The sequence below is a fragment of the Spirochaetae bacterium HGW-Spirochaetae-1 genome, assembly GCA_002839375.1.
Lineage (GTDB): Bacteria > Spirochaetota > UBA4802 > UBA4802 > UBA5550 > PGXY01.
The window spans coordinates 346,030-403,700 of sequence record PGXY01000001.1; the positions used below are offsets into that span (position 1 = coordinate 346,030).

The 57,671-nt window shown below is 47.8% G+C and carries 49 protein-coding genes (2 of these 49 only partly in view); 32 read left to right on the top strand and 17 right to left on the bottom strand.

The features are described from left to right. Positions 1-1,608, top strand: partial view of a hypothetical protein gene (locus tag CVV44_01500; protein PKL41337.1) — the 3' portion only. The gene continues 1,734 nt to the left of window position 1, outside the view; 1,608 of the gene's 3,342 nt are visible here — the last part of the coding sequence; the start codon falls outside the window, past its left edge; the stop codon is at positions 1,606-1,608. Between the two features lie 145 nt (positions 1,609-1,753). On the opposite strand, the gene CVV44_01505 is transcribed toward CVV44_01500, so the two are convergent. Beyond that, positions 1,754-2,386, bottom strand: coding sequence for a hypothetical protein (locus CVV44_01505; GenBank protein ID PKL41338.1), 633 nt, complete (start codon positions 2,384-2,386; stop codon positions 1,754-1,756). A 237-nt stretch (positions 2,387-2,623) separates the two neighbouring features. Here CVV44_01505 and CVV44_01510 point away from each other — a divergent pair, with 237 nt between their 5' ends. From CVV44_01510 to CVV44_01530, 5 genes are read left to right on the top strand one after another with little or no spacing between them, the layout of a single operon-like run. Then, a complete protein-coding gene (locus tag CVV44_01510) occupies positions 2,624-3,289 on the top strand; it encodes a hypothetical protein (protein ID PKL41339.1) in 666 nt (221 codons plus the stop codon). A 20-nt stretch (positions 3,290-3,309) separates the two neighbouring features. After that, positions 3,310-3,624, top strand: coding sequence for a thioredoxin (trxA, locus tag CVV44_01515; protein ID PKL41340.1), 315 nt, complete (start codon positions 3,310-3,312; stop codon positions 3,622-3,624). A 36-nt stretch (positions 3,625-3,660) separates the two neighbouring features. After that, entirely contained in the window at positions 3,661-4,110 is a 450-nt protein-coding gene (locus tag CVV44_01520; GenBank protein ID PKL41341.1) for a D-tyrosyl-tRNA(Tyr) deacylase, read from the top strand. Between the two features lie 51 nt (positions 4,111-4,161). Then, positions 4,162-4,371 (top strand): hypothetical protein, encoded by a 210-nt coding sequence (locus tag CVV44_01525; GenBank protein PKL41342.1) that lies wholly within the window; start codon positions 4,162-4,164, stop codon positions 4,369-4,371. 24 nt (positions 4,372-4,395) lie between these two features. After that, positions 4,396-5,538 (top strand): serine protease, encoded by a 1,143-nt coding sequence (locus CVV44_01530; protein ID PKL41343.1) that lies wholly within the window; start codon positions 4,396-4,398, stop codon positions 5,536-5,538. Positions 5,539-5,550: 12 nt separating this feature from the next. Here the strand turns inward: CVV44_01530 and CVV44_01535 are convergent, their stop codons facing one another. Beyond that, a complete protein-coding gene (locus CVV44_01535; protein ID PKL41344.1) occupies positions 5,551-7,278 on the bottom strand; it encodes a hypothetical protein in 1,728 nt (575 codons plus the stop codon). A 235-nt stretch (positions 7,279-7,513) separates the two neighbouring features. Here CVV44_01535 and CVV44_01540 point away from each other — a divergent pair, with 235 nt between their 5' ends. The 6 genes from CVV44_01540 (at position 7,514) to CVV44_01565 (ending at position 13,923) form a co-directional block, all read left to right on the top strand. Then, entirely contained in the window at positions 7,514-7,714 is a 201-nt protein-coding gene (locus CVV44_01540; protein PKL41345.1) for a hypothetical protein, read from the top strand. A gap of 83 nt (positions 7,715-7,797) precedes the next feature. Continuing rightward, positions 7,798-10,179, top strand: a complete 2,382-nt coding sequence (locus CVV44_01545) for a carboxypeptidase (protein PKL41346.1) — start codon at positions 7,798-7,800, stop codon at positions 10,177-10,179. A 100-nt stretch (positions 10,180-10,279) separates the two neighbouring features. Continuing rightward, positions 10,280-10,774, top strand: coding sequence for a transcriptional regulator (locus CVV44_01550; protein ID PKL41347.1), 495 nt, complete (start codon positions 10,280-10,282; stop codon positions 10,772-10,774). Positions 10,775-10,937: 163 nt separating this feature from the next. Next, positions 10,938-12,011, top strand: a complete 1,074-nt coding sequence (locus CVV44_01555) for a PIN domain nuclease (protein PKL41348.1) — start codon at positions 10,938-10,940, stop codon at positions 12,009-12,011. Positions 12,012-12,021: 10 nt separating this feature from the next. Beyond that, positions 12,022-12,609 (top strand): hypothetical protein, encoded by a 588-nt coding sequence (locus tag CVV44_01560; protein ID PKL41349.1) that lies wholly within the window; start codon positions 12,022-12,024, stop codon positions 12,607-12,609. A 42-nt stretch (positions 12,610-12,651) separates the two neighbouring features. Next, positions 12,652-13,923, top strand: coding sequence for a hypothetical protein (locus CVV44_01565; GenBank protein PKL41350.1), 1,272 nt, complete (start codon positions 12,652-12,654; stop codon positions 13,921-13,923). Positions 13,924-13,952: 29 nt separating this feature from the next. Here CVV44_01565 and CVV44_01570 read toward each other — a convergent pair whose 3' ends face one another. Then, positions 13,953-14,723 (bottom strand): hypothetical protein, encoded by a 771-nt coding sequence (locus CVV44_01570; GenBank protein PKL41351.1) that lies wholly within the window; start codon positions 14,721-14,723, stop codon positions 13,953-13,955. A gap of 572 nt (positions 14,724-15,295) precedes the next feature. Further along, a complete protein-coding gene (locus CVV44_01575; protein ID PKL41352.1) occupies positions 15,296-16,381 on the bottom strand; it encodes a hypothetical protein in 1,086 nt (361 codons plus the stop codon). A 419-nt stretch (positions 16,382-16,800) separates the two neighbouring features. On the opposite strand from CVV44_01575, the gene CVV44_01580 reads away from it, so the two are divergent. Further along, positions 16,801-18,186 (top strand): hypothetical protein, encoded by a 1,386-nt coding sequence (locus tag CVV44_01580; GenBank protein PKL41353.1) that lies wholly within the window; start codon positions 16,801-16,803, stop codon positions 18,184-18,186. Between the two features lie 54 nt (positions 18,187-18,240). On the opposite strand, the gene CVV44_01585 is transcribed toward CVV44_01580, so the two are convergent. Continuing rightward, complete coding sequence (locus CVV44_01585; protein ID PKL41354.1) at positions 18,241-20,622, bottom strand: ATP-dependent DNA helicase PcrA; 2,382 nt, start codon at positions 20,620-20,622, stop codon at positions 18,241-18,243. A 268-nt stretch (positions 20,623-20,890) separates the two neighbouring features. On the opposite strand from CVV44_01585, the gene CVV44_01590 reads away from it, so the two are divergent. From CVV44_01590 to CVV44_01650, 13 genes are all read left to right on the top strand, one after another. Continuing rightward, on the top strand, positions 20,891-21,328 hold the full coding sequence (locus CVV44_01590; GenBank protein ID PKL41355.1) for a ribosome maturation factor RimP: 438 nt from the start codon (positions 20,891-20,893) through the stop codon (positions 21,326-21,328). Between the two features lie 14 nt (positions 21,329-21,342). Then, a complete protein-coding gene (locus tag CVV44_01595; protein ID PKL41356.1) occupies positions 21,343-22,749 on the top strand; it encodes a transcription termination/antitermination protein NusA in 1,407 nt (468 codons plus the stop codon). A 39-nt stretch (positions 22,750-22,788) separates the two neighbouring features. Further along, complete coding sequence (locus tag CVV44_01600; protein PKL41357.1) at positions 22,789-25,512, top strand: translation initiation factor IF-2; 2,724 nt, start codon at positions 22,789-22,791, stop codon at positions 25,510-25,512. Between the two features lie 31 nt (positions 25,513-25,543). Next, on the top strand, positions 25,544-25,927 hold the full coding sequence (locus CVV44_01605) for a ribosome-binding factor A (GenBank protein PKL41358.1): 384 nt from the start codon (positions 25,544-25,546) through the stop codon (positions 25,925-25,927). Next, entirely contained in the window at positions 25,906-26,889 is a 984-nt protein-coding gene (gene truB, locus CVV44_01610) for a tRNA pseudouridine(55) synthase TruB (protein PKL41359.1), read from the top strand. The genes CVV44_01605 and truB overlap by 22 nt, the downstream gene beginning before the upstream one ends. A 136-nt stretch (positions 26,890-27,025) precedes the next feature. After that, positions 27,026-27,283 carry a 30S ribosomal protein S15 gene (locus CVV44_01615; protein ID PKL41360.1) on the top strand — a complete coding sequence of 86 codons (258 nt, stop codon included), beginning with the start codon at positions 27,026-27,028 and terminating at the stop codon, positions 27,281-27,283. Positions 27,284-27,484: 201 nt separating this feature from the next. After that, positions 27,485-29,563 (top strand): polyribonucleotide nucleotidyltransferase, encoded by a 2,079-nt coding sequence (locus CVV44_01620; protein ID PKL41361.1) that lies wholly within the window; start codon positions 27,485-27,487, stop codon positions 29,561-29,563. Between the two features lie 9 nt (positions 29,564-29,572). Continuing rightward, the gene (locus tag CVV44_01625) at positions 29,573-30,835 is read left to right on the top strand and encodes a peptidase M16 (GenBank protein ID PKL41362.1); all 1,263 of its coding nucleotides are present in this window, start codon (positions 29,573-29,575) and stop codon (positions 30,833-30,835) included. A 218-nt stretch (positions 30,836-31,053) separates the two neighbouring features. Beyond that, the gene (locus tag CVV44_01630; GenBank protein PKL41363.1) at positions 31,054-31,461 is read left to right on the top strand and encodes a cell division protein; all 408 of its coding nucleotides are present in this window, start codon (positions 31,054-31,056) and stop codon (positions 31,459-31,461) included. 152 nt (positions 31,462-31,613) lie between these two features. Next, positions 31,614-32,633 carry a hypothetical protein gene (locus CVV44_01635; GenBank protein ID PKL41364.1) on the top strand — a complete coding sequence of 340 codons (1,020 nt, stop codon included), beginning with the start codon at positions 31,614-31,616 and terminating at the stop codon, positions 32,631-32,633. 104 nt (positions 32,634-32,737) lie between these two features. Next, positions 32,738-34,816, top strand: coding sequence for a glycine--tRNA ligase subunit beta (locus tag CVV44_01640; protein ID PKL41365.1), 2,079 nt, complete (start codon positions 32,738-32,740; stop codon positions 34,814-34,816). 105 nt (positions 34,817-34,921) lie between these two features. Beyond that, positions 34,922-35,476, top strand: coding sequence for an acetyltransferase (locus CVV44_01645; GenBank protein ID PKL41444.1), 555 nt, complete (start codon positions 34,922-34,924; stop codon positions 35,474-35,476). Further along, a complete protein-coding gene (locus CVV44_01650) occupies positions 35,454-36,707 on the top strand; it encodes a glycosyltransferase family 1 protein (protein PKL41366.1) in 1,254 nt (417 codons plus the stop codon). The genes CVV44_01645 and CVV44_01650 overlap by 23 nt, the downstream gene beginning before the upstream one ends. Here CVV44_01650 and CVV44_01655 read toward each other — a convergent pair. The 12 genes from CVV44_01655 to CVV44_01710 form a co-directional block, all read right to left on the bottom strand. Continuing rightward, positions 36,700-37,428, bottom strand: coding sequence for a hypothetical protein (locus CVV44_01655; GenBank protein ID PKL41367.1), 729 nt, complete (start codon positions 37,426-37,428; stop codon positions 36,700-36,702). The genes CVV44_01650 and CVV44_01655 overlap by 8 nt on opposite strands. A gap of 13 nt (positions 37,429-37,441) precedes the next feature. Then, entirely contained in the window at positions 37,442-38,236 is a 795-nt protein-coding gene (locus tag CVV44_01660) for a histidinol phosphate phosphatase (protein PKL41368.1), read from the bottom strand. Positions 38,237-38,245: 9 nt separating this feature from the next. Next, positions 38,246-38,917 (bottom strand): hypothetical protein, encoded by a 672-nt coding sequence (locus CVV44_01665; GenBank protein PKL41369.1) that lies wholly within the window; start codon positions 38,915-38,917, stop codon positions 38,246-38,248. A 196-nt stretch (positions 38,918-39,113) separates the two neighbouring features. Continuing rightward, a complete protein-coding gene (locus CVV44_01670; GenBank protein ID PKL41445.1) occupies positions 39,114-39,734 on the bottom strand; it encodes a glycerol acyltransferase in 621 nt (206 codons plus the stop codon). Positions 39,735-39,888: 154 nt separating this feature from the next. Beyond that, on the bottom strand, positions 39,889-40,557 hold the full coding sequence (locus tag CVV44_01675; GenBank protein ID PKL41370.1) for an NYN domain-containing protein: 669 nt from the start codon (positions 40,555-40,557) through the stop codon (positions 39,889-39,891). 422 nt (positions 40,558-40,979) lie between these two features. Next, entirely contained in the window at positions 40,980-42,401 is a 1,422-nt protein-coding gene (locus CVV44_01680; GenBank protein ID PKL41371.1) for a glutamate synthase, read from the bottom strand. Beyond that, entirely contained in the window at positions 42,401-46,948 is a 4,548-nt protein-coding gene (locus CVV44_01685; protein ID PKL41372.1) for a glutamate synthase large subunit, read from the bottom strand. Before CVV44_01685 ends, CVV44_01680 begins: the two co-directional genes overlap by 1 nt. 186 nt (positions 46,949-47,134) lie before the next feature. Next, positions 47,135-48,340, bottom strand: a complete 1,206-nt coding sequence (locus tag CVV44_01690; GenBank protein PKL41373.1) for a hypothetical protein — start codon at positions 48,338-48,340, stop codon at positions 47,135-47,137. A 22-nt stretch (positions 48,341-48,362) separates the two neighbouring features. Continuing rightward, complete coding sequence (locus CVV44_01695) at positions 48,363-49,580, bottom strand: hypothetical protein (GenBank protein PKL41374.1); 1,218 nt, start codon at positions 49,578-49,580, stop codon at positions 48,363-48,365. Next, complete coding sequence (locus CVV44_01700) at positions 49,577-50,260, bottom strand: lipoprotein-releasing system ATP-binding protein LolD (protein PKL41375.1); 684 nt, start codon at positions 50,258-50,260, stop codon at positions 49,577-49,579. The genes CVV44_01695 and CVV44_01700 overlap by 4 nt, the downstream gene beginning before the upstream one ends. 18 nt (positions 50,261-50,278) lie before the next feature. Then, positions 50,279-51,436 (bottom strand): hypothetical protein, encoded by a 1,158-nt coding sequence (locus CVV44_01705; GenBank protein PKL41376.1) that lies wholly within the window; start codon positions 51,434-51,436, stop codon positions 50,279-50,281. Position 51,437: 1 nt separating this feature from the next. Beyond that, positions 51,438-52,178: an outer membrane lipoprotein-sorting protein gene (locus CVV44_01710; GenBank protein PKL41377.1), complete on the bottom strand. Its 741-nt coding sequence runs from the start codon at positions 52,176-52,178 to the stop codon at positions 51,438-51,440. Between the two features lie 223 nt (positions 52,179-52,401). On the opposite strand from CVV44_01710, the gene CVV44_01715 reads away from it, so the two are divergent. From CVV44_01715 to CVV44_01740, 6 genes are all read left to right on the top strand, one after another. Continuing rightward, the gene (locus CVV44_01715; protein PKL41378.1) at positions 52,402-52,740 is read left to right on the top strand and encodes a hypothetical protein; all 339 of its coding nucleotides are present in this window, start codon (positions 52,402-52,404) and stop codon (positions 52,738-52,740) included. 139 nt (positions 52,741-52,879) lie between these two features. After that, entirely contained in the window at positions 52,880-53,650 is a 771-nt protein-coding gene (locus CVV44_01720; protein ID PKL41379.1) for a hypothetical protein, read from the top strand. 67 nt (positions 53,651-53,717) lie between these two features. Next, entirely contained in the window at positions 53,718-55,223 is a 1,506-nt protein-coding gene (locus CVV44_01725) for an acyl-CoA dehydrogenase (protein ID PKL41380.1), read from the top strand. Between the two features lie 15 nt (positions 55,224-55,238). Next, a complete protein-coding gene (locus tag CVV44_01730; GenBank protein PKL41381.1) occupies positions 55,239-55,559 on the top strand; it encodes a hypothetical protein in 321 nt (106 codons plus the stop codon). A gap of 74 nt (positions 55,560-55,633) precedes the next feature. After that, on the top strand, positions 55,634-57,097 hold the full coding sequence (locus tag CVV44_01735; GenBank protein PKL41382.1) for a 4-hydroxybutyryl-CoA dehydratase: 1,464 nt from the start codon (positions 55,634-55,636) through the stop codon (positions 57,095-57,097). 27 nt (positions 57,098-57,124) lie between these two features. Next, positions 57,125-57,671, top strand: the 5' portion of a protein-coding gene (locus tag CVV44_01740; protein ID PKL41383.1) for a patatin family protein. 311 nt of this gene lie beyond the right edge of the window; only the first 547 of its 858 coding nucleotides appear in the window; the start codon lies at positions 57,125-57,127; the stop codon falls past the right edge of the window.

Here is a 57,671-nt window from a genome sequence, read left to right on the forward strand (position 1 = left end):
GATAAAAGACTTCGCGATGCAACGGAAACCTCCAGGGGCATCATGCAGTTTGCCGTTGACGGTTCCGATTTACCGCTGTCTGCCGTGCAGGGAAGTGACCGCAGGTTGAAGGATGCCACTACAGCCGCCAAAGGCATCATGCAGTTTGCCGTGGATGGTTCTGATTCACCGCTGATGGCGGTACAGGGTAATGATCGGCGTCTGAAGGATGCCTCCACCACGGCAAAGGGGATAGTGGAGCTTGCCGAAGACGGCGAGGACCGTCCTGCCGTTGTTGTGCAAGGGAGCGACCGGCGTCTGAAGGACGCCTCTGAAACGTCAAAGGGCATCATGCGCTTCGCACGAAACGGCGAAGATAAGGGCAATGCAGCAGTGCAGGGCGATGACCGACGTTTGAAGGATGCCTCTACTACATCGAAAGGGATAGTGGAGCTGGCCGAAGACGGTGAGGATAAAAGCGGTGTCGCAGTCCAGGGTGATGACAGGCGTTTGAAGGATGCCTCTACTACATCGAAAGGGATCGTGGAACTTGCCGGTGACGGAGAGAACCTTCCCGGTGTTGTCGTACAGGGTAATGACCGGCGTCTGAAAAACGCCACCACGGAGGCCACCGGTATAGTGCGTCTGGCCAGAAACGGGGTAAACAAAGAAGGAATTGCCGTACAGGCCAACGATGCGAGATTATATGATGCACGGGAGTCATTGCCTCATTCGCACGACTATGCCCGCACAAAACATGAATTCAACACTCACCAGGGGACTATCAGTATAAAAGAATCAAAGAGCCAGGCCTTTAATGATATAACGCCTCCCTCCGATCATTCTACGATCATACATGGATACAACAGTTCAAGGGAAAACGGATCCATAGGGTTAGCCGGTGTTGCGGGGATTCTGTCGGAAAAGACCATACAGTCCTATGGCGTGGTAGGGCACAGCAATCATGTCGGTGTACGTGGGCAGGCTCCGGGGGGCGCCGAGGTGAAGGGATGCGGTGTTCTCGGTGTCTCCCGTTTCGGGGCTGGTGGTGTTTTTGCCAGCGAACACGACTATTCACTGGTGGCTGATGGATACGGGAGTATTTCTCGCTATGATGACTCCATAAACCTGATGGGGAACGGCGATGCGCTGCTGGTCAACGGACGTTCGCATTTTAACGGTCCCATGAGTGTTCATAATGGGGGAGAGGAAAACCAGTTTCCCGGAAATATAGTGGAGTATTTCGAGGTTGATGAGGTGGAATACGTATCACCCGGCGACCTTTTAGTTGTAAGCGAAATGGGGAATGCAGTGCTATCCCGGTCAAGAAAGGAATACAACAGGTCCGTCATCGGTGTCGTGGCGGGAAATCCGCTCATCGCCATTAACAACAGCGGACAGGAACAGAAGGTGTATCCCGTGGCCCTGGTGGGAAAAACGCTGTGTAAGGTTGATGCCCGCATCAGTCCCGTGAAACCAGGAGATCTCATCGTGGCGTCCGGTACTCCCGGATGCGGTATGGTGGGCAAAGTTGATTCTTTTGAAAAGATAGGCACGGTTATCGGAAAGGCCATGGATAGGCTGGAAGAGGGTATCGGCATTATTTCAGTTTTCATTACCCATCTGTGAAAACAGGCTGTTGTGAATATCACACTGTAAGAGAGACAGAATGATTCAGGAAGCTTGCTGAAAAACCGTACTACCGGGGTTTTTCAGCAGACATTTGTTATATGTGATAATATATTCCCGGGGTTAGACTCCCCGCATGCGGATATCAGGGATTGAGTTTTTTAAGTATTTCCAGTTCTGTTTTATTAAACACCTTGAACTGGTATTCATTCAATTCTTTGGCGATTTCCTTCGAAATATAGGTGATTCTCCTGCAGAAGGGCTTTTTTTCGTAACGGTCCACCCACATGATTATGATTGTTTTATCCGAGTCCCATGCCATGGCGCCCTGATTGTCTTTCATGTTTTCGCTGCTTGATTCTCCATATTTTTCCGTAAGCTTTTTTTTCACATCCTCCATGGCAATGTAGGGAAATTTCAGGGCGACATAGAATAGCTTTCCCTCATCCTTTTTTTCCTCCGGTGACGCCGTACCTGCAGGAGCGGCGGATTCCTCTTTTTTTTCAACACCGTCGGGAATGGCAGCGGGATCAATGTAGAAGAAGCCGTAAATATACTGCAGCTCCCCGTCTTTGGATAGTATGATTTTCCTTTCATCGGTATAGGCAAGTTTTCCGTTTATCTTATCCCTGGCGTCACTGAGCATGGTCCCCCAGGAAATATTGCCATATCCGTCGGGAAGGTTTTTTGCGGTTGTACCTCCCGTATCCTGAGCAGGAGCAAGCAAAGCCGTGAATATGAAGAAAGGAACAAGTATGGCAAAGGTGATTTTTTTCATTATTAATAACCCATATTTCATTATTAGTAATAATATCGGCAAAAGATAGGGTAAAAAAAGAGTATTAATTACTACTGTTCTAAGTCAAATAGACAATTTAATGTAAAATGGAAATATCACTCTTTATGGCTCGTTCATGATAATAGCGATAAAATCGTGCAGGGCGGGGATTTTATATTTGACATAAATGATTAATACCGTGTCTTATTATGGCTTTCTTATGGAAAGGAGTTGTTTTTGAATATAAGCAGGATATATATATGTATTGTGATGCTTTTTGCGATTTCCTGTTCCGGAGCGCGGGAAGTCCAGAAGAGAGATAATCTCGGCAGGGTGTCGGCGGTCTCCTATTATGATGGCAATGCACTCATTCGAACTGAAGAATTCAGCTACTATGGCAATTCCCATAATCCATGGGCCATAATTTACAAGAAAAAGAAAGGCCTCGAACTGAAACCTTACCGGGAAGAGGAGTATGTTTTCAGTAATAATAACCTGGAAAGGATATCCTTTTTTGTCTATAGAGGGGGAGAAAAGGAAAAAGCGGGGATGATCAGGTACTTTTATAAATCGGAGCGGACCGACAGGATAGAGTATTATACTTATAGGAAAGAACAACAGCAATTTTTTATTTTTGGCCTCGAACAGCACTTTTACAATGGTGATGAAATGACTTCGAGGCGGATAATCGAATTTGAATTCAATGGCCAGACTCAGAAATCGATGCAGATAGGTCAGTATGTAGTCTATTACGAGAAAGGCTCGATTTCCTGGATGCATTCCTGGATTATGAATAAAAAATCCAAAAAAATTGTTGAAAAAAAGGAATTTAACAGTGATCTGATAAGTAACAAGGTTGCCTTTATCGAGGATTTTTATATGCAGCGTTCAAGGGGCAAATAAGTTTAGGAGGCAGGAAAGAAATGGGAAATATTCTGGAAGTGAGCAGCGGTACGTTTGATGCGGAAGTAATTAAGGCGGGAGGAAAGGTTCTTGTCGATTTCTGGGCTCCGTGGTGCGGTCCCTGCAGGATGCAGACGCCTATCCTGGAGCGTCTTACCCAGGATGCAGGTGTGAAGGCGAAAATAGTAAAACTGAACACCGATGAATCCCCCGAGGTGGCACAAAAAATGAATATAACCTCTATCCCCACTTTAATAATTTTCAAAGATGGCAAGGAAGTGGACAGGATGATAGGTGTTCAACCTGAGGAAGCACTTAAGGCCAAACTGGCCTGATATATCCTTACGCGGAATTGTTAAATAGAAAAAGCAATGCGCGCAGTCATTCAAAGAGTTTTACAGGCGACAGTTGAAGTGGAGGGCCGTATTATTGCTTCCATTGATACGGGTCTCCTGGTTCTCATCGGCATCCATTCCGATGATTCCCATGATGATATGAAATATATTATCGGTAAGATCATGGGGCTCCGGATTTTTAACGATGACCGGGAACTTATGAATCGTTCAGTGCAGGATGTTGAGGGCGGTGTACTGCTTGTCCCCCAGTTTACCTTGTATGGAGATGCACGCAGGGGAAACCGGCCCTCTTATTCCAGCGCCATGCCGCCGGCCGAGGCCGGGCCGTTTTTTTCAGATTTTCTTGATCATTTCCGTTCCGTCCATCCCGGCGCCGTAGCTGGAGTTTTCGGCGCGGATATGAAAGTCTCGCTGACAAACTGGGGACCCGTTACCATCCTTCTGGACAGCAGCAAAATTCTCTGAGTCGTTGATCCGGGAGTGTTACATAATTTTTTCCGCAATACAGGTGAAACCATGTTAAAAAGCAGGTTCGTTATCATATCAGTATCATTGGCAGTTGCAGTAGCCTGCGCCTCTGCGGGATGCAAGGAAAAGAAAAAACCCAACATGGTGGATATGGAGCAGTTTGAATTTGACGGCTCAAGCAATGACCGTTATCTTTTTAAAGATACTATCGAAGAACAAAAAAAACGCGATGAGCAATATAAAAAGGACAATTTTTAATTGAGTCCGATCGAGGATACTGCAATGAGACAAAAATTGAAATTCATTATTCCCGTGCTTCTGCTTTCGGGAGTTATTTTCCTTAACCAGTTTTCATGTCTTAAAAATGAAGACACGGGTCCCCAGGTTTTCGGTAATACGGAGGAATCACCCCTGAAAAAGGACGGTGAGGCTGCCAAGGCCTGTGAAATACAGGACAATTTCAGAAAGATATTTGAGATGTACCGGGACAGTGTCGTCTTCATAACCACGGAACAGCTGGTGCGGGTGCGCCCCCATCCATTTTTTGATGACCCCCATATGAGGGAATTTTTCGGCGGCGGGAGGAGCCAGGTTCAGAAGCGCACTGGACTGGGCACCGGTTTCATTATTTCCCGGGATGGATATATATGCACAAATTACCATGTTGTTCAGAATGTGGATAAGGTTTTCGTGAAGGTAAAGGAAAAGCATTATGAGGCCCAGATCATAGGTTTGGATAAAAGAACCGATATAGCCCTCCTGAAGGTCAAAGCAGACGGAGACCTGAAGCCGGTTTATTTCGGTGATTCTGACAAGGTCAATGTGGGGGATTGGGCAATTGCCATTGGGAATCCCTTCGGCCTGGACAGAACTTTTACCGTGGGAGTCATAAGCGCCGTGGGGCGCAGTGATGTGGATATGATGGGCGGCTCCCATATCCAGACCGATGCCTCGATCAATCCCGGCAATTCGGGAGGTCCCCTCATTAATATTTATGGCGAGGTGGTTGGGATAAACCGCATGATTTATTCCAACAGCGGCGGATACATGGGAATCGGCTTTGCCATCCCCATCAATACGGCTCGCTCCATATTGGCCCAGCTGCAGAAATTCAAGCAAGTCAAGCGCGGCTACCTGGGGGTGAGCGTACTTGAACTGACTGACCGGAATGCCCAGGAGCTTGGACTTCCCGCAAATGAGGGGTCCTTCGTGGGCGAAGTAGTCCAGCGGAGCCCGGCCGACCGGGGAGGCATAAAAGTCGGCGATGTTATTATTGAAATCAACGGTATTCCCGTGAAAAACTATAAGGACCTGCTGAATATAGTGGGCCAGATACCCATCGGCCAGAGAATCAAGGTCATGGTATGGAGAGACCGGAAGAAGGTCGCCATGTATGTAACCATAACGGAGAGACCCAAAGAATAACGGCACGGTAAATCAGGGGAACGATCTTGTTTTTACCAGCCGATGAACCTCCTCCGTATCTGAGAGGAGGTTTTTGTCCCAGGTGTCCCTGTCAAAGGGGAAGAATGTCCAGGACTCCAGGTCCTGGCCGGTGATGGAGAGAAAGCGTTCCATGGAGAGCCATCGGTGGTAGGTTGTGGTCAGGCTGTTCCTGGTTATGTGCACATCGAGAAATCCCCAGGAGAGCTCTCCGTAGAGATGATATTTTTCCGTTATGGCATCGTGCTGGTACAGCCCGTAGTCAGAATTCCGGTCATGGACCCATGTTTTCCACTGCCTGTTTTTTCTTGTCATGATGTAATGGTCCAGCCTTGACCCCCCTCCGCCATTGATGACATAGAGCGTGCCATTCCAGTCCGTATCACGATCGATCCAGAAGGCTTCATAGTGGTGATCATGTCCCATGAGGACCAGGTCGACGCGGTATCTGCTGAAAAGATCCAGGTACTGTTTTTTCAGCAGTTCATTCATGCCGAAATCTCCGGTGCTTATGGGCGGAACATGCATTCCCACAACAATCCATTTCTTACCGGAATTTGCCCGAAGATCATCCCTGATGAAATTGTATTGATCCTTTCCGGTTATTCCATTAATGCCGCCGAAACCGTCGAAGGTATTAATTATGAGAAAGTGGGCGTTTTCGTAATCAAAGGAAAAGTACCGGGGCTGGCGGAAAAAATAGTGCAGGTTGCCGCCATGGTCATCATATAGTTCATGGTTGCCCGGTACGGTGATCGTGGGATACCGGGACAGGAGGTATTTGCCGTTGAGAAAAAAATATTCCCATGAGAGCAGGTCTCTGCCGTGATGGGCAATGTCACCGAGCAGGAGAAGGAAAGACGGCTCTGCCGGTGATGTATCGTAAAATCGGCGTGCCACCATGGATATTTCCCCGAAGAAGGTGTGACCATAATGCCCGTGGTTGGATGAATCACCGATATTCAGGAAGTGAAAGTCATTGCGCTGAGCGGGATCGGGCGGTGTCACGAAGGAGAATATCTCGTCGCTGAGCATAGGTATGGTGTAGTAGTAAGTTGTTGAGGGTGAAAGCTTATGAAACCGGACCTCGTGGCGTTTGCCGTCCCCGCCGGGAATTTCAAAAATGGGCCGCATCGTATTCCTCTCGGGCCGTGTTCCATACAGAAGATAAGCCTTTTCTTCTGATGTGCCGGGATCAAACCACCAGATGGACCTGGTTTTGACGTCAAAGCCAGATCCTCCCTTCCCGGTGAACCCGAGACTGGGTCCGACGGACCAGATCAGTTCCTCCGGGGCCGTTGGTTTCGCCCCGTGCATATAGTCGTGGTATATGGGGGGAAGAAAAATGACGCCGGTGAGGACGGCTGCATCGATGATAAGTGCAGCGGCTAAAAGCGGCAATAGATGTTTGATTCGGGTGTTATTGCCGGGATTTGTTATAAGACGGACCGCTGTGCCCAGCAGGAGTCCCAGGATGGCGATATCCGCCATGGCCATTAATATTATTTTATACGCATAACCGGCTGAAAGGTGGATGGCCAGGTTGTCCATGCCGACGATATGGAGGGTCAGAGCCGTATAGCAGAGCAGGCTCACAAAAGAGGATAAAAAGACACCGATGATGATATATGATCCTGACAATTTTTGCATAGATCCATAATTGCATTGTATGCAGCCTGCCCGTGCCTGAAGTATGGATATTCCCTCATCCTCTATGGGCATGGCCGGCGGGAATTTTTGTGCAGATTCGCATATAGGGGAATAAATCTCAACAATTTCCTCGAATAGATATGAAAAAAGCTTGATTCCGGGGTGGGCTCATCGCTCTACTGGTAACGATTTTGATTTATCGCACTTTATTGCAAAATAGGCTGAATTATTGTCTTTTATTGTCTTCAGAGCGGGAAAAGGGCTATTTTATTATTAAACATGGTTGTTAACCGGAGGAAGGGGGCATATGGACGATTCTTTGAAAAAATTTTTCTATATTTTCGGTATCATTGCCGCTGTTTATCTGCTTTTTCGCTACATAATTCCAATTCTGTTTAAAGTACTGGGATGGGTAGTGGGAACTCTGTTTACCATATTGCTGTGGGTCATTATAGCTGTTATGATTGTTGCGGCCGTGGGATACATAATACAGCTTTTTAAAAAATAATTGTTGATTAATAAGGATAATTCTAATCTTGTCATTGAATCTGATATCCATATCCATATCCATATCCATATCCGGGAAAATCTATGACGCAGAGCCGATTTAATAAAATTGAAAAAGTTTCTATCATTCTTGTATTTGTCTTTTCGGTAGTCGGCGGATTGATATCGGGATTTATTAATTCAGAGATAAAGAACTATACCGGGATTGAAAACCTCAAGCAATTTCAACCCAGTATCCCCACACGGATTTACGACGTAAACGGTGAACTGATAGCCGAACTGTTTCAGGAAAAACGCGATCTGGTTTCCTTCGAGGAGCTGCCCCAGAGCCTCATAAATGCATTTCTTGCCGCTGAGGACCAGAATTTTTATGATCACTTCGGTATTGATGTCATGGCAATTGTTCGGGCCATGGGGAAAAATGTTATAGCGTCCATTAAGTCCTTCAGGCCCACCATCGTACAGGGCGGATCAACCATAACGCAGCAGCTGGCGAAGAGGCTTTTTACGGCGGGAGAACGGACCATTGCCAGGAAGGCCCTGGAGGCGGTCCTGGCCTTCCAGATTGAGAAGTTTTTTTCAAAGGAACAGATTCTGGAGATGTATTTCAACCAGATATATCTTGGCCATGGCTGCCACGGCATTTCATCGGCAGCTCAATTCTTTTTCAATAAAGATGTAAAATACCTGTCAGTGGCGGAAAGTTCTGTTCTGGCCGCTCTTCCCTCGAAACCCAATGGATATTCACCACTCAAATATCCCCGTGAAGCGTATATAAAACACCGGGATACTCTGACAAGGATGGTCGATGCCGGTTTTCTGGATAAAGCTGCCGCTGATAAAACATATGAAGAATTCTGGCCGCCCTTCCTGGAATCTCTCCGGTGTGAATTTCCCACAAAAACAGCCCTGACAAAATATGAAGACCAGGCCCCCTATTTTACCGATTATGTCCGTCAGATACTGCTCTCACGTTTCGGCAAGGATGTGGTTTATAATGAAGGACTAAGTGTCTATACAACTCTCGATCTCAAGAGACAGTATTCAGCCCAGAAATACCTGATGAGGGGGCTTGCGAAACAGAACGAGGTCTCTTCAAAGGCCAATGCCATGTATAACATGGCCCTGGACAGAAACCTTTTTACGGCTTACAGCCAGCTTTCCATGATTTTCAGCCTGCCGGGAATTCTGGTAAAAAACGATGATGAAACTACCTTTAAAAAACTGATGGTCGATGATTATATAGATTCTATTGACGCCCTGACACTGCTTATCGATTCGCCTGCATTCAACGATTCTCTGGAATCCTTCAGGGTTCTCACATCAGGAATTTCCACCTCCATGAAAGTAGAGGGCGCCATACTTTCCATAGAGCCGAGCACAGGGTATATCAGCACCATGGTGGGCGGTTCCGAATACAATGTTTCAAATCAGTACAACCGGGCTATACAGGCCAGGCGTCAGCCCGGCTCATCCTTCAAGCCTTTCGTTTATGGTGCGGGCATAGAAGCCAGGAAAATCAATGCGGCAACAGTTCTTCCCGATGCACCTATCATGGATATCGATGCCCAGGGTGAGGCATGGACACCGGGTAACTATGAGGGCGATTTTTCGGGAATGGTGCAAATTCGCAGGGCCCTTGCCTCATCGATCAATATTATATCGGTGAGAATATTCGACCTGGTCGGAGCCGAAAAGATAATCGAATATGCATCAAGGATACTGAAAGTTCCCGAATCCCGGTTTAATCCCAATCCGTCATTGGCCCTGGGTGTAACGGAGCTGACACCCTTTGAAATGGCCGCCGGTTATGCCATTTACGCCAACCGGGGAAGGGATGTAATTCCCTTTGCCATACGGTATGTAAACGACAGGGATGGCAATGAACTGGCAAATATTGAAGAGGAAGTGGGCAGAATAATCGCGCTCAAGGAAATGAACGGCACCATACAGGTAGTGGCTGAAGACGTGGTGTATATCATGACCTCTCTGATGCAGGATGTTGTGGACAGGGGAACGGCAAATGAGGCTATACGCTCTACTGCGGGTTTTACCAAGAAGGCAGCGGGGAAAACGGGGACGACATCGAACTGGACCGATGCATGGTTCTGCGGATTTACACCGGATCTAGCGGCTGTTGTATGGATAGGCTATGATAAGCCCTTCATGTCTCTGGGAAAACATCAGGCGGGAGCGGCTGTTGCGGCGCCTATCTGGGGCTATTATATGAAGGATATTTATAATGGCCTGCCTGATCCGGTATTTCCGGAAAAACCGGCTACGGTTACATACTGCGGCGTATGCGAGTATACCGGGATGATCCCGGGACCCACGTGTACAAAGGTGATTGGCGATCTGATGCTTAGCGGAAGCGGTCCAACCAAGGTTTGTGACGGGCAGCATTATAAAATGAAGTCGGTTTTGGACAGATATCTCGAGACGGAAGGTCTTAAACCCGAGGATTAGCCGTGATAAATTACAAATTTTTATATTACGCGATGAATAATTGTTGATAAAACGTCATTTTTTTGATTCAATGGATACGTCATTAAAATTGGAGTAACATATGTATAAAGTCGGAGATAACATTGTTTACCCTATGCACGGTGTAGGGCTGATCGAAACGATAGAAAAAAAAGTAATTCTTGGAAAGAGAACCGAGTTTTATATGATCAATATAATCAATAGTGGTATGAAGGTCATGATTCCGGTAAAAAACGCCGATGAAATCGGCATCCGCAGTATTATTCCTAAAAAAGACATTAAAAAAGTAGTGGAAATACTGACCAAGGATAATGTGAGCCAGGAAGAGGACTGGAAGCTGAGATATCAAAATAATATTGAGAAGGTTAAAAGCGGCTCTATATTTACCGTTTCGGAAGTTGCACGGGATCTTTACCGCAGAGGCTGTGAAAAGGAATTGTCGATAATGGAGCGCAAGCTTTATGAAAACGCTTATCAGCTGATAACACATGAACTGGCACTGGTAAAAAAAGTTGATATCGAAGAGGCGGGAAATTTTGTTTCTGAGGCGCTCTCATCTTTTCAGAATAAAAAATAAGAATCGTTATTTCAAAACAACCTGATTGAATCGTCACACTCGATCAGGAAAATGGGGAAGTCAGGATTATTTTACAGGAATTGTCGCTCTTCATCCAAAGATTACAGAAGCCATTTTTTAATTACATCGTATTGCACCGCATCCGTTTCACCTTAAAGCCACTATACTGTATTTTATACGTCTCTTTATTGTAAAAACCCGTTTTATATTGAATGCAATACTATTTAAGGAGTTATCCCATATGATTATATTTTTCAGGATTGTTTTTATTCTTACATCAACATTATTTTCAGCGCTATATTTTATGCAATTTTCCATACGGGCTTCCGCCATTGCCGCTGTCGTGGCATCTATACTGGCTCTTGTTTCCATTATCATAATTGAATACGTTTCGCATACCGTTTCTTCGCGGTCGCTGCTGTCGGCCGTAACAGGCCTGATTGTCGGTTTTATTCTGGGCCATCTTATCTGTGCCGCTTTTGATTCAATCCCCCTGGGAATACTTCCTCAATATGCCGGCATAATAAGGCCTGTCATCTACCATGTGGTTGGTTTTGCCGTAATGATGTTTTTTGTCATTAAGCAGGATGAGATCGTCCTGCTTGACAGAATTGCACCTTGCCGTGTTGAAGAGGGAGAAGTAGAGATACCCTATAAAATTCTTGATACCAGCGTAATCATCGACGGCAGGATCGCCGATATTTGTGACACCGGTTTTCTTGAGGGGATTCTGGTTATTCCCAATTTTGTCCTCAATGAACTGCAGATGATTGCCGATTCGGCAGATTCTATTAAAAGGAACCGGGGTAGAAGGGGACTCGATATTCTGAATAAAATGCAGAAGGATCAGTCCATCATGGTGAAGATATCGGACCTGGATTTTCCCGAAATTCATGAGGTTGACGCGAAGCTTGTGCAGCTTGGGAAAGTCATGAAGGGCAAAATCATTACCAATGATTTTAATCTCAACAAGGTTGCCGAATTTCACGGTGTCCAGGTGCTGAACATAAACCAGCTTTCCAATGCGCTGAAACCGGTTGTACTGCCCGGCGAGGAAATGACCGTTATGCTTATCAAAGAGGGGAAAGATCCTAATCAGGCTATCGGGTATCTGGATGACGGAACAATGGTGGTTGTGGAAAACGGCAGAAGAAAGCTCAATGAGCAGGTGGATGTAATAGTCACATCGGTTCTGCAGACAACGGCGGGAAGAATGATTTTTACCAGGCTGAAATAACTCCTATAACATGATGTATGCGGACAAAAGAGTGTTGTCGATTTTCGGGAGTCCCCGGGGAAAGGGATATTCATCGGTCATTCACCATCATTTGTTGGATGGCATTAAGCGACATAGCCTGGAAGTAGAAGAATTTCATGTCCATGACCGTGATATCCGGCCCTGCACTGCTTGTGGTCATTGCATAGAAAAGTTTTCCTGTATCCATGATGATGACATGTCCCGGATATATCCCCTGCTCAGGGATACAGCCATGATTACCATCTCATCACCGGTTTATTTTTCCGGTTTAAACGGGAAATTGAAAATATTTATAGATCGGTGCCAGGTCCTCTGGGAATTAAACCGGAGAGCACCCGGGGATATTGCCGGGAAAGAGGCCCTGTTTGTGTCAGCGGCAGGTTCGGATTACCCCCATGTTTTTGTTCCTTCAAAAATAACTATCAGGCACCTCTTCAACTCTCTCAGGGCCCGTTTCAACGAGGATGATTATATTCTTCTGGCAGGGACTGATTCGATGACGGAAGTACCCCATGAGGTGCGCGAAAAGACAACCGGTTTGGCCGTAAAATATGCCGGGAGACTGATTGAACTGTAATGATTTTTCAAGCCATAAAATGAGATAAAGGGAGTATCGGCAATGAAGCTTATATCAAATGTCACCGTGGCTGTTAAAAAAGGGACACTTTCACAGATAATAGAAGAGTTCAGTGCCGGTGAATGCTTTGTCAGGAGTATGCAGGCTCTGGAGAGGAATCTGTACCAGATGGAAATCATCTATGATGACAGAAATCTTTTCAACGCCTGTATGGACAGCCTGAAAAAAATGTCCGATAAATATGCGATTGTTTCCGTTAAAAACTCACTGGAGGAAATGATAAAAGGGGGGATTCTTTCCGTAAAAGGGAAAATGCCGCTGGAGCAGTACAGTGATTTTGAGATGGGACTTCTGGGAGCCGTGGAGCTTGCCCTTGAAAAGATCGAAAATGACGAGGGAAATGCTTTTTCGGGTATTCTGAAAAATGTAGGTGTCATTACCGGGGTCAGAGCCAGGGAAGATCTTCGGTCGAAGGCGATATTCAGCCGGTTTGTTCAGGCCGAAAGGGATTGTGCCATACTGGGTCGCTTTTCCGGGTTGAACGGATTGCCCGTGGCCATTAATTTCAACCAGCCCGAGGATTTTATTAAAACATTGCGGGGAATTGAATCCTCTTTTGCAGCACTCCGTATCACGGGCATTGAAGAGGCTGATTTATTTTTCTACGAGCAGATATTCTCGGAGCTGCATGTTCCGGTCATTTCACGTGATCTTGACGATATACCCGTGTACATGCTCTCACTTCTGAACCGTCTTTCACTGAAAAATAAAATTCATCCGTCCGATACTACCGTTGGCATAATGGGGATGGATATCAGCGCCATCAGGCTTACACGGCTGTTGAAGAAATCTCGTTTCGGCCGGGTTCTCGGTTATGATCAGAATGAAAAGGCGCTTCTTTCCTTTGAGAACGAAGGCGGCCTGGCCACCTCAACGGAGAATATATTCAGCAATACCGATGTTATACTGCTGATGAAAAATAATTTTGAATATGAAGAATATGAGAAGCTGCGGCCGGGCCAGCTTATTATCTCTCTTTTGGGGCCTCGTGATGTTGACCTGAATATGTTGAAGGAACGAGGGGTCAGGGAATTCGTTCAGGGAGATGTTCAGAACCTCTCATGGATTTTTCCAGGCATGGTCGTGGGTGTTCTTAATGCCGGTTTAAAGACTATTGACGATATGAGAATTATCGAGCTGGCGAAAAAAACGGCGAATCTGCTGGCCGTCGATTATTCCTTTCCCGATTTGTTCGGAGACATTCATTCATTAATTGCTGATCTTCTCGATCCCGTGGTCCTGCATGATCGCTGATGTTCTATCGGAAAAATACGGTCACGGTCCTACTTTTCCGTTACAAACACCCACTTCACATTTTCATAATTGAAGACCCTGTAGGTGATCGTTCTGCCTTCAGGGAGTTTGAGATGACGGGGGGAGGCCTCATGGCCGGCGCCGATATCAATGCTGCTGAAATATGCACAGGGAGTATCAATCAGGTTCCTCTCCGCATGGTATCGGTAGGTGCCGTCCATACCCACAATGGCTGTGTTGGGTTCAACGAGTTCCATGATTTTTGAAATGTCAACCTGGAGGATGAGAAGACCGGGAAAGGAATTATCTCCGCTTACCTTTCCTGATACGAAGATGAGGTCAGTACCATCGAAATTACTGAACCTGCGCACATCGGAAAAATAAACACCCTCGGCTTTTTTGTTGTAGCATTCCTCCAGTACGCTGTTTTTAAGATGACTCCGCACGTTTTTGGAAAAAATCTCGTTATTATCCCTGGTGTAAATGATGATGCCGCCGGCATTGATGAGAATGTAATCTGAGTATATTCCTTCGGTGACAGCGTTGAGCATCCTGGTGATATTTTCCCTTTCGAGAAGGTAGTATTTTTTCCCTCCGGCATTCATGTTCTGAAGATGACTGAGATTTTTAACTATATCCTGACTCACAATTACCTGCCTTGCATTATCAAGATCGCTCCGGCATCGTATAAAGAACTGAGTCAGCTGATCCTTGTTTCCAGTCACGGGTTTTTCAACAGGCGGTTTGGTGGTACATGAGGCCAGGAAAATAAGGATAAATAACAGCAGGGGATTCTTCATGATTATCTCCGGAAAATCAGTGATGCTCAATGCTATTGATATAATCGAAAAAAGACCTTTGGGACTTTAACGACAAATATATCATGGAACGTAAATAGGGCAAAATAACTGCTTCTGCATATTTTATTACTTGATTTTTTCGGCTCTATGGAGTTGATACTATAGTGCCTGATATGTCCATGACAAGAATACCATCGAATAGGGAAAGTTCTGGCATGATGAAGTATCAAATTTTAAAAATAAAGATACAGGGCCGATTTTTATTTTGCTTCTCCTTAATGATTTTCGTATTTTAATGATAAAATGGGGGTAGATGATATGAATTTATTTCACCTTGTGAGAAGGAAATTATCTCTTCCTTTTTCCAATATATTCTCAGATGCAGGCCGGAACGGAGAAATAGAAACAGCACATGAACGGCAACCTGGCGGAGTGAACAGAAATGAGGAAAGGCGAAGGGCCACCAAGCGTGATAGAATATTGTATTACGCCCAAATATTTTCCGAGGGAGTTGAAGATAGAAGAAAGAACTTTCTCGACAGAAGGACAGGCTGATCCTGTCAGTTCTTCTTTTATTCGAATGATACAGCTCTTAGAAAACGGTTGTAATTATCCAGACTGAATTCATCCATATCCTTTATCTCAAAGCCTACCTTGATGACCCTGTTTTCAAGAATATCTATATGCCGGACATCGGCAAGCATGGAAGCTTTTTTATTCCTGGGCAGGAGAATGTCCAGCGCCACATTTACGTTTTCTTTATAATATGACAGATGATTACGATCGCGGAAAACTATACCAAGACCATTTTGGGAAATATCTGAAAGCGGAAGAGGCTGTTGGGCTATGGAAAAAATATTATATTCCATTCCCAGGTCTTCAATATGATTTACTATACGCCGTACTACGGGGATCACCCCCGAGCTGAAGGGTGATGTATGATTCGACTGGACATAGCCGTAGGGAATTTTTGCCTTGAACATAATGGGCATGGATAATTCCGCCACGTACTGTTTATGCGCTTTAAGAAAAGAGTCATACTCGTAAATATTTTTCATGTAATATTCGAGGAGTTCTTCCTCGGTGGTATTTTTCGCATTGTTAAAATCTGCAATATATAGGGGCTTTTTGTTTTTCAGAAAAAACTCCATGCGGGAATCGTTGGGTTCCTGGCCGGTGAAGTGTATTTTCATCAATTCGAAGGGTTTTTTCCCGTCAAATTTAATCATTTCCCTGATTTTATCCATCTGCACCCTGCGGTTGCTCAGATCATTTTCTATGATGTGTCGGGAAATGATATTGGTTGCAAAGGCTATTCTATTTTTTTCAGAGCTCAGTATTTCCCTGGTATCCTGTCGCGGTGATGTGATTATCTGAATATTCGAAGGATTGAAATACAGTATATCCGCTGCCTGTCTTACAAGACTCGCATTGACACATATGAGGTTCCTTTTAACCCTGGTCAGAATCTGGCAGTTTACCGGCAGGGTAACGCCGAAAGGGACTTTTATCGTTGCCAGTCCCTTGTCAAATTGCAGAAATGAAACTTCAATGTTTTTATCCCGTAATTTCAGGAATACCTTGCGGCCAATAAAGAACTTATTGAAGATTTCACCAAAGGACCCCCTGCTGCTGATGGTCTGCACTTCCTTTAACATGTTGGCCTCCCCATTGCGCCCACGGCAAGAAATCATTTCACTTCAGTTTTATCTTCGGCTTATTTCCCCGGAATTGTATTAATAATGTATATACATACGGGAGTGAAGACCAGTAATGAAGAAATTCTCATACAAAATAACTTCGGATTATTTAATCATAGATTTTTATTGATGAATATAATAACTATCTTGTTTTATTAAAAATTTATGCTAGAATTGGACAATACTGTATTTTTTAACAGAAAAGCCGATATAAAAGTGTGCTCTTTGAACCTATATATGAGAAAATGCTATGTTAAAGTTTTTTATATGCAAGAGTAAATAATTATTGCGGATTATGGATAAATATCCTTTTTATGCAATTCATTCTTCACCTGTTCCGTTGATGTTAATGTGTGGATGGCAACTGGTATTGATACATGGCAAAATCTGTTAATAATAAAAATAAAAATAAACCGGCCGATGAAGCGGCCAGGTTGAAAGAAAAACAGGCTGAAAACCGGGAACTGAAGAAGGAGATCGGCAAGTTACAGTCACAGATTGACGGTCTGAAGGAAAGTTTTGAACTCATCAGTGTCAGCCACCAGGCATCGGTGGAACTGCTGGTCGATTTTCTTTATGACATGGAGTACTTTAAGTACAAATCGAGCTTTGTTGATATCGATATCAAGCTCCGTCCCGGCAGCGAGGAAACGCTTAAAAACTACGGCAGGAACATTAAAAATTTTTTCATGAAGGAACTGCGCTGTACCTACCTTTTTATTAAATGCAGCGGTATTTTTGAGGAAAGAAAGGATATCATAAAGGTGACGGCGCAGCAGAAGCTGAAAGATACAACGGAGTATGATACCACCAGGAGTCTTGTCAGCTATGTCGACCTGGTTGACCTTGACCTGCCGGAACGTAAAATCGGGAGGATCATAATCGGCAGGTTCCCCTACAGGGACGCACGCAAGGAATCACGTTTTAACCAGAAGATGGAAGAAGAGATACTGCTCACCAAGCGGCTTCTTGAAAATTCCGTATCGGCGCGTCAGAACAAAGAGCTGGCCGTAAAGGACGCTCTGACCGGCCTGAACACACGGAAAATAATGGAGGAGCGGCTGAATGAAGAATTCAAGAGCCTGGACTTTTTCGGGAAGCTCCCTTCGATAGAAACCCAGCTGCTGCAGATAATCATGAAGGCCGACGGCCAGCCGGCAAAAATAATACGGAACATGTTTTTCATGGAAATGGATACCAATGACGAGGGACTTTTTAAACGCTCCCTGGAGAGCCTCCAGTCTGACGGGATCATCTCGGTTTTTAAAGATAAATACCTGGGAGAGTTCGAGGATTTTCTGTTTTTTGAAAATTCAAAACTGAAATACAATCTTTACATTGCCATGTTTGACCTGGATCATTTTAAGGATGTTAATGATAACTGGGGAGGACATGCCGTGGGGGACCGCGTCCTGAAATCTTTTTCGGAGATATTGAAAAAATATATTAGAACTACCGATATGCCCATCAGGTACGGCGGCGAAGAATTCATGATCATCTTTCCCCGCGTGGGATCTTCCACTAAAATCATAGAAACGCTGGAACGCATAAGGCTCGAATGCGAAGAAAATCTCATCATCAAAAAGAACGGCAAGATGAGAAATGTCACTGTATCAATCGGCCTTACCCAGCTGAGCAAGTATGACAGGAATATCGAGCAGATAATCAAACGGGCCGATGCGGCACTCTATCGCGCTAAAAAGCGCAGAAACCGTGTAGTATTCTATGATCAGGAAAAAAACGGCTATACACGCGTTCTCTGAGAACCCCCTCCCTCCATCATACCCGTACAGCTGAGTTCAATCCGGCATATAGTTTCAGTCTATTTTTTCCAGGGGCGTATATTTTTCCAGGAATGTTTTCCTGCCGCTGGTGAAGTTAATGGTGAGCTTGATATTGTCACCGGTCCCTTCGATATTCAGTATTATTCCCGATCCGTAGCGTGGATGCATTACGCGTTCTCTGAGCCTGAATCGCGATATATCCTTAGAGGCTTCTTCGTCGAGCTCATTATCTGCCCTTACGGGGACAGGCTTATCCGTCTGTATGACATCATTGTTTACGGCGCCGCGCAGGGATCTGCTGCTGATCGTTCCGTAACTGCCTGTCCCGCCTGCCGGAGACGCACTGCCATAGGAAGACCTGCGGGCTGACGATGAACCGTAATCATTTCCATGCCCATTGCCGTTGTAGTAGGTGCTTTTTTTCAGTGATTCCGGTATCTCGCCTATGAAGCGTGAAGGCTCCCGGTATTCCACGCCAAGGAAAGATCTCCGAATCTCGGCATTGGTTATGAAGATTCTCTCTTTCGCCCTGGTAATTCCCACGTAGCACAGCCGACGTTCCTCTTCGATTCCCTCTTCGGAGTCAATTGAGAACTTGTGGGGGAAAGTATTTTCCTCCATACCGGTAAGGAAGACAACGGGGAATTCCAGGCCCTTGGCATTATGCACTGTCATGAGGGTGATGGTGTTGTCCCTCTCCTCGACGGGAATTTCTTCATCGGAGGTGTCTTCTGAAGTGAGGAGGGAAATATCCTGAAGAAAATCCTGGAGAAGGGCTTCGGGATTGGCATTCTCATAATCAAATACGCTGTTTATGAATTCATCCAGGTTTTCCAGGCGGGCAGTGCTTTCCGATGTTTTCTCCTCCTGGAGGTCGCGCCGGTATCCCGAGAGTTCGATGATATCGTTTGCCAGGGTGGAAAGTTTTACACGCGCCGGGACATCGGCATTTATTTCCATGGTGTTTTTCATAAGGGTCCTGAAGAGATCGAGACCCTTGGGAACCTTGCCGGTGAGCAGCTCATCGCGGATGACCTCCCACGGCGTTTTATCAGCCTGGCGGGCTGTCTCCATGATCCGGTCGATCGTGGCCTTTCCAACTCCACGTGACGGTGTATTTATGATTCGTAAAAGTGAAACAGTATCTTTGGGATTGACCACGAAGCGGAGATAGGCCACGATGTCCTTGATCTCCTTCCTGTCGTAAAATTTCAACCCGCCGATGACCCTGTAGGGGATATTCTGTCTCCTCAGCTGCTCTTCAAACAAGCGGGACTGTGCATTAGTCCGGTAAAATATTGAGAAATCTTTGTTCCGGTATTTTTCTCGGTGCTTCAATGAGATGAGTGTATTGACAACATATTCGGCCTCGCCGTATTCATTGTTGGTCTGGCAGTGCACAACGGGTTCGCCGTCGCCGCACTGTGCTTCCAGGTCTTTCTCCTTGCGGTATAGATTGTTGCGGATGACCGATGATGCGGCATTGAGGATGGGTTCCGTGGACCGGTAGTTCTCCCGCAGGGTTATGACACGGGCGTTCTGATAGTCCTTCTCAAAGTCCAGAATGTTCCGGATGTCGGCACCACGCCAGGAATATATGGACTGGTCATCATCGCCCACCACGCATATGTTTTTCGTGGCCGAGGCAAGATACCGGGCGATGAGGTACTGTGCGTAATTGGTGTCCTGGTACTCATCTATCATAAAGTAGCGCCATTGTCTCTGCAGCGTCTGAAGAGTCTCCGGCGAGGATCGAAGCAGTTCCACGGTTTTGATAAGGAGATCGTTAAAATCCAGGGCATTCTGGGATGCCATTATTTCATGATATTTATTATAGACCTCCTGAAAATTGAAGGCAAAGTGATCCGGCATGGCCGCATCGGCGGCCGCACCCTCGAGGAGTGAAGCCTTATCTTTCACTTCCGATATGCGCGAAACGATCATGGAGGGTTTGATTTTCTTCGGGTCCAGCTTCATTTCCATGAGGATTTCCTTTACCACCGATGTCTGATCGGACTGGTCAAAGATTGAGAAATTCCGTGGAATGGCAATATGATCGCCGAAACGGCGGAGGATGTATACCGAGGCTGAATGAAAAGTCTTGATGAAAACACTGTTCCCCTCGGGGCCGATAAGATTTATAATGCGCGTCTTCATCTCCTCGGCAGCTTTATTGGTGAAAGTGACGGCGAAAATAGCATAGGGCGGTATGCCGTTGGCCCTTATCAGGTGGGCTATACGGTGTGTTATTACACGTGTTTTACCGGAACCCGCCCCGGCCAGGATAAGAAGGGGGCCCTCGGTATGAATCACGGCATTTTTCTGATTATCGTTAAGGCTGCTTAAAAGGTCCATGTAACTGTTTACCACATGATAGGGATGAATAACCGAATACCAGCTTTTCGGTGTTTCCATAATTGACAAGTGTTTTACATTTTTTACTTTTCTTTTTGTATAAAAAGGACTATATTTTAAATGGTTATGTGTGTAATGTTTTAACTATTATAACACCCACTATGTATGTGTCATTGTGATATATGTAAAAAACACTTGCAATTATTTACTACATATTAGAGAGTGACTTTGAGAGTGGGTAACCACTCTCTTTTTTTACTTTCATGATTCCCGTTTAGCATTTTAATCTTTATATAAGGAAGAAAATACTTACATTTTAATTAGCTGTATGATAAAAGACGATATTGCCCGATTGATTCATGAAGCGGCCCAGGACCTGGGCATGATGATTTATGAATTTTCCATATACCTAAAGGGAGAGAACACCAAGCTGACCATACGCATTGACAAACTCGATGGTGTATCACATAAAGATTGTGAAATGTACAGCAGCCTCCTTTCCGACAAGCTCGATGCAGCACAAATTATAGCGAATTATTCACTGGAAGTATCATCGCCCGGCTTAAATAGAAAAATCAGAGATTATGAGGAATTCACACGATTCATAAATGCCCCGGTGAAGCTCGTCGTCGACAGGGAAGACATGAGAGAGGCGATAAAAGGAATTTTAAAAGCGGTTGACAGGGACGGTGTTACTATTTCCACTGAAAAAGAAGAGATGATTATCTCTTTTAAAAATATATCGCAAGCAAATCTTGATTATTGAATGGATAATGGGAAATGAGCAATAACTTTTTTGAAGCACTTCATCAGATTGCCACGGATAAGGGTATACCCAGGGAAGAGATCGAGGACATCGTTGAATCGGCGATGCTTTCGGCTTACAAGAAGCAGTATGGAACCATTGAAAATGTAAAAGTCGTTTTTGACAGGGATAACAATACTGTTCTGGTACGATCAAAAAAAATGGTGGTCAACAGGCCAACCAATCCTGCTGAAGAGATTGCCTATAAGGAAGCAGTTGAGATCAAGGCCGATGTGAGTCTTGGAGACGATATCGATGTGGAGGAAAATCCTCTAGAGTCCTTTGGACGCATCGCTGCCCAGACCGCGAAGCAGGTGATTATTCAGAAGATCAAGGAATCGGAAAAGAACATCGTATACAATGAGTTCAAGGAAAAAGAAGGCGAGCTGATCAACGGCTATCTTCAGAGAAAGACCCGCGACGCCATGTATGTCGAACTGGGACGGACAGAAGGTGTTCTGCCCTCGCGCGAGCAGTCTCCACTGGAGCATTATAAAACAGGAGATCGGGTGAAAGCCCTTATCCTCAAGGTGCAGAAAGTATCGAAGGGCCCAGGCATTGTTTTATCAAGGGCTCATCCGAAATTCATTGAAAAGCTTTTTGAAATGGAGATTCCTGAAATATATGATAATGTAGTTAAAATCATCAAAGTTGTGCGGGAACCGGGACTCAGGACAAAGGTGGCGGTGGCCAGTGAACGTGATGACGTCGATTCCGTGGGCGCCTGTGTCGGTATGCGGGGAATCAGGATCCAATCCATCGTTCGTGAGCTGGAAGGCGAAAAGATCGATGTCGTTGAATGGTATGATGATAAGAAAATAATGGCGGCGAACGCTCTTATTCCCGCCAAGGCCAGGGAAATTGTAGAGACGGCCAGCGGTGGAGTAATTGCCGTGGTCGATTCCGATCATTACTCTTTTGCCGTGGGAAAGGGCGGGCATAATGTCCGTCTCGCATCGAAACTCTGCGGGTTTGATATCGACATTAAGACCGATGACCAGTTCAGGGAATTTCTCACTTCATCAGAATCGCGCGCCATGGTGGAACAGCTCTTCTCCAAAACCAATGAAGACGAGACATCTCTTGAAGAGCTGCCCGGTATCGATACGCGGACCAGGACCCTCCTGGAATCGGGCGGTGTTTTCTCAATTGAGGATCTTGTTGAAAAATCTTTTGAAGAGCTGATAAAAATCGATGGTATCGGAGAGAAAACAGCGCAGAAGATTCTTGATATAATCGCCGAAACGGTTGATTTCGAAGAAGACGAAGAGGACGAAGAAGACGAAGAAGAAAACGGCGATGGAGACATCGAGGATAATGAAAATAAAACTGAAGAAGAGGTAGCTGGGGAAACAGACGAAACAGAAAAGTCGGAAGAATAATTTCGAAACAAATAAAAAAAAAGGAATATAATAATTTTCATGAAGGCTATTGATATCGCGACACGAAACCATATCTCTGAAGAAGATGTTTTTGAAGTATGCAAGGAGCTTGGCATAAAGCGTGATCAAGAGAGTGAGATCTCTGATCAGGATGTTTTTCTTATAGAGAAAAAAATTGAGGTTATTAAAACCAAAAAAGCACAGCGTGTTGAAAGCATCAAGAAGGGAAAGAAGATAAAGCTGAAGCGTAAAGTGCATGTTTCCAAGGAAATAAAAGAAAAACAGGCTGGAGATGTTCAGCACCGGCAGGACATGGATGAAAAGCATTCAATATCCGATGAAGATAAAGAAATAATTGTAGCAGAAGAAACCGGAGCTGCAGCGACCGGGGAAGCGAAAAGAGATATAGCTGACAAGCCGGATGGGGCCGCTGTTCATCCTGAAAGGGAAAAACGGAGCGAAGGCACGGCTTACAGGGGAGATACATCCAGACCGAGACGTGAAGGAGAAGGCCCCCGCAGGGAAGGAAGCACATCAGGCCAGAGACCTGCAGGAGCGGGACCCCGCAGGGAAGGGAGCACACCAGGCCAGAGACCTGCAGGAACAGGCCCCCGCGGTACTGGAGGAAGTCCCGGCCAGAGACCTGGAGGCTATGGTCAGCGCAGGGAAGGAAGCGGCCCCGGTCAGAGACCTGCAGGAACCGGACCCCGTCCGGGAGGAGGCCCCGGTCAGAGAACTGGAGGTTATGGTTCCCGTCCGGGAGGAGGCCCCGGTCAGAGACCCGGAGGCTCAGGACCCCGTCCAGGAGGAGGTCCCGGTCAGAGAACTGAAGCACCGAGGGAGACTCCCGTTGAAGGGCTCGATGATGAGAAGAGAAGAAGAAAGCCCAAGGACAAGGATAAGGAAAAAGAAAAGGACTCCAAGAAGAAATATAAAAAAGAAAAATTTGAAGAGAAGTCCATTGAAATAAGGAAAAAGACTTCATCCTATCAGAAAAAAGAAATTTCCGCACCGACGGTAATAAACATAACGGAAAACGTTTCTGTCGGCGAATTGGCGAAAAAAATGAACATCAAGGTTAATGAGGTTATCGCCAAACTCATGAAAATGGGAGAGATGGTCACCATTAACCAGATCATTGATGCCGAAACTGCTACAATTCTGGCATCAGAGTATGGAACGGAAGTAAAGGTTGTATCCCTTTATGATGAGACGATCATCAAGCACGAAGAGGAGGACAGACCTGAAGATTATGAGAACCGGCCCCCCGTTGTCACTGTAATGGGGCATGTTGACCATGGTAAGACAAAGCTTCTCGATGCTATCCGCAAAACAAAGGTTGCCGAACAGGAGCACGGCGGCATAACACAGCATATAGGCGCCTATGTTGTCACTGTGGGTGATAAAAAAATTACCTTCCTGGATACACCGGGACACGCCGCTTTTACAACTATGAGGGCGCGTGGGGCACAGATTACCGATATTGTCATTCTTGTCATTGCAGCCAATGACGGTGTAATGCCCCAGACCATTGAGGCTATAGATCACGCCCGTGCAGCGGGAGTTCCCATCATTGTAGCCATTAATAAGATTGATCTTGAGGAAGCCAATATTAAGAAGGTAAAAAACGAGCTTACAGCTTATGAGCTCATACCCGAAGAATGGGGAGGCACAACCCTTTTCGCCGAGATCAGTGCTAAGAAGGGGATCAATATAGACGGTCTCCTGGAATTGGTACTGATACAATCGGAAATGCTCGAGCTCAAGGGGAATAAAAAGGTTCTGGCCAAGGGAGTTGTTATTGAATCTAAACTGGATTCCGGCCGGGGACCTGTTGCAACGATGTTGGTTCAGAGGGGCGTGCTTCATGCCGGAGATCCCTTTATCGTGGGACACTATTCGGGAAAAGTCCGTGCAATGTTCGACGACCAGGGGAAAGAGATAAAAGAGGCAGGGCCTTCTACTCCCGTCGAGATACTGGGTATTTCCGGTATTCCCAGCGCGGGAGATCCTTTTGAATGTGTGGAAACAGAAAAGCTTGCCAAGCAGGTTTCCCAGAAGCGTCTTGAATACAAACGTATCGAATCAGCCAAGAAGGTGAGAAAGGTTACGCTGGAATCTCTCAACGAAATGATTAAGGACGGGGAGGTTCAGGAGCTGTGTATCATAGTCAAGGCCGACGTTGACGGTTCTGCCCAGGCTCTCAACGAGGCGCTGGTTAAGCTTTCCACCAGTGAGGTTCGAGTCAAGGTCATTCACGCCGGGGCCGGCAGTATCAACGATTCAGACGTTATGCTGGCATCGGCTTCCAACGCGGTTATCATCGGTTACCATGTCCGTCCTACGGGTAAAGTGGCTGATCTTGCCGAGAGAGAAAATGTCTCCATCAAATTTTACAATATCATATTTGAGGCGACGGATGCGATCAGGGCAGCCATGGAAGGAATGCTCTCGCCTGAAATCAAAGAGGAAATACTCGGCGTCGGTGAAGTGCGTCAGGTATTTAAAATATCCAAGGTGGGAACCATCGCCGGGGCCTTTATGACATCGGGGAAAATTACAAGAAAATCCAAAATGCGTCTGATCAGGGATGGCGTTGTAGTACATGAGGGTGGACTCAAATCACTGAAGCGATTCAAGGACGACGCATCAGAAGTTGTGGTTGGACAGGAATTCGGCTTTGCCCTCGAAAATTTTAATGATCTGAAGGAAAAGGACACCTTTGAGGCATTCCAGCTTATTGAAGTGGCAAAAGTTCTCTAGAATATCTCAGCTGGATGTGTAATGATAAAATATGGCGTATAGAAAAGACAAACTGGAAGAGATGATCAGAAGGCTCATTTCGGAGCTGATCATCAGGGAATTAAAAGATCCACGCATTGGTTTTACAACAATAACCAAGGTGGAGTTAAACAAGGATTATTCTGATGCGAAGGTCGGTGTTTCCGTTCTGGGTACACCGAGAGAAATACGCAAAACGCTGGAGGGACTGCGGTCTGCCAGTGGTTTTATCCAGCATTATATCGGGAAGAACATGCGTCTCAGGCATGTGCCGAAAATAAACTTTACACTGGATTCATCCATTGCCGAAGGAGTGAGGATGGTTGGTCTCATTGACAACCTGGAGTATTCAGCCGAAGACGGCGATGACGAAGAATTGCCGGAATCGGAAGAATAGAGGAACCGTATAAGACTGGTATTGTGAGTATCTCCAGATTACAGAACGCTGTTCTTTTAATTAATAAGCCCGAGGGATTGACATCATTTGAAACCGTTGCCAGGGTTAGGAAATTAATACAGATAAAGAAGATCGGACACTCGGGGACTCTGGATAAATTCGCCTCGGGACTTCTGGTTATCTGTACTGGCTGGGCAACAAAGCTGACAAGGTTTTTTCTTGAGAGTAATAAGGAATATATAGCCGTTGTGCAGCTGGGTATCACCACCGACACCGGTGACGGGGAAGGCGAGATTATTGAAAAAAAGTCCTTTGAGGGAATCACCGCTGAGGATTTTTCAGCCGCGGCAGGTCATTTCAAGGGAGAGCAGATGCAGCTTCCGCCCCGGTATTCGGCTCTGAAGGTAAAGGGAAGCCGGGCCTCTGACCTGGCAAGAAACGGTGAACTGGTTGAACTCGAGCGGCGCAGAATTTTTATATATGCCATTGAAGGCCTTGAAAGCGATCCCGGATCGGGCAGGTTTACCATAAAAGTCCGTTGCTCAAAGGGAACCTATATACGTTCGTTAGCCCGCGATATCGGTGAAAAACTGGGAACCGGGGCATATCTCGCGGAATTGGTAAGAACACAATCGGGCAATTTTTCCCTGGAACAGGCAGTTACTCTGGAAGAACTTGAGCAATACCTGGCCGGGATGGAAACAGAAAAAAACTTCACATTGGAACCCGCCGAGGCACTTCGCGATTTTAACAGGATTACCGTACAATCCGAGGCGGTACCAAGAATTTTTAATGGAGCCTGGTTTCAGATCGAGGAAACAACGGATATAGAGTATCGCGATGAGGAGAAAAAAAGGTTCCTTATTATGGATACGGAAAAAAATTTAATTGCAATCGCCGATGTAGATATTGATAAATGGCACATTACGTATCTGAATGTGTTTAATAATCAGCTATTTTAATATATAGACGTTACAATAGAGCAATTTATTAAGCTCTTTAAGTCCTTCGCCAAAGAACTGACGTTGATATATATGAAAATATTATTTATAATTGTACATTTGAAATTTCAACATTGAGGAGGATAAATAATTCACTATGTCAGGAAAAAGTGAAGTAATCGAAAAGTACAGGACTCATGAAAGTGATACAGGTTCTCCTGAGGTTCAGGTCGCATTGCTGACCGAACGTATCAATCACCTGACTGAGCATTTTAAGATTCATAAGAAAGACCACCATTCACGCAGAGGTTTGCTGAAGCTGGTTGGTCAGAGAAGAAGACTGCTCGGGTATCTTAAGAAAAAAGATCTCGAGAGATACAGAAGCGTAATCCAATCCCTGGGTCTCAGAAGATAGGGAATGGTAATTTATTAAAAAGACCTCCACGGATGCCTCTTACCCTTTTTTGCGGTGAGGAGATCAGTGTCAGAATATAGGAGCCAGAAGTCGGTATAAATTGTTTTTATGTCGATTTCTGACTTCTGAATTCTGGCACCGTACAAGAATCTCATTACATCTGTGGAAGTCTTTTATCTTATTTAAAGAGAGGTACTTGTAATGAGTATAGATTACAACATCGAGGTTGGAAAAGGACGTCTTAATTTTAATACCGGCTACCTGGCCAAGCAGGCGCATGGAGCTGTTGTCGTTTCCTATGGAGAAACGATCGTCTTTGCTACGGCCGTTATTGACAAAAATGTCCGTGAAGGACAGGATTTTTTCCCTTTAACAGTGGATTATCGGGAGAAATCTTATGCCGCTGGAAAAATTCCCGGTGGTTTTATTAAAAGGGAATCACGTCCCTCGGATCGTGAAACTCTGGTTTGCAGGCTCACCGACAGGCCACTGCGGCCTCTGTTTCCCCCGGATTTCATCAATGAAGTCCAGATTATAATTTATGTTCTTTCCCATGACAAGCAGAATCAGCCCGATGTGCTTGCCATCAACGCCGCATCGGCAGCTCTCAGTGTTTCCGGCATTCCCTTCAGGGGACCCGTAGGCGCTGTGAGAGTGGGAAGAATAGGCGGAGAGCTGGTTGTTAATCCCACTTTTACTGAAATGAAGGAAAGTGATATTGACCTGGTCGTGGCCGGTACAAAAAAGGCCGTAACCATGATTGAGGGTTCATCAAAGAATATTTCCGAGGCGGAGATGCTTGCTGCCGTGGAGTTTGCCCACGAGAACATCAAGAAGATTTGTGCGGCTCAGGATGAATTTGCGTCCCAGGTTAATAAACCGGCCATCAATTATACCTCTTTCACCGCCGATGCCGGTCTGAAGAGTAAAGCCGTTGAAGTTTATTTTAAAGAAGTGGAAGGACTGATTCAGTATAAAGATAAAAAGGAAAGAGAGGATGCCTTTGATGCTATCGTAGAAAAGGCCAAATCCGAACTTGAAGAGCAGTTCCCCGAAACCATTGGACAGATCCGGGGAATTATCGACGACATGGACGGCGAAATAATCCGCAAACGGATACTCGACGAGGGAGTCAGGGCCGACGGAAGGGGCCTGAAGGATATCCGTCCCATTGATATAATGGCGGGGATACTTCCCAGGGCACACGGTTCTGCCGTGTTTACCCGGGGACAGACCCAGAGTCTTGGCATTACCACGCTGGGAACCATTGCTGATGCACAGCGTTTGGATAGCCTCGAAGGCGAAAGCCATAAACGTTTCATGCTCCACTACCATTTTCCCCCCTTCTGCGTGGGAGAAACAGGAAGGACCGGCGGTGTCGGACGGCGCGAGATCGGTCACGGTATGCTTGCCGAACGTGCTCTGGAATATGCCATTCCTGAATCGGATGTATTTCCCTATACCATTCGACAGGTATCGGAGGTGCTGGAATCAAACGGTTCGTCATCTATGGCAACAGTATGTTCCGGTTCGCTCGCCATGTACAATGCGGGTGTGCCTCTGAAAGCGGCTGTGGCTGGTATAGCCATGGGACTTATCCTGGAAAACGACCGATTCGCCATTCTCAGTGATATACTGGGACTGGAGGATCATCTCGGCGATATGGACTTCAAGGTGGCCGGGACCAGCGAAGGTATAACTGCTTTTCAGCTGGATATCAAGGTGGAAGGTATTACCACGGAGATCATGCGCGTCGCCCTGGAACAGGCAAGAGAGGGAAGGCTTCATATCCTCGGGAAAATGAACACTGTGGTTCCCGCCCCGGAGGAAAATCTTTCACCATATGCACCAAGGCTGAAGACCATCAAGATTGATCCGGAAAAGATCGGCACGGTTATCGGTCCCGGCGGAAAGGTGATAAAGAAGATCATCGAGGAATGCGGTGTCGGCATGAATGTCGAAGATGATGGAACCGTATCAATCAGCTCCGACGACCTGGCAGCGATTGACAAAGCCGAAAAGATCATTCTCAGCCTTGTTGAGGAAGTCAAGGTGGGAGCCATCTATGACGGGACCGTCAAAAAAATCATGGAATTCGGTGCTTTTGTTGAAATACTGCCCGGTAAGGAAGGACTTGTGCACATATCCAATCTCGACCATACCAGGGTCAGGGCCGTGACCGATGTTGTTTCCGTAGGAGACAAGTTCAAGGTCAAGGTTATAAAAGTGGATAAACAGGGACGCATCGACCTGAGCAGAAAAGAAGCGATGGATCTGTAAAGGTTTCTGATGGTTACCAAATATGTACAGGAAAACGGGCTCCGGGTCATCCTTGAGCCCGTTGATAATGTTGCGTCCATTTCTGCCGGTTTGTGGCTTACCAGGGGTTCCCGTGATGAAATGGAAGAACAGTATGGATATGCTCATTTTGTCGAGCATATGCTTTTCAAGGGGACTGAAAAATATACAGCCCAGGAACTGGCGCGCATTGTCGACCGTGTAGGCGGCCAACATAATGCGGCAACTAACAGGGAATATACCTGCTATTACATCAACGTGATTTTTGAACACCTGGAGATGGCCGTTGAAATTCTGGCCGACATGTATTTTGGTTCCCTCCTGGACCCGGTCGAGCTTGAAAAAGAAAAAAATGTCATCATCGAAGAAATAAAAATGTATGAGGACACTCCCGATGAGTTCATACACGATCTCTTCATGGAGAATATGCTTATTGGTCACCCCCTGAGTCATTCAATACTCGGAACCGTGGAAAGCATCGGTGCCACCACGAGTGAAAAACTCCGGAAATTTTATAATCATCATTACCGGAACGAAAACGCCGTTTTTGTCATCGCCGGTAATTTTGAAACGGATCATGCCAGAAAGCTTATAGATACCTATTTTAAGAAAGGCGCCGCAAAGGGCGACGTATCCAAGTTGTCGGCCCCGTCTTCACCGGAACGGCTTTATCTGAAGCATTGTGAACGGGACCTGGAACAGGTTCATTTCTGCATGGGAGCTGAAGGTCTGAAAAGGGCCGATGATGACCGCTGGGGTCTTTATATACTCAGCACGATTCTCGGAGGCAGTATGTCTTCGCGTCTTTTTCAGAAAATTCGTGAAGATGAAGGCCTCAGCTACTCGGTGTATACATTTCATTCCTCTTTCAGTGATACGGGAATTTTTGGTATTTATTGCGCTACTGCCCCGGAGAATTACCGCCGTGCCGTTGAGCTCACCATGGAGGAATGCCGGAAAATCCTTAAAAACGGGGTATCCTCAGAAGAACTGCAGGATGCGAAGACTTTCATGAAGGGGAACCTGGCCCTGAGCTTTGAGAGCATGGAAGTGCGCATGGGACAGTTGGCGAAGAATGAAATGACCTTTGAAAGGCAATTTGGCTTCGAGGAAATCATCAGGCTTATAGATAGAGTAACCATGGATGACTTCAATAGAACTGCAAGCCGTCTGTTTACCGATATAACGTTCTCTCTGGTGTCTCTAGGCCGAAAACCAAAATGGAAGTACAAGGACCTTGATCTGCACATATGATCATTTCCCCCGAAACGGAAAATTTGTTATTGATTTTTTTTTACCCCTGAACATACATTGATGTCAAGAAAGGTTCATCCCACGAGGATTTTCCCCCGCACATGGCAGGCCGCTCTCGGGGACCTCGCAGTTTTACAAAGTCTGGCAGGGATGCATATTCGTAACATCGGGCAGTATAATCAGGATAGAGAACAAAATGCATGTAAAGGAGTTTATCCATGGCATCAAAGAGTGAATTTATGAACAGTACAATTGGTGCTGGATCGAGTTTTGAAGGAAAATTCTATATCAGCGGTTCTCTGCGTATCGATGGTAAATTTGAAGGTGAAATAAAGACCGATGACGAACTGGTTGTGGGAGTAACCGGTAAAGTCAAAACGGATATCATAGCCAAATCAGTCGTTATTGCCGGAACCGTTATCGGCAACATCAGGGCTGAAGAGGAAGTGAAGCTTCTGGAGACCGGCAAGGTCCTGGGTGATATTATGGCGCCGTCCATTTCCATCCAGAAAGGCGTTGTCGCCCATGGAAGCATAATTATTACAGGCGGACATAAAAAGGATCCTAAAAAGGTAATTGAAGATGCCTATGCGGGGTCTAGTTCATCTTCTAAAAGTGATAACTGACGGGACAGATTTCCTCCTTACTGTTAAATAAATAGAGTAAAACGCCGATAATATTATCACAATGGTCATATCCTGACAGTTCAGCCCCACTGAAACGGGAGTTCATGCGAATTATTCAGGGATATACACGGAGAAATACGCGCTGAGAAACCATGAAAATTATTCCACAGAGAACATATAGGTTTGGTCGGTTAACTATATCGGTTTCCACCAACGAGACCGTTGTAATCTATACTGGGGGAAAATCCATCCATGTCCGCACATTCCGTCGGGGCATTTCACATCGATTAAAAATAGCGCTGGGCGCTTCAACTGCCTTTCTCATACTGCTGGTTTCATTGCTGATCATGCTCCCGTCAAAAGACACGAGTGATGTTGAAAATGATGACAGGATGAAAAACGATCTCCTTCAGTCATCGCAAACAGATTTTACACAACCCGACGAAACTGAAAAAATCATCATAAGGAAACACTGTGTAAAACCCGGTGAAACCCTCAGCGAAATTGCAGCAGCCTACGGTGTTTCCATTGATACAATTTGTGGAAGCAGCAATCTCCGATCCTATGACCTGATACATGTGGGGCAGGTGCTCACGGTACCGAACAAGGACGGGATACTCTATACCATGAATAAGGGAGGGAACATCGTCGCCATTGCGAAAAAATACGGTGTTTCCCTGGAAAAAATACTATCACAGAATGATGTAAAAAATCCCGATTTTGTGGCCAATGGAACCACCCTTTTTATCCCCGATGCAAAGCCTCAGAATATCATCAGGGGATTTCTATGGCCCACGAGAAGCCGGGTCATCACGTGCGGGTATGGATGGCGCCGAAATCCCTTTAATGGGAATTATCGTGAATTTCATTCCGGGACGGATATACGTTCCAATTATGAATGGGTGAGATCGGCCCGGTACGGCAAGGTTACCTATACGGGATGGCTGGGAGGTTATGGAAAAACCGTGGTGGTTTCCCATCCCGGCGGATGGAAAACTCTCTATGCCCACCTCTCGCGTATCATCGTCAGACCCGGGCAGTATATCAAGCAGGGACAGCAACTGGGTAAGAGCGGTAATACGGGACGATCTACGGGCGCACACCTGCATTTTGAAATAACCAAATATGGTCGTCACAAAAATCCCTATCCCTATCTTATGAAGAGCCGCTGAGCTCCATATCCCCCTTTTAAAAAAGTATTGACTCATTTTTCAGACTGGGAAATATACCCCTAATATATTAAAAATCCATTTTTGAGCCTTACCGGAGCAGCCCTATGCTTAAAAACATCAATTTTCTCTGTGAAATCGGAACCGAAGAAATCCCGGCGGGATACCTTCCGTCGGCCGTGGAAGCAATACAGAAATCCCTGAAGGATCAGCTTCTTGACAACCGGATTGATTTTGACGAACTGGAGGTCCTTGCCACACCGCGAAGACTTGCCATTATGGCGGCGAACCTGGCGAAATCCCAGAGAGCGGAAGAGGCGGAACTGAAGGGGCCGGCGGCAAAGGCTGCCTATGACGGCGAAGGCAAACCGACTAAGGCACTGGAAGGATTCATGAAGGCCAATGGCGTATCCCCGGAAAATCTTTTCAACAGGGATACGGGAAAGGGTGAATATGTTTTTGCTGTGAAAAAACTGGAATCAAGGCAAACCGTGGAGATACTTCCGGGAATCGTGGAAAAAATCGTCATGGAGATACCTTTTCCAAAAAGGATGAAGTGGAGTGATAAAAGTCTCACGTTCCCCCGCCCCATCAATTATTTCCTGATACTGTTTGATGACAGAGTGGTTCCCTTTGAAATAGAGGGGATAGTATCCTCGAATAAAACACGGGGGCATTATATACAGGCCAACCGGATGATTGAAATAAGCAGTATCAGTGAATATGAGGACATTCTTAAAAAGAACCATGTTCTGGTCAATCAGCGTGAGCGGCGTGATTTCATCGACAGGGAACTTCACGCAGCAGCTGAAAAGGCCCATTGCCGGCTCATCGAGGATGAAGAGAACTTGAATATAGTAACATTTCTGGTGGAATATCCCCATGTCGTGATCTGCGAGTTCGACAGGGCTTTTCTCGCTATTCCCGATATAGCACTCATAGCCGAGATGAAGGAGCACCAGAAGTATTTCGCCCTGCGTGAAGCCGACGGGAGCCTGTCCAACAGGTTCCTCGTGGTGTCCAATAACCCTCCCACGGAAAACATAAAAATCGGAAATGAACGGGTTATAGCTGCCCGATTCAACGACGCCAGCTTTTTTTATAAGGAAGACCGGAAGGTTAAACTTATTGATATGGTGGATACCCTCAAGGACGTTCTTTTCCACAAGGAGCTGGGTACCATCTTTGCCAAGGTGGAACGCATGGAAAAGATCGCCGATGTGGTGGCCCATGAAACAGGACTTGATGCGGCAGTACTGGAAAAGGTCAGAAGGGCCATTCTCCTGTGCAAGGTGGACCTGAACACGGCGATGGTTTATGAGTTTTCGTCTCTGCAGGGAAAAATCGGACGCATCTATGCCCTGAGCGACGGTGAAGACGGGGAAGTTGCCGATGCCATCGAAGAACATTATAAACCGCGTTTTCAGGGCGACCCCCTTCCCAAAAGTGTGGTGTCCATGATGGTTTCCCTGGCGGAAAAGATTGACAATATTTTCGGTTCATTCTCCGTGGGGAATATCCCCAAAGGCTCGGCTGACCCCTATGCCCTGCGCAGGCAGGCCAATGCCGTGGTCGATCTTTTGATCGGCGGCTCTATCGATATTTCACTGCGTGATGTGCTGGAAAAAATCGCCCCGCAATATAAAAACGGCAAAGACCTGGTGGAACAGATCCTGGATTTCATCATGGCCAGGGCCAAAACAATTTTCTCCGAAAACGGGTTCCGGTATGATGAAATCGACGCCTGTCTATCTATCGGCAGCAGCAATTACCTGGAGCTGTTCCGGCGCGCGAAGAGCATCAACGAATTCAGGAAGAATGAAAATTTTTCCCGGATGCTGCTCAGTTTCAAGCGGATGAACAATATTGTCTCCGGTTTCAGGAAGGAGAACACGGATTATAAACTCTCATTCAAGGCTTCACTCCTGGAGGAGAAGGAAGAAAAAGAGCTCCATGAATTCTTTGATTCACGGAAAGATCAGATAAGCCGATACATTGCGGAGAGCAGTTACATAGCACTTTTTGAACTGCTGATTCAGGGTAAGGCCATCATTGACGGTTTTTTTGACAAAGTTCTGGTTATGGACAAGCGGATCGATGTAAGGGACAACAGGCTCTATCTTCTGGAAAATATACTGGGCAATTTTTCCAGTCTTCTGGATTTTTCAAAGATATCTGATAAATAATGGCCCATGTTCAACGAAGATAAATCATCCTTTCTCACGCGCTGGTATTTTACCGTGAGGACCAATTTTAACTATCACTTTTTTTTCAAGAAACGCGTGGCTTCCATGTCGAGCCGCCCCCTGGTCTGGGGAATCTGGAATGTTGTGCTTTACGGACCCAATATACACCTGGGAAACCGGGTCGTCATAGTCGGGGCCAACGGGTACCGGACAAGCCTGACAACGGTAAAGCATAAAAAAGGGGAGGGGCATATATCCATCGGGGACCGCGTCCTGGTCATGAACGGTGTGAGAATCAGCAGCGCCTCGGAGATACGTATCGGTGATGACTGTATGCTGGCCAATTTCTGCTATCTCACCGATGCCGACTGGCATGACATTCATGACCGCACCGATTCGCCGGGAAGAACGGCCCCGATTATTCTCGAGAGGGGAGCGTGGATCGGTGATTCGGCCATTATATGCAAGGGCGTCCGGATAGGTGAGAATTCCATCGTCGGAGCCGGGTCCGTTGTCCGCAGGGACGTGCCGCCCAACAGCGTGGCTATCGGTAATCCCGCACGTGTCGTCAAGGAGCTGGATCCTGAGCGTATTGTGCTCATGAAAAAGCTTTACAAGGACATGGGTATGCCCGGACATGACGGGGGTGAGGAACAATGAGGGTACCGCTTTGAGAATATGTCTGCTCTGTTACAGGGGGAATCCCTATTCCGGGGGACAGGGGATTTACCTGAAATATATCGCCGAAGAACTGGTCCGTCAGGGCCACCAGGTCCATGCCGTGGTGGGACCGCCATGGCCGCACCACATGGAGGGCGTCACCGTCCACAGGATACATAACAATGAATACTTTATAAAAAAGGGAAATTCGGTGATTAATCCCCGGAGCCCCTTTGATATTTTTTCTCCCATAAATTTTTACGAGTTTCTCCACAGCCGGGCCGGCGCCTTTCCCGAAATAAGTTCCTTCAGCTACCGGGCCTACATGCTTTTAAGAAGGCTGCACGGGCAGTATAATTTTGATCTTATCCATGACAACCAGACCCTGGGCTATGGACTCCTGCTCATGAAAACCCTGGGGATACCGGTGTCTGCCACGATTCATCACCCCCTCAGCATTGACCTTGAGAATGTCCTGGAGCGCATGACGAAATTCAAGTCAAAGGTGAAAACCGTCAATTTTTATCCCATACTGATGCAGCGTATCGTATCAAAGCGCCTGGACCATATTATCACGGTTTCCGAAGACTCGAAGCGGACCATAAACAGGGACTTCGGCGTTCCCCTGAAAAAGCAGACCGTGGTCTATAACGGCATAGACCGGTCCATTTTCAGGACCCTTCCGAATGTAAAGAAAAAGAAGCGTAATATACTCTTCGTGGGAAATATCGAGGACGGCAAAAAGGGATTTGTGTACCTGTTGCGCGCCCTGACCCACATGAAAGAGCCCGTTATGCTCACCGTCGTTGACGGGGGGGCTCCCCATCGGAAGCTCACGCAGCAGTTTATCGCAAAGCTTCATGTGGGAGATAAAATCCATTTCGCCGGTACGGCGTCCACAGAGGATCTGGTGCGTCATTACAATGAGGCCGAGATAGCTATTGTTCCTTCCGTCTATGAGGGTTTTGGTTTCCCTGCAGGTGAGGCCATGGCATGCGGAACCCCCGTGATTGCCAGTGATGGAGGCGCATTGCCCGAGGTGGTGGGAGAGAGCGGTGTCGTTGTTCCGGCCCGCGACGAGTTTGCCCTTGCGCGGGCCATTGACGAACTGATCACGGACAGGGCTGGTCTCAAGCGCATGGGGCGGCTTGGCATTGAGCGTGTGGAATCGCTTTTTAACTGGGAAAGGGCGGTGAGTCAGATGATAAAGGTCTGGGAACGCCTCATCTGAAAAAGGCGAAATTCAGGTTTCTTCCCGTATCGCCGTAGCGATGGGAAAAAAAAGAATCCGAATTCTGAAGGCTGCAGATTTCCGTGTTGAAGATGTTTTCTTCGGGTATACCCTCCTCAATCAGGGAACATTCGATGCTGTACCATAGGTTCAGATATATTTTACCATCTTCCTCGACGCAGTCTTCCGGGAAAAAATCAGCCACCTCTTTCCCTACCTCATATGACTCGGGACCTATTGAGGGGAGTATGAAGACCTGCATGGCTTCATAGCTGCACCCATATTCGTCCTTCATTATTTGTATCATCTTCCTTGATATCTGGAGCCGTGTTCCCTTCCATCCTGAATGGGCCGCACCCAGAACTCTTTTATCCATATCAGCGATGAAAACGGGAACACAGTCTGCCGTGCGGATAACGGGGCAGATACCCGGCATTCCTGTGATTATGGCGTCGGCATCGCCGAAGACATGAGACGGTGTTGTGGGAAGTTCCCTGGCATGCAGGATCGTGTCACCATGTTCCTGGTTAAGAAAAAGTATACGGTTTTCCGTGAGGCGCAGCATTGACGAGAGCAGTTCCCTCTCCCGGGAGCGGATATCCTGATCGTTGCGGGAGTAGTCCGTGTCATTGCCTTCTTTTCCGAGCACGCCGAGGCTAAGGCCCTTGAAAGGACTCTCTATGGAATAGTAATTACGTTCGTTTTTTATAAATGATATCATGCGGTCAATCCTGTCACAGGGGAGTGGTGTATCTTTTCCGTTTCCTGAAAAAAGAGAGTGAAGTGTAGCCGGCCTTTTTTATTTTTTCCAGCGCCGCATCGAACATGTAGCCCACGTGTTCCGGCGAGTGTGAATCGGATCCCAGGGTGATGGGAACATTGTTGTCAAAAAATATTTTCAGGATGTCATCGGAGGGATACATCTCTTTTACCGGCTTAATAAGGCCCGATGTATTGATTTCAGCCGCTATGTCCAGGGATGACATCATACCGGCGATGCGGTCAATAGTGGCAGAGAAATCTTTCGTGGCCCTGTGGCCGAATTTTTTAACCAGGTCGAAATGGCCAACCATATCGAAGAGCCGTGAACCAACGAGGTCGCCGATTATTTCAAAATAACGGGTATATACGTCGTTGATATCGCGGCTGTCAAACTCATGAACATAATCGTCATGGTCAAAGGGCCAGTCATCGATGAAGTGGCATGATCCAATGAGATAATCGATTCTTGCATCGGTAAAGTATTTTTGAGGAAATGAATCGTGGAGTGGAAAATCGACCTCGAATCCCAGCAGTATTTCCATGCTGCCGTCAAATTCAATTTTTTTATTTTCAACGAGGGCTATGTATTCTTCGGTCTGTTCCGGTTCCATGGTGATACCATTGCGAAGATGAGACGGCAGCGGAGCGTGATCGGAAAATCCCATGACAGCGATGCCTTTTTCGCGGGCTGATATGATATACTCATCCATGGTTCCCCGGGCGTGTCCGCAGAGGGAGGTGTGATTATGAAGATTTACCAGTTTCATGTCGATTCTTTAATAGCCATGCCGGGAATAAAAGCAGGAAATATCAATGAGCGACTGATAATCAATGTCGTGGATAGGATTTTTCCTGATGAAGAATTTATCAATGGTATCGGTTGGGATAGTATCATTGCGCGAAAGCACTGAGATATAATACCACAGAGGATGGATGGATGCTTTCTGTTTTTGCTGTTGCGGCGCTCCCCTTTTTTTTGTATCGAGAATGCTGAGGAGATCCATGGAAACGAACTGGGCCTCGGGCGTTGGGTCAAGGTGATCGAGCCGGTACATGTGCGGGTGACAGAGATACAGGACCAGTATACGACTTTTCTGGATAAAAAGCGAAGAGAGCTCTATGGAGCCGATTTCAATATATCGGGGTCTTAGCACGATTCGTTCAATGGTCCGCAGATCATCCTTTCCTGGGTACAGGGAAAGGAGAAATCGGATTTTATCGGCAGTCATTATGAGGGATCTGTTCTCGGGGAAGATTATCCGCGGATAGATTATATCGATATTATGCGACTGATATTTATATCTGTCGCAGAGATAGAGCCTGTCGAAACGATTTTTGAGAAGCTGGTCAATGTCGAGGCTGATGTCGCTCTCTATCTCATTGACATTATAGTTCGTTTCTGTCAGGTCGTAGTTGCCGCCTGTATAATATTCCTGTATGTCGAACATATGTTTACTTGGTATAAATATCGATTTATTGACAATAAAAAAACAGGCATTAATTGTCCGGATGAAATGTTCCTGCGGGTCGTATCACCAATAGGAACAGTGACTGTTTATAATGCCCGTTCATGAACTATAAATATACTGATTTTTACAACCGGCGTCAAATAAAGGTCTCAGCGAGAACTTATAATCGTCATAATCAGCTGGGCTTCTTCATTTTGTTTCTGTCATCAATGTCTGCCTGGTTGTGCTGGTCGGGATATTTTCCCGTGATGGTGGAATAGAATTTCTGGATGAGTATCATATCCGATTCCAGATCTCCCGTCGGTATAATGAGGGGACCGAAGCCACCTGTTTTGGTGCGGTAATCCAGGAAACCTGTAGCAATGGGTACATTGGCGCCGAAGGCCATATGATAAAAACCGGTTTTCCAGTACCGAACCCGCTGCCGGGTTCCCTCGGGCGGGACTGCAAGGATCAGTTTCTCGGTTTTTTTAAAAAGCTCGATAGCCGCCTCGACCATATTATTATTCTTTGAACGGTCCACGGGGATACCCCCCATCCACTGCATAATCGTACTAAAGGGGAATTTAAAAAGGGATTTTTTGCCCAGCCAGTATATCTTGACCTTGAAGGCAAAGGCCAGCATAAGGGTCAGGGGCATATCCCAGTTCGTGGTGTGGGGCGCTGCGATGATTATGTATTTATTCTCCGACGGAAGCTCCCCGCTGCGTTTCCATCCCGAAATCTTCAGTAAGAAGAGGGATGTCCACCGTAATAGTGTTCTGAGTATAGGGGTATCAAAAAAGGTAGTTTTCATCTGCATGGCCGTAACCTCTCTCTTGGTAGTATGTCAGGAAGGCCATGCAGAAGTATCCCACGAAGCTGTTCCTTACATGAATGTAAATATTCACTGGCTTGAATATTTCACACATCGTCAGGAAATATCCTAAAAAGTCAAGTCTATTGGATCGTCAGCCGCGGTTTCTGCGGTTCCTTCCCAGGTCTGTTATATTTGACTTCGTGGTTTCCTGTATTTTTTTCAACTGCTGCTTTATCAGTTCATCGTGCTTGGCTTTACGGTCTGTTTTTATTTTCTGCCTGGGAACTTTTTTCCAGTCAAAGCGGTGAATGATATCGACCGTTTCGAGCAGGTCTTTATGAATGGTGTTGTCCTCGCCGCACCAGAGGGATACCGTGGCACCCGAATCCTTTGTGGACTCGATGGCGGGGATAAAGTCGCTGTCACCGGCTACTATTATAACATGTTCGATATGACCCGATGCCGCATGGCGGACCATATCAACGGAGAGGAGAACATCAACCCGTTTCTGTTCGAAGTATTCTTTGTATCCGTCCCAGCGGCGTTGAAGTTTGCCCAGGCGCACGGCCCATCTTTCAATGGAACTGATTTCTTCCATAAAAAGCATGTGATCCTCCATGCGTCTTTTTTCGCTATCCGTGGGCTCCGTTGACATCCAGGGAGCGCAGTAGTAAAAATAGCATCTCAAAAGGTCAAGCTGAATGGATTTTCGCAGCGGTTTAAGCAGGTAGTCGGCCAGTTCGTCGTATTTGGGGACCAGGTTGTGTTTCTTTGCCAGGGACAGGAGATAGGCTCCGTCAATGAATATGGCTGCTCGCATGATTATTGCTCCAATATGAAATTATTATTCGACCGGTTTTATAACCGGTATGACCGGGGTCTTCCCCCGCAGGATGCCTGAAAAACGGTCTCTTTATGCGATATCAGGCAGTTCCTTGCTGTCGCATTATGAAAAGGTGTACTTTTAAGGTATACTATTTTAAAGTCAAATACTATTACTTTTTCTACAATAGGGTCAGGATATTTTTATATCCGGGAAGGCCTGCCTGAATGTCTTCTGCTATTCTCTTGTCATGAAAGAGAGCTATCTCTAGCTGTTTCTTTTGAAGAGATGACGGCCTCAGGATAGGAAGTGACCGTGAAGGATGACGTGCTCTTAACATGAAATGATATACCGGTGACGCACCGTCGTGACGGTAAACGGGGCATCCGGGGAAATAGAAACAGCTATTTTATCGGAAATTATTTTTTTAAATATCGGTTTATGGCTGCTGCCGCATTCCGGCCGTCATGTATGGCCCAGACCACCAGTGAGGCGCCCCGCATGGCATCACCGGCGGAGAAAACCCCGTCGATGCTGGTCATGCAGTTTTCATCGACCTTAATGTTTCCCCTGGCATCGCAGGCAAGGTCCAGGTCCCGCACAAGTCCTTCGTGAACCACGTGTTCAAAACCCATGGCAAGAAGAACCAGGTCGGCCTCCAGTTCGAACTGTGTTTCGGGAATTTCAGTCATGGTCATTTTCCCGTCATCTTCAATCAGCCAATTTACCTTTGAGGCCTTTATTTTTTTAACCGCGCCTCCTTCACCCATGAATTCCCTGGTGAGTACGTTCCACATACGGTCGCATCCTTCTTCATGGGAACTCGAGGTCTTGAGCAGCCTGGGCCAGAGCGGCCATGGTTCCCTGTTTGTGCGGTGACGCGGCGGCATGGGCATCAGTTCGATCTGGGTTATGCTCTTGGCTCCGCGGCGGTTGGCGGAACCGACGCAGTCTGAACCCGTATCTCCCCCGCCTATGACTACGACATTTTTATTAAAGGCGGCAATGACATCGGTTTCGGATATCCTGTCTCCGCGGACTACCCTGTTCTGCTGTGCGAGAAATTCCATGGCGAAATGAACTCCCTTGAGCTCCCTTCCTTTTATATCAAGGTCGCGGGCTTTTCTTGCGCCGATGGTGAGGCACACGGCGTCGGATTCATCACGGATCTGTTTTATGCTCACATCCTTTCCAACATACGTGCCGGTACGGAAAACGATACCCTCCTTTTCCATGATATTTATGCGGCGGTCTATTATTCCCTTTTCCAGTTTAAAGTCGGGGATGCCGAAGCGGAGATAGCCCCCGACGCTGTCTTCGGCTTCATACAGGATGACGGAATGGCCTGCCCGGTTCAGAAGGTCGGCGCAGGCAAGGCCTGCAGGTCCGCCACCGATCACGGCGACCTTCTTACCCGTCCGGATTTCCGGGGGCTGGGGTTTTACGTACCCTTCCTGAAAGGCCTTTTCGATGACGGCCAGCTCGTTCTGGCGAATCGTGACAGATTCGTCGTTCAGGGCAAGGACGCACGACGCTTCACAGGGCGCCGGACAGACACGGCCCGTAAATTCGGGGAAATTATTGGTCTCCTGGAGCATATCCAATGCGGCCTCCCAGTCACTATTGAAAATTCTGTCCTGCCATTCCGGCATGATGTTGCCAATGGGACAGCCCCAGTGGCAAAAGGGAACACCGCAATCCATGCATCGCGCAGCCTGAAGCTTTCTTTCCTGTTCGGGGAGCTGTCGTTCCACCTCTCCCCAGTCATGAACCCGCTCTTCAACGGGTCGGTATCCCGATTCGCGTCTTTTTATTTTCAAGAATCCTTTTGGATCTCCCATCAGTATGCTCCTTCAAGCTGTTGTTCTTCCCGAATTGATTTCAGTTTTTCGTCAATGAGCTCGATTTTCATTTCATTCATTGCCCGCTTGTACTCAAAAGGCATTATCTTGACAAACCGGGGCACGTAATCGTACCAGTTGCGAAGTATCTCCTTTGCCTTGTCGCTCTGCGTGTGCTGGATATGCTTTTTCAGCGTTTCAATGATGAAATCCTGATCGTCATAGTCCCGTACCTGGGTAAGCTCGACCATACCCTTGTTGCAGAAATTATCAAAGGATCCTTCTTCATCGAGAACATAGGCCACACCGCCGCTCATACCCGCAGCGAAATTTCTTCCAACGCGCCCAAGGACGATGATGCGGCCACCCGTCATGTATTCGGCGCAGTGGTCGCCCGTTCCTTCAACAACTGCCGTGGCGCCGCTGTTGCGTACACAGAAGCGTTCGCCGGCAATCCCCCGTATGAAGGCTTCACCGCTTGTCGCCCCATAAAGCACGGTATTGCCCGTAATGATATTTTTTTCCGGTGTGAATGTTACACCCTTGGGTGGAACCACAATGATACGTCCGCCCGAAAGTCCCTTTCCGAGATAATCATTGGAATCGCCTTCGAGCCTGAATGTTACGCCACGAGCAAGGAAGGCACCAAAACTTTGACCGGCGCACCCCTGAAAAACGCATTGAATGGTGTTATCGGGCAGCCCCCCCTCGCCGAATTTGCGGGATATTTCATAGGAGAGCATGGTCCCCGTTGTCCTGTCCCGGTTCGTTATGGGCATTTCCAGGTAGACGTTGAGTTCCCTGCTGCCTTCGAGTATGGGCCTGGCCCTCTCGATGAGCTTGCGGTCCAGTATGGATACTATTTTATGAATCTGGTCCTGGACGCAGAACGTGGCATTGGTATCGGCCTGGGCCGGCCGGTGAAGAATGGCGGCAGGATGGAGCGTTGACGCTTTCATATGGTCAAGCTTTCGCATCTGAAGCAGGTCGGTCCGCCCGATCAGTTCGTTAAAGGTACTGATGCCCAGCGATGCCATTATCTCCCGCACATCGCGTGCTATGAAACGGAAATAGTTGATGAGATATTCAGGTTTGCCGCTGAATTTTTTTCTCAGTTCCGGGTCCTGTGTGGCCACTCCCACGGGGCAGGTATTCATGTGGCATTTTCGCATCATTATGCAGCCCATGACGATGAGGGCCGCCGTTCCGAAGCCGAATTCTTCGGCTCCGAGTATTCCGGCAAGCACGATGTCGGTGCCGTTTTTCAGCTGTCCGTCGGTCTGGAGACGGACCCGGCCGCGCAGGTCATTGAGTACCAGGGTCTGGTGAGCCTCGGAAAGTCCAAGCTCCCAGGGGAGCCCGGCGTGTTTTATGGAGCTTTGCGGGCTTGCCCCGGTTCCGCCGTCGTAGCCGCTGATGAGGATGTTGTCGGCATGGGCCTTGGCAACGCCTGCTGCTATGGTACCGACGCCGGTTTCAGATACAAGTTTGACGCTGATGCGTGCCCGGGGATTGGCGTTCTTGAGATCGAAGATGAGCTGCGCCAGATCCTCGATTGAATAGATGTCATGGTGCGGCGGTGGAGAGATGAGCGTAACACCGGGGGTCGAATGCCGGGTTGTAGCAATTAATTTATCAATCTTGTGTCCCGGCAGCTGCCCGCCTTCGCCAGGCTTTGCTCCCTGGGCCATCTTTATCTGCAATTCGTCGGCATTGGCCAGATAGTTGCTGGTCACGCCGAATCTTCCCGATGCCACCTGCTTGATGGCGCTTCTGGCCAGTGTTCCATCGTCGCGGCGGGTGAAGCGGCGTGATTCTTCTCCTCCTTCACCTGAGTTGCTGCGGCCGCCGATGGTATTCATGGCCACGGCTATGGCCTCATGCGCCTCTTTGCTGATAGAACCAAAGGACATGGCTCCCGTAGTGAGGCGTTTCATGATTTCCTCTTCGGGTTCAACGTCTTCAATGGGGATGGATTCACGCATTTTAAAATCAAAAAGACCGCGTATCACATGGGGAGAACGGTTGTGGTTATTAACCAGTTTAGAAAATTGCCTGTATTTCTCGTAATCGTTCGTTCTGGTGGCCCACTGGAGAAGATGAATGGTTTCGGGATTCCACGCGTGTTTCTCGCCGCCTTTGCGGTAGCTGTAAACGCCGTCGGATTCAAGAAGCTGCGGTTTTTCCACGAAGGCCTTGCGATGCTTGGCAAGGGATTCTTTGGCTATCTCCCTGAGCCCGATGCCTCCAATGCGCGATTCGGTCCCGGTGAAATACAGGTCGACGAGCTCATTGCTCAGGCCGACGGCTTCGACGATCTGTGCCCCGCGGTAACTGCGGAGGGTCGATGTTCCCATCTTGGAGAGTATTTTTAAAATACCCTTGTTTATGGATTTGATGAAATTTCCCTCAAGCTTTTCATAATCGGCATTTTCGGAGAGCTTCTTGTTTTTCCTCAGGCTCTCTATAGTGGCAAAAACTCCGTAAGGGTTGATGGCGCTTGCCCCATAGCTGAAAAGAAGGGCGAAGTGCATGACCTCCCTGGGCTCGGCGCTTTCCACGAGTATCCCCGTACGCTTTCTTTTTTTTGCACGGATGAGGTGATGATGTACGCCGGCCATGGCCAGGAGTGATGGTATGGGGACATTGACGCGGTTTGCCCGGCGGTCTGAAAGAATGATGAAATTATGGCCTGCATCTATCATCGCTTCGGATTCGATGCAGAGCTTTTCCATAGCTGCGGCCAGGGCATCCTCACCGCCCGAGGCGGGGAATACTATGTCGAGCGTTACGGGATTGAACGAGGAATTGGTGCTCTGTTTGATGGTTTCCATTTCGCGATTGGTGAATATTGGGCTGAAGTATTTAATCATACGGCACTGTTCGGGAATTTCAGCCAGGAGATTTTTTTCAGAACCGATATAACTCGTGAGAGTCATGACCAGTTCTTCCCTGATGGGGTCTATGGGAGGATTGGTTACCTGGGCAAAGACCTGCTTGAAATAATTGAAGAGAGGTTGAGGTTTTTCGGAAAATACCGCCAGGGGCGTGTCAGTGCCCATGGAGCTGGTGGGTTCCTGTCCTGTCGTGATCATCGTGGCAAGATGGTTGAATATATCCTCCCGGTTATAGCCGTGCATGAGATGGATTTCATGGAGTTTCTCGTCGGTGATCTCGACGGGGGCGTCGCCGCTTAAGGTAAGGTCTGAAATCACCACCCGGTTGTTTTCAACCCAGTCCCGGTACGGTTTCTGATGTGCGATCTGGTCCTTGATCTCTTCGTCGGGTATGATTCTCCCCTCTACCGTATCGACCAGGAGGAGTTTGCCCGGCATGAGCCGGCCCTTGTAGGCTATCTGTTCCGGCTGAAATGTCTGGACGCCTACTTCAGAACCCATGACGATGAGGTCATCGGTGGTCACCACGTAGCGTGAAGGACGAAGACCGTTGCGGTCCAGTGTTCCCCCGATGTAGCGACCGTCGCAGAAAACCATTGATGCGGGACCGTCCCAGGGCTCCATGAAGGTTGAATGGTACTCGTAAAAATATTTGAGGTTCTGGGGTATGGGATTTTTATCGTTCCAGGATTCGGGAATGAGCATCATGAGTGCGTGGGGCAGGGAACGTCCCGTAGCCACGAGCATTTCCAGGGCATTGTCGAAAGACGCCGAGTCGCTTTTCCCCGGTTCAATGACGGGCAGGATCTTTTCGATGTCATCGCCGAAAATATCTGAAGCGAAATCTGATTCGCGGGCATGCATCCAGAAACGGTTACCTTTGATTGTGTTGATTTCGCCGTTATGGGCCAGTATCCTGAAAGGCTGTGCCAGGTCCCACGAGGGAAAGGTATTGGTGCTGAACCGTGAATGTACCAGGGCGATGGCGCTTTTCAAACGTTTGTCGCGCAGTTCGGGATAGTAGGATTTCACCTGGTCGGGAGCGAGCATCCCCTTGTACACGATCGTCTTTGTAGAAAGGGAGAGAATGTAGAAGGATTTTTTTTCTTTCAGGGAAGACTCGCGGATTTTCTTCTCCGCCAATTTTCTTATAATATAGGACTTTCTTTCTAGCGTATCCTGATCCTGCTGTTCTTTCCCCGTTATAAATATCTGCCTGACGGCAGGTTCCGATTCGCGGGCGATTCTTCCGATGTTGGAATCGCTAACCGGCACATCCCTGACGGCAATGATCATCTGACCTTCGTCATGGATAATGCGCTCCAGTTCAGCCAGGCATGTATCAGCTTCATACCCGTCTCCCTTCGGAAGGAAAACGAGCCCGGTTGCGTACTGTCCCTCCACGGGAAGATCGGGGATTTCCTGTTTGAAAAAATCATGAGGTATCTGGATCATAATCCCTGAGCCGTCACCGGTCTTGTTGTCGGCGCCCTCGGCCCCGCGGTGTTCCATGCGCTCCAGGACTTCCAGCCCTCTTTTTATGATATCAAAAGATTTTTCTCCTTTAATGTGAGCCACGAATCCTATGCCGCAGGCGTCGTGTTCATATGTACTGTCATATAATCCCTGTTTTTCTGGCAAGTGTATCATCTGATGAGCTCCTTATTCCGTTGCACGGCTTTATAGTTAGGGATATGGTTCCCGGCTTCTTTTAGTGTTACGATCAGCATATTAAAAATATTGATACTACGACCAGTGTTCAATTAAAAAAATGCTCAACCGGTACAAGAATGTTACATTTGTGTAAATTATTGATTCAAAATTGTACCATTTATTTTATTTACGCAGGGCCTCGGCGGGCATGAGCTTACGCACATAGCGGGCCGGAATCATAGCCGCCACCGTTGGGACTGTTATGGATATAATAAGGGCGATGAATAGTTCGCGAATAGTGATGATGGGGCGGACGATGTATTCAAAAGGCATATCTATACCGCTCACCTGCGACGAAAGATCAACGCCATATGCTGACACGATAGTGATGAGAATAAAACCGGTTACGGCGCCGGCGATGCCCCCGGATATGCCGAGGATTGCTCCCTCGCAGGTGAAATTCAGAAAAAGATCCCTGTCCGTCATACCCATGGCTTTCATGGTGCCTATTTCCCGGAGGCGTTCGAATATGGCCATCATCATGGTGTTAATGATGACAAAGGAAGCGAGAAAAAGGATGATGATTTCGATGAAGGCATAGAAGGTCCGGGAGCTCTCCAGGACTGAATAAAAATCGCCGAGTTGTTCTTTGTATGTTTCGGCTTTCAGCCCGGCAGGGAGAATTGATACAATCTTCTGCTTGATGGCATCACTGTCTGTCATATCATCGGCATAAATGAACAGTTCTGTGGTGCCGCCATGTATTTTTAAAAGTTTTTTTGCATCGTCGAGTCCGATAAAAAAATATTTTTTATCATAGAACATGTTGAACCGGTAGATGCCCTCCACGCGAAGTTTAATGCCGTTGAGACCGCCCTCGGAGGTCTTAGCCGCCAGAAGAAGCTTTCCTCCCTGTACAACGCCAAGCTTTTCGGCCAGTTCATGTCCGATATAGATGCCACTCTTTTTAATTTCCCCCTGTACAAGTTTATGGCCCAGGTCCAGGGAGTTGTTTTCAAGATCGATCCCGGCCCCCGTGGCCTGCACCGTGGTGCCGTCATTTCCCAGGAGGATGCCGAAGCGGATTTTCTCCTCAACCGTTTTAACACCGTCAATTTTTGTGATTGCATGAATGAGCGTTCGTACGTCGGGCACTATTTCGTCAACGGGCATGAATTTTTCCCGCTTTTTAAATTCCTCTGTGGTGATTCGTATGTGGCCGGTCTGGTACCGGGCGAAGTTTTCGATGTACAGATTCATGATGCCGTTGACCCAGCTCTGCGCAACGCCCACGAGTGTGGCGGCGAAGAAAATGGTGATAACCGTAAGAAAAGAACGCTTCCTGTTGCGCAGTACGTTGCGAAGGGCAAATTTCAGGATCATGTCCATCTCCGGGTCATGACAGGTATTTTCATTGTACGGTCCTCAGACATTCCATGGGTACCATCTTCATCACTTTTTTTGCTGGATAGTAGCTGGCTATGACACTGGCCAGAATTGAAATTATCAGGGCCTTTGCATAAGCGGAAAATACCCATGCCGACTTCACATATCCCATGACATTGAAGCCCATGCCCTTATCGCCCAGCATGGCGGTATAATCGATGCCCACATAAATAAAATACAGGTTTATCAGCGTTCCGATGATGATGCCGGAGATGCTTCCCAGGGTGCCGATGAGAAATCCTTCAAATAAAAATATATTGCGCACCTCCCTCTGATCCATTCCCAGAGCCATGAGAGTGCCGATCTCCCTGCGTTTTTCATACACGGACATAAGGATCGTGTTTATGATGCCTACCAGGGCGATGGTGACTATAAAGAACAGGATATAGGCGCTGGATTTTTTTTTCATCTCCATGAGAGCCGTGAAATTCGTGGAGAGCTCTCGCCAGCTCCGGATATTCATGCCGGGGAATGCCGTTTCAAGAATAGGTTTATATTGATCGGTCTTATGGAAGTCATCGACCCTGAAAGATATTTCCGCGGCGCCGGGGACTGTCATGAGTTCGCGGGCCTCCCCGATATTGATAAACACTGTTGAGTTGTTAATGCGCGGATCAGCGGTCTGGATGAGGCCGGTAATTGTCAGTTCCGCGGACGTATACATGCCCCGGCTGTTTCTGAAGGTGATGAATAGACCGTCACCCATGGTGGTATGCAGATCTTGGGCCAGGCTTTTCCCTATGAGAATTCCCTTCCTTTCCAGTGAGCCCGTAACGATGAAATTTTCCAGGGAAAAGACGTCCCTGTCCCGGACCGGGTCGATACCCGTAACGAGAACCGGTGAGGAATCCACGCTGTTGTCGGCCTCGGCAATAAAATGTATTCTGGACGTATATCCTCCGACGAACGAAAGGGCGGCAAGCTTTCTCTCCACGGAGCCCGTATCGTGAATGTAATTATCCGTATCATAGGGATGATCTTCGTCGAAGGTCCCGGAGCGGATTTTAAAATGACCGGTCTCGAAGTCGATGAAGTTTTTGAAGGAAGCCTGGTCAAATCCCTCCAGCATGCCTTCCACGATAATATATATGATCACACCGAAGGTGAGCATGGTGAAGGTCAGCAGAGTGCGGCGTTTCGCTCTGAGAATGTTTCTGATTGAGAGTTTGACAAGGTACTTCATGTGCGGCCTTTTCCGTGGATTTTTCCGTCACGGATCTCGATGAGGCGGCGTGCGTGTTTCATGATGAGGCGGTCATGTGTGGAAAAGATGAAGGTTATTTTTTCCTTTTTATTCAATGATTTCATGAGGTCCACAATGGCCTCGCCCGTGGCCGTGTCAAGGTTTGCCGTTGGTTCGTCGGCGAGTATCAGTTTCGGTTTTTTGATAAGGGCCCTGGCAATGGATACGCGCTGCTGCTGTCCCCCCGAGAGTTCTGCAGGCATTCGGGATTCCAGGCCCTGCAGGCCCACCTCGTCGAGGATGGACATGATTTTCTCGCGGATTTCCACGTCGTCGTATTTCCGCAGCAGCTTCAGGGGCAGTTCAATATTTTCATATACATTGAGGACCGGTATGAGATTGTATGTCTGGAATATAAAGCCGAAGTTCTCCCGCCGGAGGCGGGCCAGCTCTTTCGATGATTCTCCCCGGATATTCACACCTTCAAGGCTGATGATACCGCTGTCGGCGTTATCGATGCAGCCGATGCAGTTGAGAAGCGTGGTCTTCCCTGATCCCGAAGGACCCACAATGGCCGTGAATTCCCCCTTCCCGACTGTAAGATTTATATCATAGAGAGCCTGAAAATCCATCTTCCCTGAGTGATATGTTTTGTTGAGGTTCTGCACAGTGAGAAACATCTTATCCCCCGGAGTGTCTCAGAATTTTCCTTCGATCCTGATCAGCGTCCCGAACCTGCCGTACCGGGCAGGAGCGAACTCGTCAGTGCCGTCTCCCGTGAGTACGGTAAACAGGAGTGTGGCGGTAAGGCCGTTGGCTATAACAACGGAGCAGGAAGGGCTTATAATCATGCTTCCGTCGGCGCAGTTGGTGAACATGTCGATGCCGGCACTGAAAAATTCATCGTACCTGAAGTCGATATTGTTGTAACAGTACCAGGGCGCGGCGAAATAATATTCCGGTGAATATGTATAGGAAGCCGGCGCCTCCTGTCCCCGCTGATTGTAATAAAACAGGGCGGTCAGGACCAGATGGCCATCAAAAAAACTGTAGTCGATACCGGCCGTGGCTTCTCCGGCGGGACTGTCGGGATTGTCGTCCATGTGAAGGGCCCAGGAACCGTTAATTCCTACGATAAAGTCTCCCTTGAAATAGGTGCCGACCATGTTCCTGTCCGTATCATTTCTCATGACCACGGCGCCCAGGTCAAATCCGCTGATGGTGGCCCAGAGGCTTGCTCCGCCGCGGTAGATCGTAATATATTCACCGGCGTCGTCTTTCTGCACATCGGCTCCGCCGTATAATTTCCAGCCTGCCAGGCTGCCCAGGGCATAATGATATTCAAGCGCCATCATTCCTTCCTTGTCATAGGACAGGTCCGTGAGGATCACGCTTTTATCCTGCTCGAAGGGATTGAAGAGACCCGGATTGCCGAAATTGACATAGGTTTTTCCCAGTGTGATGTCGCCGGCTTTGGAATAATAACGGATGAAGGTGCGCATGAGTTTTGTCTCGTACTTACCCTGCCGGGTTGCGGCATCACCGTAATAAAGGTATAGGCGTCCGTCGGCGTAGAACTTCCACTTATCTGCGATTCGCTCCAGGACGACCCTGCTTTCCAGTATATCGCTGAAGTCTGAATCTTCATCCCTTCCCAGCGTGTACACGGCATCGTTTCTCAGTACCGCCCTGACGGCCATGGGAAATTCCATGGGTTTATTTTCTACGGGATCGGCGGTGGTGATTTCATCCTGTGCCGCCGCCTCCTCTTCAGCCATGGAGGGGAGTTGAACGGTGACACATATCAGGAAAATAATTAGTATGCAAGACAAGTGGTTTATCGGCCGGACTGTCATGCTATCTCCTGAGACGCTGTTTGCTGAAGGTATTTGCCGGAAGGGTTATATCGAACTGGATATTGCTGAGTTCAATGATGGTGTTGGAATTATCTTTTCTCTTGTCCGTTATGATTATTTTATGGGCGACATAACGGCTGCCAATTTTTCTGATATCATGCTGTGTCATTTCTTTCAGAAGCCGGCCTCCCCGGGCATACATATGAATCTTCAGGGGCAGGTAGGTTTCCCGGTCCACATAGAGCACCTGCTTTTCATAATGGGCGTTTGGTTCCCTGGCCTGCAGTTCCACGACAAAACAACTCCGTCCCCCGATGACCGTATCATCGAGCTTCTCCGCTTCATACAGTTTGCTCATTCGTTCCGTTTCCATCATGTCATCATAGGAGATGTCGCTTCCCATGAGGCCCTGGCGGAGCATGTGCCCGGAAATTTTCATGGTGTCATCGGCGTCGGGGAAGTATATCCACAGTTCCCTGTCGATCTTCAGGTATTTAACGCCCCGGTCTTCGGGGTTGGTGAAGGTGATGAAGAACTGTTCGCCGTTATTCAAGCCGTAGCCGGTGAAGAGTTTGTATATTTTTCTGCTGCCTTTTTTGATTATCATGCGGACATGGTATTTCTGTGTCCGGGATATCCTGTTATTGTCAACGCGGTTGATGATCTCTACGGCCGATTGAGACCATGCCGGGGCGTGAGCCAGGAAGACAAATAACAGCAGTGCGGCGATACTCTCTTTCATTTTTTCCTCTTAACCATGTGAGATACTGTGTCCGGATTCATCCTTCGGGACTCCATTCTTCTGAATATACGGACCTGGCAAAGTATATTAAAATTACTAAAAGTGTCAAGGAAATGAGAAAAATTTACTGATTAATTAAAAACATCCAAAAAAATGATTGAGAAATGCCCGGTATGCCATAATAGTGATTACAAACATATAAAAAACATCGGGGAGCACAAAATTGTTTAAATCATCATATACAGAGCAAGGGTCCATTGTTACCATAACTTTCGTGGGTGATATTATTTTAAGCAACAGCGAAGAGATCAAGGGTGTTTTCAGACAGTGCCTGGAAAATGGGCCTGAGATCGTCGGTATCGACTGCAAGGGGGCTCATACTATGGATTCCTCGGGGCTGGGAATGTTCATCGGTTTTTCAAAAGATGCGGCGCAGAAAAATGCCCGTATTGTAATTATGGATCTTCCCGAGGGGATAAGCCGGCTTTTCAACATGTCCAAGCTTGATACCTATTTTGATCTCATGACACGGCAGGATTTTCAGAAGACATATCTCAAGTGACGTCCCCTGGGCCACCAGGCCCATGACAGGGCGTTATTGTGGTGTCTGTCAGGGAAGAAGGAATAATACAGATAATAATTGAATTGACAAAAAGTGCCGTAATGGTTAATGGTCGTTCATTAACTAAAAAGGTGATGGTATGAATTATTCGAATATAATCCTCCGGGAAGAAGACAGGCTGGCCTTTATCGAGCTGAACAGGCCGGACAAGCTGAACGCCCTGAGCTGGGAACTCGTCATGGAACTGGATCAGTGCCTGACATATGTCAGGTCGCGAACGGACCTGGGAGCTCTCATTATATCGGGCAGGGGAGAAAATTTCGCTGCCGGCGCCGATATCGCCGACATGGTGGAACGGACGCCGCAGGAATCGATCAAGTACACCTTCAACAGGGTCTTTAATGAACTGGAAGACATACCGTTTCCCGTCATTGCTGCCGTGAGGGGATATGCCCTGGGAGGAGGACTGGAACTGGCCCTGGCCTGTGATTTTCGGTTCTGCTCGGGTGATGCCCGGCTGGGATTGCCCGAGATCAAGCTGGGCATCTTTCCCGGCGCCGGCGGAACCCAGCGGCTTCCCCGGCTTGTCGGCCTGAGCAGGGCCAAAGAGATGATCTTTACAGGGCAGTATATCACGGCGGAAAAGGCCCGGGAATACGGTCTCTGTGACTACGTGACTGCGGGGGACCCTGTGATCGACGCGGAAGCCTTTGCCCGGCAGTTACTGGAACGTCCACCCATTGCCCTGTCCTGCGCGAAGAAGGTCATCAATTACGGCACAGGCCGGGACCTTCCGGCAGGAATAGCCATGGAGGAGGAGGTCTGGGCCTCACTTTTTTCCACGGAAGACCAGAAGGAAGGCATGCGGGCCTTCTTGGAAAAAAGAAAACCGGTATTCAGGGGGAGATGAAGGGAAATAAGACGGCGGTATTGGAACAGCCGTTTCTATTGAATAAATGTAATGGGGTGATACTGTCATGATGCTCAATCCTCTTGTAGATTCCCGTGATGCAAGATACGTTCTTTTTGAAATCCTGGAAGCAGACAGGCTGTGCCGCTATCATGCCTTCAGCCAGTTCGACCGGGAGACCTTTGAGTCGGTCCTTGATCTGGCGGAAACGATCGCCGTGGAGCACCTCTATCCCGCTAATGCCCAGGGCGATAAAACCGGTGTCATGTTCAATCCTTCTGACGGAACGGTCACTGTTCCCGCTGTTTATCGCGATGCCATGGCTGTATTCAATGAGGCGGGATTTACCGGAATCGGCAATGATACCCGCTGGGGCGGTATGGGTATGCCTGATGTGATATACCGTGCCGTCATGGAATATTTTTTTGCCGCCAGCATATCCTTCACCATGAATGTGTCGCTGCTTGTGGGAGCCACCAACCTGGTAAAAAATTTCGGCTCCCATGAACGGAAAGATATCATTCTTGAAAAAATGATGGCAGGGAAATGGGGCGGAACCATGTGCCTCACGGAGCCCGGAGCCGGTTCGGACGTGGGGGCCCTCGTCACCCGGGCCGTGCGGCGCGATGACGGAACCTACCTGATCTCGGGTCAGAAGATTTTCATCTCGGCCGGTGACAATGATCTCTATGAAAATATTATTCACCCGGTCCTGGCCAGGATAGAAGGTGATCCGGCGGGGACCAGGGGGATATCAATTTTCATGGTGCCGAAGTACCATATCAACACCGACGGATCATCAGGAGAAGCTAATGATGTGGTGTGCTCCGGGATTGAGCACAAGATGGGAATCAAGGCATCCCCCACCTGTACGCTTAACTTCGGAGATAACGGCCGGTGCGTGGGATATCTCATGGGAGAGGAACGGCAGGGCATGAAGATCATGTTTCAGATGATGAACGAGGCCCGCCTGGACGTGGCCCTGCAGGGTCTTGCCGTTTCCAGCTCGGCCTACATGCATGCCGTGACCTATGCCAAAAACAGGGTACAGGGAAACGCCCCGGCAGCGATCATCAATCATCCCGATATACGGAGAATGCTGCTCTGGATGAAATCCCATGTGGAGGCCATGCGCATGCTCACCATGCTGGCGGCCATGACTGCCGATGAGATCCACTGCGGCGATGTTGCCGCGGCAAAGGAAAGCAGCGCACTGCTGGAGTTCCTTATCCCCCTGTGTAAGGCCGGCAATACGGACCTGGCCTGGCTCGTCACGGCCGAGGCAATACAGATTTTCGGCGGATACGGATACTGTTCCGATTATCCCGTGGAGCAGCTGGCACGGGACTCGAAAATACTTTCCATCTACGAGGGAACCAATGGCATCCAGTCCATGGACCTGACCATGAGGAAACTCCTTATGAATCCCGGTATGTTTAATTACAATGTATTTAAAAAGAAGATAGTGAAAACGATTCAGGAAGCACAGGGTCTTGTTGAGGAAGAGTATATTGTGCCGGTGCTCAACGCCGTGAAGGACATGGACAGGGTTGTTGAGTTCCTTTCAGACTGAAGGGACAGGGGCGATATGGCAACGATACTGGTCAGGGCCACGCCACTTCAGCAGGCCATGAGGATACTCTCCCATGCCTGGATGCATCTCTGGTCTCTGACGAAATCCATCACGGCACTGCGCAGAATTGCCGGTGATACAACTGGTGAGGCACTGGAATCGCTGGTCCGTGACAATACTGATGCGGCCTTTTATTACGGGAAGATATTATCGTCGCGCTTTTTTCTGGGAACGGTATTTTGTGATTTCAGGGGACGCGTGGACGGCTTGCTGTCCCGGGAAAGCGCCGTGGCCGATTCTTTCGATGTAATTTTTACCGGGGCGCCGGAACAGTAAATACTGAAGGAAGACGCGGGACCGGATATTATTCCAAGGCAGCGGATAAAAAATTTTGTAAGACCGGAAGGAGAATGGTGATGAAAACAGCGCAGGAATACATCGAGAGCCTGAGAAAACTAGACCTGGTGGTGTACATGTTCGGTAAAAGAGTATCCAATGTCGTTGATGATCCCATCATCAGGCCGTCAATGAATGCCGTGGCCATGACCTATGCCATGGCCATGAATCCAGAGTACGAGGATATCATGACGGCCGTGTCTCACCTCACGGGGGAAAAGATAAACCGGTTCACGCATATCCATCAGAGCGCCGACGACCTGGTGAAAAAGAGCAAGATGGGCAGGCTCATGGGGGCCATGACGGGCTGCTGCTTTCAGCGATGCGTGGGTATGGATGCGCTCAATGCCCTTTCCATGACGACCTTCGATATCGACGCGAAGCACGGGACGAAGTACAACGAACGTTTTCTCAAATACCTGGCATATGTCCAGGAAAATGACCTGGTCTGCGACGGGGCCATGACGGACCCCAAGGGCGACCGATCGCTGCCGCCCCATAAGCAGGCAGACCCGGACCTGTTTCTCAGAATAGTAGAAGAACGGGACGATGGTATTGTGGTCCGCGGGGCCAAGGCGCATCAGACCGGTGCGGTCAATTCCCACGAGGTCATTGTCATGCCCACCATATCCATGCGCGAGGAAGACCGTGATTATGCCGTGTCCTTTGCCCTTCCCAGTGATACCCGGGGCATTACCTACATCATGGGACGGCAGTCCTGTGATACGAGGAAACTGGAGAAGGGGAAGATCGATCAGGGCAATGTGCTTTTCGGCGGCCATGAGGCCCTTATCGTGTTTGATAATGTATTTGTTCCATGGGAGCGCGTATTTATGTGCCGTGAATTTGATTTTTCCGGGCAGCTCGTGGAGCAGTTCGCCTCGTACCATCGGCAGAGCTACGCCTGCAAGGTCGGTGTGGGCGATGTGCTCATCGGCGCGGCGCAGACCATTGCTGAATATAACGGCGCTGAAAAAGCATCGCATGTAAAAGACAAGATCATTGAAATGAACCAGCTCAACGAAACGCTCTACTGCGGTTGCATCGCCTGTGCCTCCGAGGGGCACCGCGAACCCAGCGGGACATGGTATGTATCTCCGCTCCTGGCCAATGTTCACAAGCAGAACGTTACCCGTTTTCCCTATGAGATAGCCCGGCTTGCCCAGGACATTGCCGGGGGGCTCATGGTGACCATGCCTTCCGAGGACGATCTTCAGTCGCCCGAAGTGGGTGAACTGGTCCGCAAGTATTTTGCGGGAAGGGAAAGTGTCCCCATGGAGAATCGTGTCCGCGTGCTGCGCCTCATAGAAAACATCACCATGGGAACGGCAGCCGTGGGCTATCTCACGGAATCCATGCACGGGGCCGGGTCTCCCCAGGCCCAGAGAATCATGATATCACGCCTGGTGAATCTTAAGGAGAAGCAGAATTTTTCAATGCGGCTCTGCGGTATACGCGATGAAAAGGGGAAAAACTGATACGGTGATATACCGGGGTATTGTGCCATGACTGAAAATGAAAATAAAGGCCTGTTGGCGCTCGTTGCCGAGGGTGGCGGCATGCGGGGTATTTTTACCGCCGGGGTTCTGAATTCCTTCGGGAAATGCGGATATGATCCCTTCGATATGTACATCGGTGTTTCCGCCGGGGCCTGCAATCTGGCTTCTCACCTGGCCGGACAGTTTGAACGCAATTATTTCATCAACACAAACTATTCCCTGGACAGGCGTTTCATGAACGCCGGGAGTTTTTTCCGGGGAGGCCATTATATGGACCTGGACTGGCTGTGGGAAATTACCATCAGGGAATATCGCCTCAACCTCGCGGTCCTCTTCGGAAAACTGGAAAGGAAAAGGGGCCCCTTTCTCATCACTGCTACATCGGCCGTGAGCGGCAGGGCCCTGTACCTGGAGCCCCGGGAGGACAGCCTGGAGCATTACCTGAAGGTGTCCAGTTCTCTGCCGGTTCTTTACCGGAACATGCTGGAGACGGAACAGGGACCGGCAACGGACGGCGGCATTGCCGATTCCATTCCGGTCATGGAGGCATACC

Bases quoted from the DNA above. Each gene is read 5' to 3' on its own strand.
- CVV44_01505 (PKL41338.1), bottom strand. From the start codon at position 2,386: ATGAAAAAAATCACCTTTGCCATACTTGTTCCTTTCTTCATATTCACG.
- trxA (PKL41340.1), top strand. From the start codon at position 3,310: ATGGGAAATATTCTGGAAGTGAGCAGCGGTACGTTTGATGCGGAAGTA.
- CVV44_01520 (PKL41341.1), top strand. From the start codon at position 3,661: ATGCGCGCAGTCATTCAAAGAGTTTTACAGGCGACAGTTGAAGTGGAG.
- CVV44_01525 (PKL41342.1), top strand. From the start codon at position 4,162: ATGTTAAAAAGCAGGTTCGTTATCATATCAGTATCATTGGCAGTTGCA.
- CVV44_01530 (PKL41343.1), top strand. From the start codon at position 4,396: ATGAGACAAAAATTGAAATTCATTATTCCCGTGCTTCTGCTTTCGGGA.
- CVV44_01535 (PKL41344.1), bottom strand. From the start codon at position 7,278: ATGCCCATAGAGGATGAGGGAATATCCATACTTCAGGCACGGGCAGGC.
- CVV44_01540 (PKL41345.1), top strand. From the start codon at position 7,514: ATGGACGATTCTTTGAAAAAATTTTTCTATATTTTCGGTATCATTGCC.
- CVV44_01545 (PKL41346.1), top strand. From the start codon at position 7,798: ATGACGCAGAGCCGATTTAATAAAATTGAAAAAGTTTCTATCATTCTT.
- CVV44_01550 (PKL41347.1), top strand. From the start codon at position 10,280: ATGTATAAAGTCGGAGATAACATTGTTTACCCTATGCACGGTGTAGGG.
- CVV44_01560 (PKL41349.1), top strand. From the start codon at position 12,022: ATGATGTATGCGGACAAAAGAGTGTTGTCGATTTTCGGGAGTCCCCGG.
- CVV44_01565 (PKL41350.1), top strand. From the start codon at position 12,652: ATGAAGCTTATATCAAATGTCACCGTGGCTGTTAAAAAAGGGACACTT.
- CVV44_01570 (PKL41351.1), bottom strand. From the start codon at position 14,723: ATGAAGAATCCCCTGCTGTTATTTATCCTTATTTTCCTGGCCTCATGT.
- CVV44_01575 (PKL41352.1), bottom strand. From the start codon at position 16,381: ATGTTAAAGGAAGTGCAGACCATCAGCAGCAGGGGGTCCTTTGGTGAA.
- CVV44_01580 (PKL41353.1), top strand. From the start codon at position 16,801: ATGGCAAAATCTGTTAATAATAAAAATAAAAATAAACCGGCCGATGAA.
- CVV44_01585 (PKL41354.1), bottom strand. From the start codon at position 20,622: ATGGAAACACCGAAAAGCTGGTATTCGGTTATTCATCCCTATCATGTG.
- CVV44_01590 (PKL41355.1), top strand. From the start codon at position 20,891: ATGATAAAAGACGATATTGCCCGATTGATTCATGAAGCGGCCCAGGAC.
- CVV44_01595 (PKL41356.1), top strand. From the start codon at position 21,343: ATGAGCAATAACTTTTTTGAAGCACTTCATCAGATTGCCACGGATAAG.
- CVV44_01600 (PKL41357.1), top strand. From the start codon at position 22,789: ATGAAGGCTATTGATATCGCGACACGAAACCATATCTCTGAAGAAGAT.
- CVV44_01605 (PKL41358.1), top strand. From the start codon at position 25,544: ATGGCGTATAGAAAAGACAAACTGGAAGAGATGATCAGAAGGCTCATT.
- CVV44_01615 (PKL41360.1), top strand. From the start codon at position 27,026: ATGTCAGGAAAAAGTGAAGTAATCGAAAAGTACAGGACTCATGAAAGT.
- CVV44_01620 (PKL41361.1), top strand. From the start codon at position 27,485: ATGAGTATAGATTACAACATCGAGGTTGGAAAAGGACGTCTTAATTTT.
- CVV44_01625 (PKL41362.1), top strand. From the start codon at position 29,573: ATGGTTACCAAATATGTACAGGAAAACGGGCTCCGGGTCATCCTTGAG.
- CVV44_01630 (PKL41363.1), top strand. From the start codon at position 31,054: ATGGCATCAAAGAGTGAATTTATGAACAGTACAATTGGTGCTGGATCG.
- CVV44_01635 (PKL41364.1), top strand. From the start codon at position 31,614: ATGAAAATTATTCCACAGAGAACATATAGGTTTGGTCGGTTAACTATA.
- CVV44_01640 (PKL41365.1), top strand. From the start codon at position 32,738: ATGCTTAAAAACATCAATTTTCTCTGTGAAATCGGAACCGAAGAAATC.
- CVV44_01645 (PKL41444.1), top strand. From the start codon at position 34,922: ATGTCGAGCCGCCCCCTGGTCTGGGGAATCTGGAATGTTGTGCTTTAC.
- CVV44_01650 (PKL41366.1), top strand. From the start codon at position 35,454: ATGACGGGGGTGAGGAACAATGAGGGTACCGCTTTGAGAATATGTCTG.
- CVV44_01655 (PKL41367.1), bottom strand. From the start codon at position 37,428: ATGATATCATTTATAAAAAACGAACGTAATTACTATTCCATAGAGAGT.
- CVV44_01660 (PKL41368.1), bottom strand. From the start codon at position 38,236: ATGAAACTGGTAAATCTTCATAATCACACCTCCCTCTGCGGACACGCC.
- CVV44_01665 (PKL41369.1), bottom strand. From the start codon at position 38,917: ATGTTCGACATACAGGAATATTATACAGGCGGCAACTACGACCTGACA.
- CVV44_01670 (PKL41445.1), bottom strand. From the start codon at position 39,734: ATGAAAACTACCTTTTTTGATACCCCTATACTCAGAACACTATTACGG.
- CVV44_01675 (PKL41370.1), bottom strand. From the start codon at position 40,557: ATGCGAGCAGCCATATTCATTGACGGAGCCTATCTCCTGTCCCTGGCA.
- CVV44_01680 (PKL41371.1), bottom strand. From the start codon at position 42,401: ATGGGAGATCCAAAAGGATTCTTGAAAATAAAAAGACGCGAATCGGGA.
- CVV44_01685 (PKL41372.1), bottom strand. From the start codon at position 46,948: ATGATACACTTGCCAGAAAAACAGGGATTATATGACAGTACATATGAA.
- CVV44_01690 (PKL41373.1), bottom strand. From the start codon at position 48,340: ATGGACATGATCCTGAAATTTGCCCTTCGCAACGTACTGCGCAACAGG.
- CVV44_01695 (PKL41374.1), bottom strand. From the start codon at position 49,580: ATGAAGTACCTTGTCAAACTCTCAATCAGAAACATTCTCAGAGCGAAA.
- CVV44_01700 (PKL41375.1), bottom strand. From the start codon at position 50,260: ATGTTTCTCACTGTGCAGAACCTCAACAAAACATATCACTCAGGGAAG.
- CVV44_01705 (PKL41376.1), bottom strand. From the start codon at position 51,436: ATGACAGTCCGGCCGATAAACCACTTGTCTTGCATACTAATTATTTTC.
- CVV44_01710 (PKL41377.1), bottom strand. From the start codon at position 52,178: ATGAAAGAGAGTATCGCCGCACTGCTGTTATTTGTCTTCCTGGCTCAC.
- CVV44_01720 (PKL41379.1), top strand. From the start codon at position 52,880: ATGAATTATTCGAATATAATCCTCCGGGAAGAAGACAGGCTGGCCTTT.
- CVV44_01725 (PKL41380.1), top strand. From the start codon at position 53,718: ATGATGCTCAATCCTCTTGTAGATTCCCGTGATGCAAGATACGTTCTT.
- CVV44_01730 (PKL41381.1), top strand. From the start codon at position 55,239: ATGGCAACGATACTGGTCAGGGCCACGCCACTTCAGCAGGCCATGAGG.
- CVV44_01735 (PKL41382.1), top strand. From the start codon at position 55,634: ATGGTGATGAAAACAGCGCAGGAATACATCGAGAGCCTGAGAAAACTA.